The sequence below is a fragment of the Pandoraea morbifera genome (assembly GCF_902459575.1).
Taxonomy (GTDB): domain Bacteria; phylum Pseudomonadota; class Gammaproteobacteria; order Burkholderiales; family Burkholderiaceae; genus Pandoraea; species Pandoraea morbifera.
Window position 1 is genome coordinate 113,843 of record NZ_CABPSD010000004.1, and the last position, 56,533, is coordinate 170,375.

The window sequence follows — 56,533 nt, forward strand, 5'->3', positions numbered from 1 at the left end:
CGTGATGGTGGTGTTCACGCCCGCAGGGCCGGTACCGCGCGCCTGCCAGCGGGCGGTGACGGTCTTGGTCTGGGTCCAGAAGAGAATGGCCTGCTTGCCATTCGGGCCCAGATCGCCGAGCTTCGACGCGCGCGAGCCCGTGAAGCTGAACCACGCCACCGGCACCGGAATCGGCAGGTTGATCCCGACCTGACCGACGTCGATCTCGTTCTGGAACTGGCGCGCCGCACCGCCGTCCTGCGTGAAGAGGGCCACGCCGTTGCCGTTCGGGTTCGCGTTGACGAACGCGATCGCCTCGTCGAGCGTGTCGACGCCGGTCATGCACAGCACCGGCCCGAAAATCTCTTCCCGATAGATCGACATGTCCGCCGTCACGCCGTCGAAAATCGTCGGGCCGACGAAGTTGCCCTCGGGGGCTTCCTCGACCGCGTGGCCGCGACCGTCCAGCAGCAGTTTCGCGCCCTCTTCCACACCGGCGCCGATGAGCTTCTCGATGCGGGCACGGGCCTGCTTCGACACCACCGGCCCGAGGTCCGCCTTGCGGTCGGTGCCGGGGCCCACCTTGAGCGCGCGAGCGCGCTCGACCAGTTCGGGCACCCACTCGCGGGCCTCGCCCACGAGCACGGCCACCGAGGTCGCCATGCAGCGTTGCCCCGCCGCGCCGAACGCGGCGCCGAGCAGGTGATTCATCGCCTGTTCACGGTCGGCGTCGGGCAGGATCACGCAGTGATTCTTCGCGCCCATCATGGCCTGGCAGCGCTTGCCCGCTTCCGACGCACGACGGTAGATGTGCGTGCCGACATGCGTCGAGCCGATGAACGACACCGCCTTGATGTCCGGGTGATCGCAAATGCCGTTCGCCGTGTCGGGACCGCCGTGCACGACGTTGAGCACGCCCGGCGGCAGGCCGGCTTCCAGCGCGAGCTCGGCCAGACGCAGCGACGCACTCGGGTCCTGCTCCGAGGGTTTGAGCACGAACGTGTTGCCGGTGGCCACCGCCAGCGGGAACATGAAGCACGGCAGCATCACCGGGAAGTTGAAGGCGGTAATGCCCGCGCAGACGCCCAGCGGCTCGATGAGGGTATAGACGTCGACGCCGCCGGCCGCGTTCTGGGCGTACTCGCCGAGTTGCAGCGATGCAATCGAGCACGCATGCTCCACGACTTCGAGGCCGCGCCCGACCTCGCCTTCGGCATCGGGCAGCGTCTTGCCGTGCTCACGGGTGATCAGTTCGGCAAGCTCGCCCGTGTGATCGCGCAGCAGCTGCTGGAAACGCAGCATCACGCGCATGCGGTTGGCTTGCGACGTATTGCGCCAACTCTTGTACGCCGCCTTGGCGGAGGCCACCGCCGCGTCGAGTTCATCGGGCGTGGCAAACGGCACGCGCGCGACGACTTCCTGCGTGGCGGGGTTCACGACATCGCGCCACTGCGACGTTTTCGACTCGACACGCTTGCCGTCGATGAGCAGCGGAATAGTGGGAAGGGACATGACACGCTCTCCAGTTCAAGACAAAGACAAAGGCAAAGGCAAAGGCAAGGAAATACGGGTGACACCGGTCGAATGCCGGTCGAGTGCATCGGTCGTCGTTACTTCGCCGCCGTGCTCGTCTTCACGAGCGAGCAGGTCGATTTCGACAGCGGCTGGAAGGCTTCCGTCGCGGGAACGGTGGCCACTTTAGTGTAGTAATCCCACGGCCCCTTGGACTCGGCGGGTGTCTTCACGCGGAACAGATACATGTCGTGAATCACGCGTCCGTCCGGGCGGATCGACGCGTTGTGCATGATCGGATCGCGAATCGGCAGTTCGCGCATCTTTTGCGCGACGACCTTGGCATCGACGCTTTGCGTCGCCGCAACCGCGCGCAGGTAATGCAGCACGCTCGAATACACGCCGGCCTGCACCATCGTCGGCTTCAGGTTCTTGTACTTCTTCTGGAAGCGGGCCGACCAGGCCCGCGAGGCGTCGTCGAAGTCCCAGTAGAAGCCGTCGGTAAACATCAGCCCCTGCGCCGTGTTCAGCCCGAGTGCGTGGACATCGGACAGGAACACCAGCAATGCCGCGAGCTTCTGTCCGCGTTGCACGATGCCGAATTCACGCGCCTGCTTGAGTACGTTCACCGTGTCCTGGCCGCCGTTGGCCAGCGCCACGACCTGCGCCTTCGAGCTTTGCGCCTGCAACAGGAACGACGCGTAGTCCGAGGCATTGAGCGGGTGCCGCGACTGGCCGACGACCGTGCCGCCGAGGGTCTTCACGATATCGGCGGCATCCTTTTCGAGCGAATGTCCGAACGCGTAATCGACGGTGATGAAGTACCACGACTTGCCGCCGTCGCCGACCACGGCCCGCGCGGTCGCCGCCGACTGCGAATACGTGTCGAACATCCAATGAAAGCCCGTGGGCGAACAGTCCTCGTTCGTCAGACGCGTGGTCGCCGGCCCCGAGAACAACACCACGCGCTGCTTGTCCATCGCGAGCTTCTGCACCGCAAGCGCCGCTGCGGAGTTCGTCAGGTCGGCGATCGCGTCCACGTTGTCGCGGTCGAACCACTCGCGCGCCTTGTTGGCGGCAACGTCGGCCTTGTTCTGGTTGTCGGCCGACACCAGTTCGATCTTCATGCCCTTGCACTCGGCAGCCAGGCAGTCGTCGATGGCCATCTGCGCGGCCACTACCGAGCCCGCGCCGCCCATCGCCGAATACGTGCCCGACATGTCCGTGAGCACGCCCACCTTCACCGGACGATCCGGCAACTGCGCCATACCGGCAACCGACGTCAACCCCAAGCCCGCACCGAGTCCGAGCGCGAGCAGCCACGGCTTGATCTTCATCGCTTTTGTCTCCTTCAGGTCTTATGCTTTTCGTCGCCGGCGTCTATGCGCGGCGCTCATAAATTGTATTTGTGCGAATTTGCTTTACATAGCGAATATCTGCATCTACTTTGTGCACAAATGCACATAGGAGACACCAGCATGGCGCGCATCCCGGCGGGACGAACGTCGCACACTTCAGCCACTTCAGCCACTTCGTCCGAGTCGTCCGAGTCGTCCGAGTCGTCCGCGTCGTCCGCTCGGCAGCGGGAACCGGCTTCGCCGCAGGCCCAGCCTTCGCGACTTGCCGGCGCGTCCGGCGTCGAGCCGCGTCCCGACTGGGACGACCTGCGGTACTTTCTGGAAGTGGCCCGCACGCAGCGCGTGAGCGCCGCGGCGGTGCGTCTGGGGGTGGACCACACGACGGTGTCGCGTCGGGTGCGGGCACTGGAGCAATCGCTCGGCACGCTGCTGTTCGACAAATCGCGCAACGCGGGATTTGCGCTCACCCCCGAAGGCCAGCAGTTGCTGGTGCATGCCGAGCAGATGGAGACGGCAGTGCAGTCGGCTTGCGAGCAAGTGGCGGGGCTCGGGCAAACGCTGTCGGGTCATGTGCGCATCGGGTCGACGGAGGCGTTCGGCACCTATTTCGTGACCCCCGTGCTTTCGCGCTTCCAGCGCGAATATCCCGCGATCGATTTCGACGTGCTGCCCGTGCCGCGTTTCGTGAGTCTATCGAAGCGCGAGGCGGATCTCGCCATCACCATCGAGCGGCCCCAGCGCGGTCCCTATGTGTGCAGCAAGCTGTGCGACTACCGGTTGCAGTTGTACGCCACGCCCGACTACCTTGCCCAATACGGCGACGTGCGGACGTTTGCCGACCTGAGCGGGCGTCGGTTCATCAGCTATGTCGACGAACTCACGTTCAGCAATGAACTGCGCTATCTGGAAGACATCGTGCCGGGGTGCAACGTGGTCCTGCGCAGCACCAGCGTGATTGCCCAGTACCAGGCCGCGTTACAGTCCGAGGCGCTGGCGATTCTGCCGTGTTTCATGGCCGCGCAGGACCCTCGGCTGGTGCCGTTGCTCGTCGACGACGTGGTTGTCACACGCAGCTTCTGGATCTATTGCCACGAGGAATTGCGCGCGCTCAAGCGAATTACGGTGCTGTGGGATTACCTGCGCGATGCGGCCCAGCGCAACGACGCGCTGCTGCAAGGCAAGGCCGGCCGGTTGCTGTTGACCTGAGGACGGTGCGAGCGCTGCGATCGGCCGGACAGCCGCAGGTGAACCGACGACGATGCGCGCGGCGCCAGACGCCGCGCCGCCCGCGCCGGAAAGATCAGCGGATCTTGCGCTGCTCGGCGTCGATGACCGCGGGGATGGCCGCACGCATTGCCTCGATGAAACGAAGCAGGCGCGCGGGATAGATCTTCGCGTACGGGTAGATCAGATACATCGGCAGCGCCGACGAACGCCACTGCGGCAGCAACTGGATCAGCCGCCCTTGTGCCACGTCCTCGGCCATCAGCCACGCCGAGCAGACGCCCACCCCCAGCCCACGAATTGCCGCACTGCGCAACGCATAGAGATTGTCCGTACTCATGCGCGGATCGAATGTGAGGCGGGCCGTCTCGTGCGTCTGCTCGTGCGTGAGGGTGATCTCGTTGCGGTAGAAGGTGGTGAGCGAGAGCCAGGGCAGCGACGCGAGTGCCTCCGGATGCGTCGGGACCGGGCGCCCGGCCAGCAGCGCCGGCGAGGCCACCACGATGCGCGGCACGTCGGTGAGCAAGATCGCGACGTTCGACGGATCGCGCAGTTCGCCCACGTGAATCGCGCAGTCGATGCCCTCGGCAATGAAGTCCGGCTCGCGATCCTGCAGGAACCAGTGCACCTTCATGCCGGTGTAGCGCTCGAGGAAGTCGGCCAGCGGGCCGATCATCATCTCCTGGCCGAACGCGTGGGGCGCGAGAACCCGCAAGGTACCCTCCGGATCGTTGCCCGTGCCGCGCAGATCGGCTTCGAATGCCTCCCAGCTCATGACCAGCTCCTTCGCACGGGCAAAGCAGCGCTCGCCGTCCTCGGTGAGCTTCATGCGATGCGTGGAGCGCTGGAGCAGGCGCAGTCCCAGCGAGCGTTCCAGCATTTGCAACCGGCGGCTCACGGTCGGCTGCGTGGTGCCCAGCAGCGCCGCCGCGGCCGACAGGCTGCCGGCCTCCACGATGCGCACGAACGTCTGCATCAGCTCCACGCGGTCTGCGCCGCCGGCGCGACCGGCCGGGGAGTCCGCGATCGGTGTCGAAGGATTGCGAGGATCGGTCATACGCGTCACGTATAAAGGTTGTACGGATTATAGGCCTACCGCTGCACCGCACCAAGCGAGACACTACGTCCCGTACTCACCTACTGGAGCCTCACCTCATGAGTTCCGCGCAAATTTCCAACGCCACGGCCGGGATACGTCCCCAGGCCGAACTGTCGGCCCGGCTGATACTGCTGCTGGCCACGGGCACCGGCCTCACGGTCGCGTCGCTGTACTACGCGCAGCCGATGCTCGGCATCATGACCGACGACATCCACGCGTCGAACACCGCTGTCGGCTGGGTGCCGACGCTCACCCAGCTCGGTTACGCACTCGGCATCTTGCTGCTCGTGCCGCTCGGCGACATCATCGACCGGCGCCGCATCGTGCTGATCAAGGGGGCGATTCTGACGCTGGCGCTGCTCGCCGCGGCGGTGGCCCCGGGTATCGGCACGCTGCTCGCCGCCAGTCTCGCCATCGGCCTGACCGCCACCATGGCGCAGGACATTGTGCCGGCCGCCGCCGCGATCGCGCCCGAGTCGGTTCGAGGACGCGTGGTCGGCACCGTGATGACCGGCCTGTTGCTGGGTATTCTGCTCTCGCGGGTCGTATCGGGCTTCGTCGCGCAGAACTTCGGCTGGCGGGCGATGTATGTCGTCGCGGCGATCAGCGTCGCGAGCTTCGGCGTGGTGGCCTGGCGCGCCCTGCCGTCGTTCCACCCGACTACGCAAATGACCTACCGCCGGCTGATCGGCTCCGTCGCCGATCTGTGGCGCCGCCACCCGGCCTTGCGTCGCGCCGCGCTGGCACAGGGCCTGCTGTCCGTCGGATTCAGTGCCTTCTGGTCGACACTGGCGGTCATGCTGCACGAAGCGCCGTTCCACCTGGGCGCTGCCGCAGCCGGGGCGTTCGGCCTGGCGGGCGCGGCCGGCGCCCTGGGTGCGCCGCTGGCGGGTCGCATCGCCGACCGCAAGGGGCCGCAACTCGTCACGCGTCTCGGTGCCGGGCTGGTGGCCGTCTCGTTCGCGGCCATGTTGTTCGCGCCGCTGCTCGGCGCTCATGCGCAACTTTGGCTGATCGGCCTGGGCGCCATTGGCTTCGATCTGGGTGTGCAGGTCGCGCTGGTGTCGCACCAGACGATCGTGTACGGGATCGAGCCGCCCGCCCGCAGCCGGCTCAACGCGGTGCTCTTCGTCGGCGTGTTCATCGGCATGGCCGTTGGCGCGGCGCTCGGCGCCCAGGCGTTGGCCCACTGGGGCTGGACCGGCGTGGCATCGCTCGCGACGGTGGCCGCCCTCAGCGCGCTGGCCGTGCGGATGTGGCCGGGTACGACATCGGCGCATTGATTCGCCGGTCGCGTGTTGCCGACGCCACGTCGGCAGCGCACCGCCAGCTTCCGGCGCCCGGTGCCATCGCACCGGGCGCTTTCGTTTGCGCCGTTCGGTGTGCTTCGGAGGTCCCTTCGCGGGTCGGTCGCCTACACCTCGGTCGCCGCCGGTAAGTCGGAAGTCTCAGGCGCCCGATTTCGCCGCACACGCCCTGGCCGTCTCGAACAGTTCGCGGGTATCCACACCGTCGAGATTGAGTCCGAAGCGCTCGCCGAGCACCTCCGCCAGTTGCGACGCCGACGTGATCGTCGTTTCGGCGAGCACGTCGCCCTGCGCGGCGCGCTCGATCAGCTTCGTGTCGAGCAGCGCGATACGACCTTCGGGGAGCACGCGACACGCGATCAGATGGTTGCGAAAAATGGAATCCGGCGCGCTCGACGTGTACCAGTTACCCAACTTGTAATCGATCCATTCGGCCGGTCGCGGCGTGAAGCGATAGGTCGGCAGCCATGATTGCGCCGATCTCACGCTCAGCTGGTACTCGCTCACGGGTTCGGTGTCCGCGTTGCGCACAGCCGTCAGTCGAAACGCTTCGAGCGGCGTCGATTGTTCGTCCGGCGAGTCGAGACGCAGCGGCGCCGTGAGCGTTACCGAGCCGAAGCCGACATCCGCGAGCCACGCCTGCCCGTCGAGATCGACGCGCAGCATCATGTGCGTAAGCGGCGCCTCGACATCGAATGTCCGGCCCCAGACGACGCGTCCGATCAGCGGCGTGACGTTGAACCCCAGATACGTGAGCGCACTTGCGAACAGGGCGTTCTGTTCGAAGCAGTAGCCGCCGCGCCGGGCGTCGACCAGCTTGGCGACGACCGACGGCAGATCGACATGAACGGGCCGCCCGAGAATCGGCTCGAGGTTCTCGAAGGGAATCGCCAGCGGATGCAGCGCATGCACGGCGCGCAGCACGTCGAGCGTGGCTTCGCGCGGGCCGGTGTAACCGATGCGCCGGAAATAGCGCTCGGGATCGAAGGCAGGGGACATGCCGGACTTCCTTTCACGGGATGCGGATATACGCAGAGCACATACGTTACCGCATTCGCGCGGCGCCGTGCGAAGGGCGCGGCACCGCCCTGCCCGCGAGGGCCTCAGTCGCTCGATTCGCAGAAGCGGATGTGATTGTTGAATGGGTCGGTGACCGTCATCTGCCTGCCCCAGTCGAGCGTTTCGATGCCGGGATTCATGTTCGGATACCGCTTGCCGGCCAGCTCGCGCTGATACGCCTCGACGCCGCGCATGAAGACGAACGTCGTCGCCCCCGGGCTGGCGTCGCCGAAGTGGCCGGACAGATGCAGCGTCATGCCCGCGCGCGAGACCTGGCAATACAACGGCATGCCGTCGGCGAAGCGATGCTCCCAGTCCACCTGGAAGCCGAGAAAGTCCACGTAGAATTCCCGCGCCTTCGCTTCGTCGAAAATCCGGTGAATCGGTGCGACGGTGTCGAAGACGATGCCGTCGGCCGACGCCTGGGCGAGCTTGGCGGCGAGCACGTTCCAATCCGAGAAGCCGAACTGCGCGGCCACGGATTCGAGTGCCTGGGCGTGGGTGAGATCGATGCCCTCGCGCGCGAGACGTTCGCGCAGGGACTTCGCCATGACTTTGGCGTCGAGATAAGTTCGCATAGCAGCCATCCTTGTCGATGTTCGGTGGCGACGTATTCGATCAGTGCCCGCGTTGCTGATGCGCGCCGCCGAAGGAACAGGACGGACATGCGATGACTTCGATGCTTTCACCGGGGCCGGGCACGGCGTGCTCGGGTGCGGGCGGCAGGCAGCATCGGCCTGGCCCGGATTCTAGCAGCATCGCGGTTCGTTATCGCACCACGCGGATCATGCGGACCATGCCGAAATGCGATGGTAGCGCGCCGTATTACGTATTGGCCGGCCGCACGGCCCACCGGTATAGTGGCGCTCGTTGACCGGCCGGAGGCGCCGGCCGCCGTTCTCCGGAGTGTTCCTTTCATGATCGATGCCGCGCGCGTGACGCAAGCGCTGGCCGAGCGCCACATCCGCCCCGATCTTCGCCAGCGTGAAGCGATCGCCGCTCTCGCGCGACTGGCGCACCCACGCGCCACCGCGGATCAGGTGGCATTCGACGGCGTGTACTGTCACGGCCTGCCAGGACGCGGCAAGAGCCTGGTGGTCGATGCCGCGTTCTCGGTCGCCGACTGCGAAAAGCGACGCGTGCATTTCCATGAGTTCCTGCGCGACATGCACCGGCAGCTCGTGCGCGAACCCAAATGCGACGACCGGCTCGCCGCGGTTGCGGGCCGCTGGCTCGAAGACGTTGCGTTGCTGTGCTTCGACGAGTTTCACGTCCATGACATCGCGGACGCCTTTCTCATCGGCCGCTTTCTCGATATCGCGCTCGCGCGGGGGGTGCGTCTGGTGCTGACGTCCAACTATGCACCGCAACGGTTGCTTCCCGACCCCGAGTTCCACGAGCGCTTCGAACCGACGATCGCGGTGATTCAGCAACGCTTCGCCATCGTCCATTTCGACGGCGCTACCGATTACCGAATGGGCGGTGAGGCGGCGACGCTTCGGCGCTGGCTATCGCCGCTCGACGGCGCAAGCCGCGTGCTGCCCACGCACTACGCGCAGATCGAGGGCGCCGCCCCCCGCGCGCCGTCCGAGGTGACGCTGGCAGGCCGTTCGCTACCGGCGCGCAGCGCGGGAAACCGCGTGCTGTGGGCGAGCTTCGCGGACCTGTGTGTCGCGCATCGTTCGCATCTCGATTATCTGGCGCTGGTCGAGCGCTGGCAGGCGGTGATCGTCGACGCGTTGCCAGTGGCGCAATTGCGGCGCCCCGATACGCTGCAACGGTTTGCCTGGCTGGTCGACATCTGCTACGACCGTTGCCGCACGCTGGTGATCGCCTCCGACGCCCCGCTTCTCGCCGCACTCGACGCCCTGAGCGACTGGCGCGACCTGTCGCGCACCATCAGCCGGCTCGCCGAGATGGGATCGCTCGATTACGAGCAACGCACGCTCGGGCGAGCTGGCTAGCGCCTCATACCGCTCGAGCGATACACTCGCGAATCCAGCGATGCGCCGGATCGCGATGGACCCGCTCGTGCCACAGCATCGATATCTCGAAGCCCGGCACGTCCACGGGCGCAGCCGTCAATTGCAGCGCCGGGTCATCGCGCACCAGTCGCTCGGGCGCCATCGCCACCAGATCGGTGTTCGCAAGCACCGACTTCAGAAACAGGAAATGCGGCGCGGAGAATACGACGCGCCGCGCCATGCCGAGTTGCGCCAACGCGTCGTCGGTGCCCGCGCGAAAGCCGCCGCCCTCCTGCGAAACAACGGCATGTTCGAGCTCGCAGAACTGCTTGAGCGTGGGCTTGCGCCGAAGCTTCGGATGTCCGCGCCGCGCTGCGAGCACGTACCGTTCGGTGAACAACGTCCTGCGACGTAATCCCTGCGGCGCGCCGTCGGTCGTGTGAAATGCCAGATCGATGACACCCTGCTCGGCCTGTCGAAGCAGCCGCGATGGTGACATGTCGAAGATCGCCAGCCGCGTGTTCGGCGCAACCTCGCGCAGCGACGCCAGGACCGGCAACACGACCGTCGATTCGGTGAAGTCAGTGGCCGCGATCCGCCACGTCACCTCGGCGCTCGCCGGATCGAACGGAGCGTCGGGCGCCACGGCGCGCGAAAGCGATTCGAGCGCGTCGCGCAACGGCGCGCGCAACGCCTCGGCGCGCGCCGTCGGCCGCATACCACGCGGACCCGGCAACAGCAGCGGATCGCCCAGCAGATCACGCAACTTTGCAAGATGCACGCTCACCGCCGGCTGCGACATATGCAAGCGTTCGGCCGCGCGCGTCACATTCTGCTCCACGAGCAGCACGTCCAGCGTGATCAGAAGATTCAGATCGATACGGCGCAAATTATCCATTGTTATACCTGTCATATCAGGAATTCATTTCCAATATACCTTGCCACGCCCTAAGCTGCAGGCATCCCTCTGATTCGTATGCCGCCAGGCGGCCAATGGAGCTTGAAAATGAATGTCCTGATCGTTTATGCCCACCCGCAACCGCGCTCGCTCAACGGGGCGCTGCGGGACTTCGCCGTCCAGCGTCTGGAGGCGGTCGGACATCGTGTGCAGGTCTCGGATCTTTACGCCATGCAGTGGAAGGCCTCGCTCGACGAACACGATGCGCCCGAGCGCGATCCGCGAGAGCCGTTTCATGCGTCGCTGGATTCCAAGCGTGCGTTCGCCGAAGGCACGCAAAGCGCCGACATCGCGCGCGAGCAGGAGAAGCTGCGCTGGGCCGACACGGTGATCTTCCAGTTCCCGATGTGGTGGTTCTCAATGCCCGCGATCATGAAGGGCTGGTTCGACCGCGTGTACGCGTATGGCTTCGCGTACGGTGTGGGCGAACACTCCGACACCCACTGGGGAGACCGCTACGGCGAAGGTTCGATGTCGGGCAAGCGCGCGATGCTCGTCGTGACCACCGGCGGCTGGGACTCGCATTACAGTGCGCGCGGCATCAACGGTCCGATCGACGACCTGCTGTTCCCGATCCAGCACGGCATGCTGTTCTACCCGGGATTGGACGTGCTGCCGCCGGTGGTCGTCCATCGCACGGGCAAGGTCGACGCCGCGCGTTGGGACGCGATCACACACACGCTTGGCGGACGTCTCGACACGCTGGCCACGACCGCGCCGATACCCTATCGCCGCCAGAACTTCGGGGCGTACGACATTCCCGCGCTCACGCTCAAGGACGACGTCGCGCCCGGCCAGACCGGCTTTGCCGCCCACCTCGCCTGACGAGGCCACGCAGCGCGGGCACGTGCATCGCGCTTGCTGAGCGCGTGCGCTTCTGCAAGACTTGGCCATCCGCCACAGTCACCGGTGCTTCGTCATGCAACTCTCCACGCTCGCGATTTATGCCACGGCCGCGCTGATCGGCGGCCTGATCCCCGGCCCCACGACATTGCTCGCGCTCGCCAACGGCATTTCGGGCAACTGGCGCGTGGTGCTCGTCGGGATGTGCGGCGCGGCGCTCTCCGACATGCTCGTGGTCGCGGCGGTCGGCGCCGGACTCGGCGCATTGCTCATGGCGTCGGCGACATGGTTTGCCACGGTCAAATGGGTGGGCGTGGCCTATCTCGTGTGGCTCGCGATACAGCTCTGGCGCAGCCACCCGCGGGACCTGAGCCAGGTGCGCGTCCAATCCGATCTCGGCGCGCGGCGCGTGTTCCTGCGCAGCTTCGGCGTGGCGCTCACCAACCCGAAGATCCTGCTGTTCTTCTCCGCCTTTTTGCCACAGTTCGTCGACACGTCGATGCCGCTCGCGCCGCAGTATGCCGTACTGGCCGTGGTGTCCGCCGCCGTCGATATCGGGGTGATGACGCTCTACGCCACGGGCGGCGTGCAGGCCGCGCGCCTGATGACGGCGCGCGGACTCAAGCGTCTCAATCGTACCTGCGCCGTCGTCATGTTCTCGCTCGCCGGCGGGCTGGCGTTGTACCGCAAGACCGGTCACTGACCGCGCGGGGGAAGCGAGCGCCGCCCCCGCACGCGAGCTTCGGCGCCCGGCGTTACACCGTCGAGGGATCGATCTTCTCGGGGTCGATGCCGTATCGACGAATGGCGTCGCCTACCCGCTCGCGGTCGATGGTGCCGGCATCGGCCAGTGCACCGAGTGCCGCCAGTGCAATGAAGTGACGGTCGACTTCGAAGTAGGCGCGCAGCGATTCGCGCGTGTCGGAGCACCCGAAGCCGTCCGTGCCCAGCGACACGAACCGCCGGTCTTGAACGAACGGCCGGATCTGGTCGGCGACGATTTTCATGTAGTCGGTGGCCACCACCACCGGCCCCGGCCGGTCCGCCAGGCACTGCGCCACGTAAGGCACGCGCGGCGGCCGATCCGGGTGCAGCAGGTTCCAGCGCTGCGCCGCCAGCCCCTCCCGACGTACCTCGGTCAGGCTCGTCGCGCTCCAGATGTCGCTCGACACGCCATAGTCGCCGCGCAACAGTTCGGCGGCGGCCATCACTTCGCGCAGAATCGCGCCGCTGCCCATCAACTGCACGCGAGGTGCGTCTGCGCCCGAAGCCTCGGACGTCGACAGCAGATACAGCCCTTTGAGAATGCCTGGCTCGGCGCCCTGAGGCATTGCCGGATGCACATAGTTCTCGTTGAGCAGCGTGACGTAGTAATACACGTCTTCGTCCTCGACATACATGCGCCGCATGCCGTCCTGCAGAATCACGGCCAGCTCGTACTGGAACGTCGGATCGTAGGACACGCAATTCGGAATCACCGACGCCAGCACATGGCTGTGGCCGTCGTCATGCTGCAGGCCCTCGCCCATGAGCGTGGTCCGCCCCGACGTGGCGCCCAGCAGGAAGCCGCGCGTTCGCGCGTCGCCCGCCGCCCAGGCGAGATCGCCCACGCGCTGCAGCCCGAACATCGAATAGAAAATGTAGAACGGAATCGTGGCAAAGTCGTGTGTGCTGTAGGACGTCCCCGCCGCGATCCAGGACGCCATCGCGCCAGACTCGTTGATGCCCTCCTGCAGGATCTGGCCGTCCTTGGCTTCCTTGTAGTAGCTGAGCTGTCCGGCATCCTGCGGCGTGTAGCGTTGCCCGAGGTAGGAATGGATGCCGATCTGACGGAACAGCGGCTCCATCCCGAAGGTGCGCGACTCGTCCGGCACGATGGGAATCACGCGCTTGCCGATCTCGGGGTCCTTGAGCAGCGTTGTGAGGATGCGCACGAATGCCATCGTCGTCGACATGGCTCGCTCGCCCGAGTCCTTGAGCTGCCCCGCGAAGGCATCGAGCGGAGGAATCGCGAGCGGCGCGCGCAGGCCGAAGCGCGCCGGCTGATGGCCGCCCATGGCGGCACGACGCGCGGCGAAGTAGCGCGCCAGTTCGCTGTCGGGGTCGGGACGCAGATAAGGCATCTCGGCCAGCTGGTCGTCGCTCACCGGCAAGTCGAAGCGATCGCGGAATGCACGCACCGCGTCGGCACTCATCTTCTTGAGCTGGTGATTGACGTTTTGCCCCTCGCCCGCTTCGCCCATGCCGAAGCCCTTGACCGTCTTGGCCAGAATCACCGTGGGACGCCCCTCGGTCTGCATCGCCTGTGCGTAGGCGGCATACACCTTGAGGGCGTCGTGGCCGCCGCGCGCGAGTTGCCAGATCTCGTCGTCGCTCAGGTGCGCGACCATCGCCAGCAACTCCGGCGACGTGCCAAAGAAATGCTCCCGGACGTATGCGCCGTTCTGCGACTTGAACGTCTGATAATCGCCGTCCACGCAGGCCATCATCCGCTCGCGCAGCAGGCCGCGCGTGTCGCGCGCGAGCAGGTCGTCCCAGCCGCTTCCCCAGATCACCTTGATCACGTGCCAGCCCGCCGCACGGAACGTGCCTTCAAGCTCCTGGATGACCTTGCCGTTGCCGCGCACCGGACCGTCCAGCCGCTGCAGGTTGCAATTGACCACGAAGATGAGGTTGTCCAGCCGCTCGCGCCCGCCCAGCGAGATCGCCGCCAGCGCTTCGGGCTGATCCATCTCGCCATCGCCCAGGAACGCCCACACCTTGCGTCCCTGATGCGGCTTGAGACCGCGATATTCGAGATAACGCATATAGCGCGCCTGATAGGCGGCCGTGATCGGACCGAGCCCCATGGACACCGTCGGGAACTGCCAGAAGTCGGGCATCAGGCGCGGATGCGGATACGACGGAATGCCATCGCGCCCTGCCTCTCTGCGGAAATTGTCGAGCTGGGCCTCGGAGAGGCGCCCCTCGACGAAGGCGCGCGCGTAGATCCCCGGTGCCGAGTGCCCCTGCACGTAGATCATGTCGCCGTCGAACGCTTCGGTGCGCCCCCGGAAGAAGTGATCGAAGCCGACGTCGTACAGCACCGCCGCCGACTGATAGGTCGCGATGTGCCCGCCCACGTTCGAATGTTTCCCCGCACGCAACACCATCACCATGGCATTCCAGCGAATGAACGCATTCAGGCGCCGCTCGATGGCGAGATCGCCGGGATAGGCCGGCTGACGCGAGACCGGGATCGTATTGACGTAGTCCGTGGTCACGCGGCCATGGAAGTCGCCGTGACGCGCGAAATCCCACGCCGCCAGACGATCGATCAGGAAGTGCGCGCGCGAGCGGCCCTCCACGGCAGTCACGCCCTCGAGCGCGTCGAGCCACTCACGTGTCTCCTGAATATCGGTGTCGGCACTCGCCGCCACGGGCAATTGGGTCATGACAGATCTCCTTGGAATCACCGGGAACCCGTCGGGCGCCCCAGCAGGAACAGCAAAACGAAATGGCAACGACGCATTGAATTGCATTTGCAATCGTCTCGCAAGCCATTCTAGCGATGTACAATTGCAACTGCAACTCACAAGCGAATATCGAATACCACAAGAGGACATTCATGAGTACGACCGAACCCGATCTTTGGTTCTCTTTCGTGCGGGCGCACCGCACGATGATTCGCGAGATCGAGCGCCGGCTGGCGCAGGCGGGGTTGCCCGCCTATGCCTGGTACGACGCGCTCTGGGGACTGGAGAGCGGGCCGCAGGGCACGCGGCGCATGCATGAGCTGGCGGACGTGCTGGCCATCGAGCGTTACAACCTCACGCGCCTGATCGATCGGCTGGAGCAGGAAGCGCTCGTCACCCGCACGCGCGATCCCGACGACGGACGCGCGGCCTACGCGACCATCACCGACAAGGGCCGTGCACTGCGCAAGAAGATGTGGAAGGTGTACCAGGCCACCGTTTCGGAACTTTTCCTGAGCCAGTTCCGGGATCGCGACATTGCGCCGGTGGCCGAGGCGCTCGATCGTGCCAGTGCCGCGGCGAAGGCTTTGCTGGCCAATGCGAAAGAGGCGAAGTAGATAAAGGCCTCGACGCGCTGACCCGGCGCAGCATCGCCCGTCAGGCCATGCCGTATCGCCGAGTTGCCTGCGCGATGCGTGTCGCCGGTATCGCGCCGTCGCTCACGAGCAGGCGCAGCGCATTGAGTACGATCCAACGTACGCCCGGCGTCTCGCCTGGCGTGATGTCGTCCACGCCCACGTCGACGTCATCTCCGCCCAGGGCCGCGAAGCGCGCGGGCACGAAAGCGCCGATCTGGTTGGCGATGTACCTCGCGTAGCCGGTGACCGCGAGCACCGGCACGGCGCAGCCGGCCAGGCAACGGGACAGGTGCGCCGTCTCGGCCCCGGCGTCGGCGCCAAGCAACGACCGATGCGCGGATTGTGCGGCCTCGCGCGCCAGACGCGTGTAGCTCGGACAACTCCAGATCTCGCTGGCCACGCCCCAATCCAGTTGCAGCCAGCGGGCAGCCTCCAGAACGTTGGCCATGGCGCCGCCCGCGCCGCACAGGCGAATCGCGTAAGGGGGGTGCGTCCGCGGGAGTGCGCGCACACGATACATGCCCCGAAACGCGTCAACCGCATCGGTCTTGCTCAGGGCAGGCCCATCCGTGCCCGATGCGTCGTGCGCGCTCAGGTAGCAGAACCCCGACTCGCCGCGCACGTACAACGCGTCGAGTGCCTCGCACAGCAAGGCCCGAAGTTCCTGCGCCGGTGCCGGGTCATACGGCAGCCATTCCGATTGCGCGGCGAGCCACAGCGGCAGCTCGAGCCGCACGCGCGAGCGCCGGTCGCCCGACACCACGCTGGCGTCGTTGAGGATGATGCCTCGACCGCTCGGCACCGCCCGTGCCGCCCGAGCCACCCCCTTGACCTCCACGCCTGCGGACAGCACGGCACGCAATGACGGCGCGCGCAGCCGATACAGCAGCGGCCGCTCGAACGCGGCCGGGTCGCGAAACCAGGTCGCGACGGCGCTCGACAGGGCCCCGGGCATCGTCTTGTCGTACTGCGATGTACCGGGTGCGTCCCGCATGGCGGCATCCACGACCCAGATCCGCTCGGGCGCCTCCCCCTGCGCAAGGGCATGCAGCATTCGATCGAGGGCTCGCGATGGCGACGCCGCGTGCGCCGCGCCAGCCTGCATTGCCATCAGCCTCCCGATACCGGCAAGCGCCGCTCGCCGTGTCCCGGCATTCGCCGCAAGACCGCCTCGCCCCGACACCGCTGTCATGTTGCCTCTTCCCCACCTTGTGAAGCTGACGGAAAACCCATAGGATTGCAATTGCAATCATTGTATTTGCAATCGCAAATCGTGGCAATCGCGTTGCTCGCCACGCACTCGATTTTGTCTCCCGGAGCCATCGCATGAATTCGTCACTCACGCTTTACACTGCCGACACCCCGAATGGCCTTAAGGTCAGCCTGTATCTCCATGAAGCGGCATTGCCCTATCGGCAGGTGGATGTCGACCTGTCCGCCGGGGAGCAGAAGCGCCCCGATTTTCTGCAACGCAATCCCAATGGCAAGATCCCGGTGATCGTCGATCACGAGCGCGATCTCACGGTCTTCGAGTCGGGCGCGATCCTGACCTATCTGGCCACGAAGACCGGCGTGTTGCAGCCCATGACGCAGGCAAAGGCGTTAGCGGTCGACCAATGGCTGCATTTCCAGATTGGCGGCATCGGCCCCATGCTGGGGCAGTTGTGGTGGTTTCTGCACGGATCGAAAACGGGCAACGAGGAAGCCATCGCGCGCTATCGGAAGGAGTCGCTGCGGCTGATCGGCGTGGTCGACGCCCGCCTGGCTGTGTCTCCATACCTCGCGACCGACGACTATTCGATTGCCGACATCGCCGCGTTCGCATGGCTGCGCACGCATCATGAACTGGACCTGGATATCACCCCGTTCCCGCATCTGCAGCGGTGGCTCGCGCAAATCGAAGCGCGCCCGGCCGTGCAGTCGGGGATCGCGGCAAACCGGGCAGGCGCGACGCGCCGGCAGGCGTAAGCCCGCGTTACCCTCGGGCGTCGGTTTGCGCGCGGCACGCACCGGGTCTCATTGCAAGGCGCGGTGCGTGCGGCGCCCTCAGTCCCCTGCCGCGAGTCCGTCGCCGCGCGGGTCCGACGCGCCTTGTCGCACGCCCGTGACCGGATCGATGAGGATCGCACCCGCGTGTCCCATCGTGTCGGTGAACGGTTCCACCACCTTCACCGGTTGATCGCGACGCCTGAGTTCGTCCGTCACGGCGGCGGACACCCGACCTTCGATCTTGAGATCGTTGGACGACACGCCCCAGGTGCGGCCGTAAAGCCAGCGCGGTGCGTTGATCGCATCCTGCGGCGACATGCCGAAATCGACGATGCGCGTCACGATCGCCGCCTGCGTTTGCGGTTGCCCTTCGCCGCCCATCGTGCCGTAGACCAGATACGGCTTGCCGTCCTTGAGCAACATCGCGGGATTGAGCGTGTGGAACGTGCGCTTGCGCGGTTCGAGATGGTTGACGTGCTTCGGATCGAGCGAGAAGAACGATCCGCGATTCTGCATGAGGATGCCCGTGCCCTTCGGCACAATGCCCGAACCGAAGTCGTAGTAGATGCTTTGAATCAGCGACACGGCGTTGCCGTCCCGATCCACCACGCCGAACCAGACCGTGTCTCCTTTCGGGTCCATCGGCGTCACCTCATTGTCCGCGCGCGCCATGTCGATGCGTGCGGCCTGCGCTTCGGCGTGCCTGGTCGACAGCAGCGCGTCCAGCGGGATCTCGACGAAGTCCGGATCCGAGAGATACCGATCGCGATCCGCGAACGCCTGCTTCGTGGCCTCCACCATCAGGTGGTAATAGTCCGCCGTGCCCTCGCCGAGCGACTTCACGTCGAACCGGTTCAGGATGTTGAGGATTTCCAGCGATGCGAATCCCTGCGTATTCGGCGGGAAATTGTAAGCGTCGAAGCCCCGGTATTTCACGGTAATCGGCTCGACCCAGTCCGCGCGATGGCGCGCGAAGTCGTCGAGCGTGAGCATGCCGCCGTTGGCCTGGAGATCGCTCACGATCCTGTGTGCAATCTCCCCTTTGTAAAACACCTCCGCGCCTTGCCGCGCAATCTCTTCGAGCGTGCCGGCCAGTTCCGGCTGCTTGAGCGTCTCGCCGAGCTGATATGGCTTGCCGCCGGGCTTGAGGAAGATCTTCCGGAAACCCTCGTATTGCTGGAGATTGCGATACACCGGGTCGGACGTATCGACGTTGATCGCCTCCCATTTCGCCAGCGACGGCGTCACGACGAAGCCCTCCTTCGCATAGTGCACCGCGTCGCTCAGCAGATCGCGCCAGGGGAGGCTGTTCCCCATCGACGTCCGTGCGTAGCGATAGGCCGCATCCCAACCTGAAACCGCGCCGGGCACCGTGTTGACCGACAGGTAGCCGCGCGGTGGTATAGCGCTCAACCCCTTGTCCCTATAGAACTGGAGCGTGGCGTGCTCACCCGAACGGCCGCTGGCATTCAGCGCCCGAAGCGTTTTCGTTTTCGCGTTATAAATGAGCCAGAAGTTGTCGCCGCCGATCGTGTTCATCTGCGGGTACACGACGGAAATCGTCGAGGCGACGGCGATGGCCGCATCGACGGCATTCCCACCTCGCTGAAGGACTTTCAGTCCCGCCTGTGTCGCCAGATGGTTCGACGAGGTGACCATGCCACCCAAGGTCATCGGGTTCGCACAGCGCGACGGGGTGTCGCAGTACGTCCCGACAGGGGGCGCCGCGACCGCCGTGTGGCCGAACGTCAACATGACAACCGCAGCGCACCAGCGATATTTCGAAAGCATGCCGTTCATGCTTGTCTCCTAATAATTATTTAATTCGTTAACCTAAACGTCTCCTTGTGAATCCATCACCAGATATATCCGATCAAAAATGCCGGGAAATCCGCATTGCTACGTGCGCCCCATACGCAGAAATACTGATCGCAATCGCACATGAAAAATGCGCATCAATGCGCGACGTCATTGATCGGCGATGCGCTCGATGCGCTGCCTGCGCCGATTAGCGTCAATGTGGTAAAAGCGTGGAAAGCGTTCGCCGGGAGTTCAGGCCGACCGCCCCTGCGGGCCAGCCGGCCCGCATTTCCCATCGACGGACCGAATACGGAGAGAGCGCGGCATGAGTCATGACGTGAGCAGCGTGGAACAGCTCGAGACCCTTTACGGCGCGCCGGGCGAGCGTGCGATATGGAAGGAGCTGACGTACCTCAACGAGGACTATCAGGCCTTTGTGAAGGCAAGCCCATTCGTCGTGCTCGCGTCGGTCGGCGCCCATGGCACCGATTGCTCGCCGAAAGGCGATGGCGCCGGCTTCGTCCGGATTCTCGACGAGCGAACGCTCGCCATGCCTGATCGTCCCGGCAACAACCGGATCGACAACTTGCGCAACATCGTCGGCGACCCGCGCGTGTCGCTGCTCTTCCTGATCCCCGGCGTTGGTGAGACGCTGCGCGTGAACGGTCGTGCACGAATCTCAGTGGACCCCGATCTGCTCGTCCAGTTCGAGGTCAACGGCAAACTGCCGAAGACCGTCATCGTCGTGAGCATCGACGCGGTGTATTTTCACTGTGCGAAGTCCGTCGTTCGATCGCGTCTTTGGGACCCCGCATCGCAGATCCCGCGAGAGACGCTTCCCAGCACCGGCGCGATGCACAAGCGGCTGAGCGGCTGGCATTTCGACGGCGAGACCTATGACCGCGACCTACAGAAAAACACCCTGGCGGGCCTGTACTGATTCGGACTCGGGGCGGGCCCTCGCAATGACGGCGTAATGCGGCAACCTGTGACATCACGCGTCGCGGGTTGCCTTATCGCTGCGAGAATCCGAATCGCTTCACATGCCTAAGCATCTTTCGAAATATTGACGGGCATTTTTCGGCGTCATGCTGTTGGACTCGGGCGAGCGGGGGTTCGTCGGTGTCGCAAGTCAAGACGGCATTCGGGTGCCGGCGTCGCTCACCAGGGCGACCCGCGCCCCGGGGGAGCCGCGAGCTTCACCGGGCGCGTCGATAACCATCAGATCAGAGAATCATAAAAAAAGTGAAAGCCAGGCCGGGGAATACTGCTTTCCGAATCTACTGGAAGCGTTCTTTGTGGTGATCGCCCTTTATTTCGTCGAGAGCTCGGCGCCTTCGCAATGGTCTGCCTCATTGCTCCCTTCGTCGAAGAGATGCTGTATCGCGGGATCATCCTGCGCAGTTTTCTGCGTCAGTATCCGGCGGGCACGGCCATCGCTCACTCGGCCGCGGTGTTCGGCCTGGCGCACCTGAATGTGTATCAGTTCGTGGTGGCGCTCATCATCGGGCTGATCATCGGGAAGATGTACGAACGCACGCGCTCGCTGGTGCCGGGCATTCTGCTGCACATGTTCTACAACACGTCGGTGGTGGTGCTCACGATGCATCTTCCTGCCGACGATAAGACGCCGAGCGTTTTCGACCTTCCGGCAATTGCGTGGTTGTTGTCGCTCGCCAGCGGCGGCGCGGGGGCGTTCACGCTTTACAAGCTGTTGGCGGCCGCACCGCCGACGCGGGCGAATACCGCGCGGCTCGCCGACGATTAGCGGCGGGTGCCAATCGGGCACCGTATGCGTTCCGACGGCGCCAGGCGCGCATGCGAAATACCACGCGGCTCGGCGCCGCGTTGTTGCCTTGCGGCGCCGCTGGTCGCATGGGCGCCATCGCGCCGCTAACGGACGGCGCCCGCCTTTTTGAGCGGGCCGTTCGGCACGGTGTCTTTCGACAGGATGCCGCCGCAGGTGCCTCGCAGCGCCGAACCGTCCCACTCGATATGGCTTTGCGCTCGGATATCGCTGGACGGACACGCCACGAAGTGGATGGGTGAGGCGTTGTTCGGCGCCACCTGCGAGTCGGTACCGCCGGGCATGATCGACGGCGTTGCGCTGGGGTAGGCGGTCCTGGCTCCGCAGAGGGCGTCCTTGAGTACGCCCGTGCTGGCATCCAGTCGGCTGGCGCCCGACAGATTGACGAAGCAGTAGCGGACCGCCACCGGGAAATCGCAGGTGTTGGTGAAATTGATCGAGTACTTCGTGCGACTCAGGCGTACGCATTGGTTGGCAGCGGGCACAGTGGGGTTCAGATCGCTGCGCGATCCCCCGGACGGATTCGGCGAAACGCCCTCGACGGTGGATTGCGTGCTTCCGCGCATGGCGGTGCCCAGCGCGGCGAGTTGTGCGGCGTTCCTGCCGCCGCCGGCGGCCACGCCCTGCATTGCCGCGCCAACCATCGCGAGTGCCGTCCCCACGCCGGAGGACGACTCGCTCTCCCTGGGTTTGTAGGTCGTGCTGGCGTTCTTCCCGTCGGTATAGTTCCGGACGCTGTAGCCGTTGGTTTCGGCGCCGGTGATGAGGTTGCCGCGCGAGAAGCGTCCGGATCGTGTGGTGGGGCCGCCATTGAACTTCTCCCCGTTCATCCACAGCTCGCCCACGCCGTCGCGAAGGCCCGCCTTCATTTCGCCGTCGTAGCGCATCATGAGCGTCGAGCCTCCGTAGCCGAGCAGGGTGCCGTTCCCGCTGGTCAGACCGCCCTGACATTCCCCGGACCACGTGTAGCGCTCCCAAACCCCGTACACCGAGCAGTCGGGACGGTCATCCAGGGCCACCGGAACGCCGGTCTTGTGCGTCGGTCCGGGCAATCCGCAGCCCGCAAGCATGACGGCCAGCGCGATTGTCGCAATGCCGGCCAGACGCCGCTGCCAACGATCTGTTCTCATTTTCGCTCCCCGTTATTGGATTTTGACTTTCGGGGATTCTAGGAGGACGCGTCGCGGCGGCGCATCGTTCATTTGACGGATGCGGTTGGCTTGGCGCGACTTCATACGAGCGGGTCACGCGTGCTGACCCGCAGGTGAGAACTCTGGGGGAAGCCACCCGCATGCTTCTCGGCGTGAGACGCACGCGGACGTTATTGAAGATTAAGGTTTGCCAGGCATCCCCCAAATGATCTCCGCGCCTCCCACAAGCCGGGATCGGGGAAGCTGTCATCATTCGAACAGTGGATGCCGGCGTCTGCCCGCCTCGTTACCTTGTTGCACACGGAACGAACATTTTGGGAGGGGGTTATGACTCACGGGCGGATGGCCGGGCAACGCACAATAATCACGCTGGTCCTGGCCGGCACCGTCGCCCTTTTGAGCGGCTGCGCAGCGATGCCCAAATATTCGACGCCAACATTGATCAGTCTCGACAATCACCCCGATTGCTCCGTGATCGGAACATGGGAGCACTACACGTGGTCGGGTAGGTGCGAATCGGGCTGGGCTACCGGCTATGGCGAGTTGAAGGGATACAGCGGGTCCAGCCTGACGTATCGGTACATCGGAGAAATGAAACGCGGGCAGCGTCACGGCGCCGGTCAGGCGTGGACCGATGGAAGCTCTCTCCAGGCGGGGCCGACAACGTTGAGCGGGGTCTTCTATCAGGATCGACTCAAAGACGGCGTGCGCGCGAACAATCGCGGTAGTTGGCCTTACACCAACGGTAAGCAGGGCGACTTTGTCCCGGCATCGTCAAGCAGCACCGGGTCGGCAGCGTTTGCCGTCGCCGCCGGTCTGCTCTCGGGCGTAGCCCAAGGCGCCGCCGCTACCGGGGGAAAGAACTCGGCACAATTCAATGCCCTCAGCGCAGCACTCCAGGACACGGCATCTTCCAGTGTCACTGGACGGGCGCGTTCGGCAAATGTTGCGTCAGGGGCCGAGTCGAGTTCGCCGGTCAACGGCTGCGCACACCTCGTGCCGGTTCTCAAACCTGCCTACAACGACGCCGACATGTTCATCGAGAACAGCTGTTCGTACCCGATCGTCGTTGTCGTATGCAACGTCGCTGCGACGTCGCAGTCCTGCACGCACCAGTATTCGGAAGTTAAACCTAACGGCAGATATGGGCTGGGAGGCGGATTCCTGCCGAAGCGTGTTTACGCGTCCTTCAGTTGCAAAGCGCCGTTCTATCCCAACGTTCGACTCGACGGCGGAGCGTTGTCGGGCGGATGCTCCAGTATTCCAGCCTACTAGCCGGCCACCCGAACCCTTCCCATTTGGCCCAGCATCGTAGTCACGTGCTAGGCGCATGGATTGCCAAGAACCCCCAACCCCGCGTAGAATGGCGTTCTTCGCGGGCGTCGTATAATGGTAATACCCTAGCTTCCCAAGCTAGAGCCGTGGGTTCGATTCCCATCGCCCGCTCCACAGCATGTTTCAGCAGCTTTCGCAGCACTCATCGATCAGCCGTCGCACAGACGGCTTTTTTGCGTCTATCGCATCCATGACGACTCACGCTCGGCAAGTCGGTCTGCACGGTGTCCCGCATCATGCGCGGGCCGCGAGTTCATGGCTGCGCCGCGTTACGCGTCCACTTCTCGCCCTTCCCGCCCTCCTCACCCTCCTCGCCTTCGCGACACAGGTCGCGTCGGCGCAAACGCCCACACCGCATCGCGCGGCCGTCGCCGCACCGCCCGGGCGCGATATCGGTATCGGCGCCCCATGGGTCAGCTACTACGGCAACGTCGCCCGCCTCGACCTCGCTCGCATGGCGAACACCTTCCGACTCGTCGATATCGACGCCGATCCCGATCAAGGCAACGTCACGCCCGCGCAGATCGCCGCGCTCAAAGCCGGCGGCAAGAACCGCGTCATCAGTTATCTCAATCTCGGCGCCTGCGAGCGCTTTCGCGCTTATTGGCACCACGCCCCCGCCGGCTTCGTCCCCTGCGGCAGCAATCACCCCGCGCATCTGGGGCGCTACAACGGCTACCGCGATGAGACCTGGATGAACCCGTCCAACCCGGCGTACCGCAAGCTCATCGTCTCGTACGTCGCGCCGCGGTTGATCGCTCAAGGCGTCGACGGCTTCTATCTCGATAATCTCGAACTCATCGAACACGGCGTGCGAACCCCCAATGGCCCCTGTGACGCCACCTGCCAGCAAGGCGCGCTCGATCTCGTGCGCGAACTTCGCGAAGCCTTCCCCGACAAGATCCTCGTCATGCAGAACGCCACCGGCTCGGCCACGCTGGAAGGCATCACCGGCGGCGTCGCCTTCGCTTCCCTGCTCGACGGCATTGCACACGAGGAGGTCTATGCCCCAACGTACGACGCCGATGTCGAGCGCGAATTGGAGAAGTGGTCACAACGGCGTGCCGACGCGCCAGGACACAAGCTCTGGATCGGCACGCTCGACTATGTCGGCGGATGCAGCAACACGCATCAGGCGAAAATCGTCTTCGCCCGCAGTCGGGCGCATGGCTTCAGCCCGTCCGTGAGCGACGCCAGTGCCGGCCAGAACGTCGTGTGCTACTGGGGATCGAATGGCCGCATGTGGATCAAGGAGCGCGACTAAGCGCCCGCTTCACCTGCTCAGGAGTAAGGCACCTGAGCAAGCCAACCCCGTTCCGAAACCCGAAAACGAAATGGGTATCGAGCGGAGGTGAAACAACGACACCGCAAACTCGCCATCCCCAAGAATCCACAACCGCCATCCGGTTATTTGAACGATCAGTCAAAAACCGCCTATAGTCGTGGCAACGACGACACACCGCGTTCGCGCGTGCAGTTTCCTTCACAGCTGTCCACGGATCCCATCATGAGCGGAAGACCCCGAGAATTCGACGACGCAGCCGTCATCGACGCCGCCATGGACGTCTTCTGGACCCACGGCTATGAAGGCACCTCGGCGCAGGCGCTCGTCGACGGCACCGGCCTCGGGCGCGGCAGTCTTTACAACGCGTTCGGCAACAAACTCAACCTCTATCACGAAGCCCTCGAACGCTATCAGGCACTCGGGCTTCAGAAGCAGGTCGACATCCTGAACGCGCCGGGGCCCGTCAAGGACCGGTTGCGCGCGCTCATGCAATGGGGCATCGACGAAGACCTCGATCCCGACCGGCAACGTGGCTGCATGGCCCTGCTCGCCGCCTTCGAGCGCGGCGGCAAGGACCCGAAAGTCCGACAGTTCAGCCAGGCATATCTCGCCCGGCTCGAACAGGCGATCGTTCACCTGATCGCCGTCGGTCAACATAACGGCGAACTCTCCACCGACCGCTCGCCAGTCCTCGTCGCCCGCACGTTCCTGTCGAACTACTACGGCCTGCGCACGCTCGGACGCACCGTCACCGACCGCGCCTTCCTCGAAGACGTCCTGGAAGGCGCGCTCGCCGTGCTCTGAACCCCACATCCGCGCCTCGCGAGCCGTCAGCGCAATCCTCCCCTACGCCCGACACCTCGCGAGCCCCTCGAACAGCAAAAATTGGAATGATCGTTAAACATATGACACAAAAATCGGCGATGCCCCCCGTCGTCTACCTGCTCGGACTGACGGTCTTTGCGATGACCACCGCCGAATTCATGGTCGCCGGCATGATGCCCGCCCTCTCGCAAGCGATGCACGTCGGCATCGGCGACATCGGCAATCTCATCTCGCTCTACGCCCTGGGCATGGCGATCGGCGGCCCGGTCCTCACCGCCTTGCTGCTCGCCCTGCGCACCCCGCACAAGCGCGCCCTCGTCTGGCTGCTCTCGATCAATGTCGCCGGGGGCGTGCTCGCGGCCCTCGCCACGCGCTACGAAGCGATGGCCCTCGCGCGGATCGTCATGGGGGTGGCCAGTTCGGCCACTTTCGGCGTCGCACTCACGCTGTGCGCGGATCTGGTCGCCCCCTCGGTGCGCGGACGCGCCGCCTCGTTCGTGCTCGGGGGACTGATGTTCTCGCCGGTCGTCGGCGTGCCGCTCACCGCCTTCATCGAGCAACACTATGGCTGGCGCGCCAGCTTCTGGCTCGTTGCCGCGCTGGCCGCGATGTGCACGGTCGTGATCGCCTGGCGGGCGCCCGCCACGCAAAAGCAGGATCGTCAGGCGATCAGCCTCGCCGCCGAATTCCGTTCGCTGCGCAATCGCCCGCTCTGGGCCGCCTTCGCCACCAGCGGTCTCATCATCGGCGCGACGTTTGCCGCCTTCAGCTACTTCTCGCCGATCTTCCTCAATGTCGCCGGCGTCTCCGCCGCCGCAATTCCCAATCTGCTCGCCATGTACGGCGTGGCCAACATTATCGGCAACGCCGTGGCCGGACGCTTTGCAGACCGTCACACGCTGACCGTTCTGGTCGCCGGTTTGTCAGTACTTGCACTCGCGCTGGTGAGCTTCGCGCTGTGGGCGCAGTCGACGCCGGTCGGCATCGCCGCCTTTGCCGCCATCGGTCTGACGGGGGTGTCGCTCAATCCCGCCATGGTCGCCCGCGTGATGCGCGCCGCTACGCCCGGCCCGCTCGTCAACACGATGCATACGTCGGTGATCACCGCCGGCCTCGCCTTCGGCACCTGGGCCGGTGGCGCCGCCATCGACGCAGGCTATGGCATGCGCTCGCCGCTCTGGATCGGTGCCGCAATGGCCACGCTCGGCCTCGCCAGCCTGCTCCCCTACCTGCGTTCGGGACTCGCTCAGGCACCCGACGCCGCGTGCCCGACGTCCTGATCCGTCCGGCGCCTCCCCTGCCCGCACCTCGCTGACTGACGGGTCTCCCTGACGCCTCAGTCAGCGCTTGCTGCGCAGACGTGCACCACAACCTCGACGCGCAAGCCTGCTGCGACGCATCCCGCATCGACTGCCGCCGTCCGACTTCCTGTCAGATGCAGTGCGCCACGCTTTGCCCGACGAGATCGACGATCGGCGTGTGTCCGGCAATCCACGAGCCGATCGACGTCAGTCCCTGCACCATGATTCCCCAAACCATTTCGCACCTCCGTTGATGACTTGTCTCGATCTCGCCCCAGGCGAGTTACAGGAGGCCCGCAACGTCGGCAACGAATTGCGCGAAGGGCTTGATGCGCATCGCCCAGGTTCCCACTACCACCATCCCGTCGCAAATCGGTCCAATCATCGCCATGTCACACCTCCAGTCGTCGTTCGGTTCGGTTGCGCGCGTCGCGCCTTACATGAAGAGACTTGCCATGTCGGAGAAGAACTTCCCCACCGGGGCGGCCCGGGAGGCCCACGTGCCCACGGTCACCAGTGCGTCGCAGATCGGTCCAATTGCAGCCATGTCACACCTCCAGTCGTCGTTCGGTTCGGTTGCGCGCGTCGCGCGTTACATGAAGAGACTTGCCATGTCGGAGAAGAACTTCCCCACCGGTGCAGCCCGGCTAGCCCACGTGCCCACAGTTACCAGTGCGTCGCAGATCGGTCCAATTGCAGCCATTTCACACCTCCGGTTTTCGCTTGGTCGTTTCGCGTTTGTCGCGAGTTGGGTCAACGATATACCCCGGGTCCCCGGCTGAAAACTGAGATAAATCACAGTCGGCGGAAAAGCCCGTCGCTCCCTCCATCCGCGGCGCCGACCTCGGCCGGACGCGGCCCGCCCCGATCACCGTCGCGCGCCCATCGCAAGCCCATCGCCCCCCCATCGCCATCCGATCGCGCGATGTTTGGACCGGCCCGGCGCACCCGCCACCCAGAGGCTCACGCGCCCGTCAATCCCCCGCCGGACCAGGCCGCCGGGGACGCGGGCCGCGCGCAGTGTAAACTGCTGGGTTTTCGACCCCCCAGTGGAATGGTGCAAGTGTCCCGGCGTCCCGTTATCAGCGCCCCCACACTCATACGCTCGCTGGCCCGCCTGAGCACGTTCGCGCCGCCCGAGGCCGCGCCGTCGCTCTCGGACCGCATGAGTCAGTGGCTGGGCTGGACCGACGCCATCGCCCTGTCGTCGGCTCTCAAAGCCACGCCGCCCGCCGCAATGCCCGGCGCGCGTACGGCCGCCCAGGATCCGGCGGGCGAAGTGGCACGCGTTCGAACCGAGCTTGCCGCCGCCATCGCCCGCGACTGCGGTCTGGCCGCAGCCCCCGGCGGGCAAATTCGCGCCCTGAGCGCGGCACAGCGCCAGCGCGCCGCCTCGTTCGCGGAGTTCCCGGCCTATCGCCAGCGCTACGCAACGTCGCAGCAGACGATGGATACGGCGATCAGCGCCCTGCGCACACGCCTTCGCGCGCAGCTCGCAACGCAATCGTCGGAGGCCGCTCGGCTCGCCAGCGTGGACGCCGTCATGGAGCGCGTGATGGGCGCACGTGAGCGCACACTGCTCGCAAGCGTGCCGAACCTGCTCGAAGGGCACTTCACGCGGCTGCGCGATACGGAACAGGCGGCGTTCGCCGCCCCGCGCGTGCCGGGCGCACCGCCGCTCGCGCCCGCCGGCACGTGGCTCGACATCTTCCACCGGGATATGCAGAGCATCCTGCTCGCGGAACTGGACATCCGCCTCGAACCGCTCGAAGGGCTCATCGCCGCCCTCGCCTCGGTTCGCACAGGCGAAAACGTAAGTGAACCCGGACAACATGACCCGTTACCTCGTTGATCTCGTTGCCTTTGTCGCAGGTCTGGCCGTCGTCGCCTGGATTGCCATCGGCTATGCCGGCACCAATACGCTCGCGCTCGCCGTGGCGCTGCTCATCGCGGCCGTCTATCTCATCGGCGCGCTCGAACTCAAGCGCTTTCACCAGACGACGAACGCGCTGGCAGGCGCCGTCGCGAGCCTGAACGCACCGCCGGCGTCACTGCCCGCCTGGCTCGACACGCTGCCCGCCGGCGTGCGCACCGCGGTGCGACTGCGCGTGGAAGGCGAGCGCGTCGGTCTGCCCGGCCCCGCCCTCACGCCGTACCTCGTCGGCCTGCTCGTGCTGCTCGGCATGCTCGGCACTTTCCTCGGCATGGCCGCCACGCTGCGCGGCACCGGCATCGCACTCGAAGGCGCGACCGACCTGCAAGCCATCCGCGCCTCGCTCGCTTCGCCCGTCAAGGGACTCGGCTTCGCGTTCGGCACGTCGGTCGCGGGGGTCGCCACGTCGGCCATGCTCGGCTTGCTCGCCGCCCTCGCCCGCAAGGAGCGCGCCCAGGTCGTGCAGACGCTCGACGCGCGCATCGTCACCACCCTGCGCGGCTTCTCGCAACAGCATCAGCGCGAAACCACGCTGCAATTGCTTCAACAGCAGGCAACGGCCATGCCGGCGCTGGTCGAGCGCCTGCAGGCGATGATGGCGTCGATGGAGCGCCAGAGTCTGGCGCTGGGCGAACGCCTCGCGGCGAACCAGGACGCCCTGCACGCCCGGACGGACGCCTCCTATGCACAGCTCACCGAGGCAATGCAGCAGTATCTGAAGGACAGCGTCGCCACCACCGCCAGCGCCGCCGGCGCGGCCATTCGTCCGGAAGTCGAGGCGACCATGGCCAGCCTCGCCCGCGAGACGGCCAACTGGCACCAGACGGTGTCCGCCGCCGTGCAGGATCGCATGGACGGCCTGTCCGATCGCTTCGAAGCCACCACCGCACGCGTGGCGAATGTCTGGAAGGATTCGCTCGACGCCCAATTGCGCACCAACGCGTCGCTCGCGACCGATCTGCGCGCCGCCCTCGGCGACTTCACGCAAACGTTCGAGACGCGCGCCACGCGGCTCGTCGACGATGTCGCCACGCGCCTCGAATCCGTCACCGCACAGGTGAGCAGCGCGCACGCCGACGTGGCGCAAACGTGGGAGGCCTCGCTCGCCACGCAACAGCGCACCCACGACGCCCTCGCGAAGGATGTCGGCACCGCGCTCGCCCAATTCGCCGAGACCTTCGAGACGCGCTCGGCCCAACTCGTCGACAACGTTGCCGTGCGCCTTGAGTCCGCCACCGATCGGGTCAGCGCCTCGCACGCGGACGTGGCGAAGACCTGGGAAACCTCGCTCGCCACCCAGCAGCAAACCCATGACGCGCTCGCCCGCGATCTCGGCGCGACGCTCGCGCAGTTCGCCCAGGCGTTCGAGACGCGCTCCGCCGGCTTGCTGGCGGATGTCACCGCGCGACTGGACAACGCCACCGGCAGCATTGCCACCGCGCAGACGACGGTGGCGCAGGCCTGGGAGCACGCGCTCGCCCAACAGCAACGCTCGCACGACGCCCTCACGCAAGATCTCGGTGCCGCGCTGGAGCGCTTCGCGCAAACGTTCGAAGCCCGCTCCGGCGCCCTGCTCGGCGACGTGGCCGCCAAGCTCGATGCGGCAAGCGGCAGTGTCAGCGACGCGCACGAACGCGTGGCGCAGGCCTGGGATCGATCCATCGCGCTGCAACAGCAGGCCAACACCGCGCTAGGCACTGAACTGGCCGCCGCGCTCGCACGCTTTACCGATACCTTCGAACAACGCTCGGCGCACCTGATCGACGACGTCAGCCGACGCACCGAAGGCGCGATGCTCAACGTCTCCGAGACCGCCTCGGTCGTATCCGGCGAGTGGAAGCAGGCGCTCGTCGCGCAACAGTCGGCCAACGAAGCTCTGGCGCGCGATCTCGCCGCCGCCCTCGCGCAATTTGCCCAAACCTTCGAGACCCGCGCCGAACAATTGCTCCACAGCGTGGCCGCCCAGATGGACTCGACTTCGGCCAACGTCGCGCAGACATGGCGCGAGGCCGTCGCGGAACACGCGCGCAGCAACGAACGACTCGCCGACGGCAGCCAGCAACTGGTGGCCGCCACGACCAGCGCATTCGAGCAGCACAGCGCGTCGCTGATGCAGGCGCTGAGCGAAGCGAACGCCGCCCATCACGACGCCACCGCCCAGCGCGAAACGCAGCGTCTGTCCGCCTGGACCCAAACGCTCGAGGGCACGCTCGCCACGCTGCGCGCCGAATGGCAACAGGTGGGCGCGCAGACGGCCAGCCAGCAACAGGCGATCTGCGACACGCTCGCGCGTACCGCGCTGGAGATGTCGGAGCAAACCCGCGCCAACGCGAACGACACCATCGCGGAAATCTCGCGCCTGGTGCAAACCGCGTCGGAAGCGCCCAAGGCCGCCGCCGAGATCATCGGCGAGCTGCGCCAGAAGCTCTCCGACAGCATGGCACGCGATAACGCCATGCTGGAGGAACGCTCGCGTCTGCTCGATACGCTGGGCACACTGCTCGATACCGTGAAGCACGCCGGCAACGAGCAACGCGCCGCCGTCGACGAACTGGTCACCACGTCGGCGCAACTGCTCGAGCGCGCCAGCGCGAATCTCGGCGACGCCATTGCCGCACAAACGGAAAAGCTTGCGGCCGCATCGGCACAGGTCACCGGCAGCGCGATCGAGATCGCCAGCCTTGGCGATGCCTTCGGCGCGGCGGTGCAGTCGTTCGGCGAGTCGAACACGCAGTTGCTCGAACAGCTGCAGCGGATCGAAACCGCGCTCGACAAATCGATGGCCCGCAGCGACGAGCAGCTCGGATACTACGTCGCGCAGGCGCGCGAAGTCGTGGAACTGAGCGTGATGTCGCAAAAGCAGATCCTCGAGAATCTTCAGGATCTGGCGAGGACGCGGGCACAACCGGGTAGCGTGGCAGCATGAGCGACGACTTCGACGCGGACATCGGCCACGGCGGCGACGTCGGGGCCGCGGCGCCCACGTGGGCGGTCTTCGGCGATCTGATGTCGGTGATGCTCGGCGCCTTCGTGCTCATCATGCTCGGCGTGATCGGCGTGCAGATCGAACTCTCTGCCAAGCTCGAGCGCGAGGTGAAGGAGCGCCGCGCCGAAACGCAGCGCCGCGAGACGCTCGAGAAAGCGCTCGCCGGGCCGCTTGCCGGCGGACGCGTCACGCTCGTGAACGGACGCATCGGCATCAGCGGCAACGTGCTCTTCGCACTGAACTCCGACCAGTTGCAGCCGCAAGGCCGCGAAGTGCTGCGCAGTCTCGCCGCGCCGCTGGCCGCCTATCTGCGCGCAAGCGACGAAATTCTCATGGTCAGCGGCTTTACCGACGATCAGCAAGTGCGCGAAACCAACCGGCGGTTCGCCGACAACTGGGAGCTCTCGGCCCAGCGCGCGCTGACCGTCACGCGCGAGCTGATCGCCGCGGGCGTGCCTCCGTCGTCGATCTTCTCGGCGGCTTTCGGCGCGGAACAACCCGTCACATCGAATGCCGACGAAGCAGGACGCGCGAAAAACCGCCGCGTGGAAATCGCGCCGATGCCGCGCAGCAGCGCCAGCAACGCGGCAAAACCGAAGACGTGACGCCATGAGCGACGAGACCGTCATGACGCCCCCCGGCGACGCCACAGTCCCCGCGCCCGACGAGCGCGACGTCCGCGGAACGCACGACGGGCGCGGCACCGCCGCCGCCGACGCGCAGACCGGCACCGGACGCGAGGCCCACGACATCGAGGCGCAACTGGCCGCCTGGCGCGCGCGAGGCGCCGACAAGCGCGATCCTGTGCGCTTCCATCGAATCGAAGCGCTCGCGCGTCGCCGTTGCGCCTATGATGCCAGCGTGCAACGGGTGCTCGACGCCCGTCTCGCAGCACTCATCGACGCCTTTGCCGAGTCGGTGTCGACGGCGGATGACGGGGGCGCTGCGAACGCAGCCTGGCCGGCGCCGTCGTGCAGCACCGCACCTGACGCGCCGGCCGCGTCCCCGCTTTGTGCGCTGACGGCGGAAATGGCACGACGCGCCGACGCAAACGGCCGTTCGGCATCGGCGCCCGCCTCACGTGCCGCGCGTGGCGTTTCGACCGTCGCGCCTTCGGCGTCGGCGCCCCCCGCCACCGGCCAGCGCGAAACGCGCGACCCCGAGGTCGCGGCGCAGCGCGCGGCGCCGGTGCCCGTGGCCATCACGCCGACCGTCATCGCCACGGACGACGCGTTCGAGGATCTCGACGTGCTTGAATACTTCCGCGAAACATGGTCGAAGCTGAGCACGGACGGCAATCTCCGGCAGTCGCTCGCGCAAGTGCCCGAAAACGCCGGCCCTCTCAACTCGAATCATCTGGTGCATCGTGCGCTGTCGCTCATGCACGACGTCTCGCCCGATTATCTGCGCCACTTCCTGCGCCACGCCGACGCCCTCTCCTGGCTCGAAGACATGGAGACCACCGGCGTCTTCGGCACCAAGGCCGCAGCCCGCGCGCAGACACCCGCCAAGCCCGCGAAGCCGTCACGCGCCAAGCCGCGCTGACGGCGACGCCGACGAGGCGGCATCGGGCATGAATTGCAGCGTTGCCGCCCAGAACACCAACGCCGCAAGACTGACCCCGGCACCCAGCAGGCAGACGCCCGACCAGCCGAACGACGCGTACGTGGCCGTGGCCGCCAGTGCGCCCAGGCCGCTTCCCGTCGCGTAAAACAGCATGTAAACACCGACGAGGCGGCTCGGCGCGTCCGTGCGCGCGGCGAAGATGAGGCTCTGGTTGGTCACGTGAATCGCCTGCCCGGCCAGATCGAGGAGCAACACCCCGAGCACGAGCCACGCGAGCGACGCGTGCAATCCTGCCAGCGGCAGCCAGGCGAGCGTGAGCAACGCCAGCGAGAGACCCGTCGTGCGCTGCCCCCATCCACGGTCGGCCCACGCCCCCGCGCGGGCTGCCGCGATCGCACCGGCCGCGCCCACGAGGCCGAAGGCCCCGACGGCCGTGTGCGAGAAGTGAAATGGGGCGGCAGACAACGGCAGCACCAGCGCGCTCCAGAAGACGCTGAACGCCATGAACATCAGCAACGCAATCGCCCCGCGAATCTGGAGCGTGCGCTCGTGGCACAACAGCTCGAACATCGACAGCAGCAACACGCCATAGGACTGACTTGCCACGGGCGACGCCTTTCGGTCACCCGACTCGTCCGCGACCGCCTGCTGCGGCAAGACTCGCCACAAGACGATGCCTAGCACCAGCATCGCCGCAGTGGATGCCAGGTAGACGCCCCGCCATCCCGCCAGATCGGCGATGGCCCCCGACATGACCCGCGCAAGCAACAGCCCGACCACCACGCCCCCTTGCGTGGCGCCGACGACGCGACCCCGTTCATGCTCGCCCGCCACGCTCGATGCGAAGGCAATCAGTCCCTGCGTCATGGCCGTGCCCAGCAGGCCAACGGCCGCCATGCCCAACAACAGGCCGGCTGCGGACGTTGCCATCGAGACCCCCAAGAGACTCACGGCCAGCAACGCGAGCTGCACGAGCATCAGGCGGCGCCGCTCCCACTGATCGCCCAGCGGCACGAGAAAGAGCAGCGCCAGCGCACACCCCACCTGCGTCGCGGTAACGACACTCCCGGCCACACCGCGCGAAATGCCGAAATCGTCGGCGAGCGTATCCAGCAGTGGCTGCGCATAGTAGACGTTTGCGACGCTCAACCCCGCCGCGCCGGCGAAAGTCCCCACCAGCGCGCGCGGCATTCGCGCAGCGGCGGCGTGCGGATGCCCGTCGGGTTGCGTCATTCGGCACGATGACATGAAAGCTCCCAAACCAGTTTCAAATTAAGACTTGTTGGATGATAGCCAAACCAGTCTTAAAATGAAACCTATATTGGCCCAACGTCCGCGCCATCGGCCAACGCTTGCCACCGGTTCACCGCTATCGCTCATGCCTCGAACACCCACTTCCCCGTCGCCCGGCACCTGCCCCGTGGCCCGCACCGTCGACATCATCGGCGACCGCTGGAGCCTGCTCATCGTGCGCGATGCCTTCGACGGCGTGCGCCGCTTCGGTGACTTTCTGCGCAGCCTCGGGGTGGCGCGCAGCATGCTCACGACGCGTTTGCGCGCGCTGGTCGACGCCGGCATTCTGTCGGTCCAGCCCGCCTCGGACGGCACGGCATACCAGGAATATGTGCTGACGGCACAAGGCCGCGAACTCTTCACGCTGATCGTGGCGCTGCGGCAATGGGGCGAGAAGTACCGGTTCGCGCGAGGCGAGGCGCATTCGACGCTCATCGACACGCGCACCGGCGAGCCACTGGCCGAGCTGCGGCCGAGCACGGCGCGCGGCGAGCCGGTCGCCCCGGAGGACACGCGGGTCGTGCGCCCCGGCTGAGCCGGGCGTCGGCTTGCCAGTCAAGGGGGTTCCGGTGGATAATCGAGCCCGCTCCCGACGCCACGGCCCGGGAAAATCCTTTGAAAATCATCGTGTTGGGTACCGACTCAGGCCACCGCGCCGAAGGGGCCGCCCGCCGCAGCATTCCTCGACAAGCCGTCGTCCAGACGGCTTTTTGCTTCCATGACGAACCACGGACACCCGCCGGCTGACGACGCGCAATCGGCCCACGACGACGACGAGATCGGTACGTCGCAACCCAACGCCCAAGGGGACGGCGAGACTTATGTCGGTCCCGACGGCGTGGCCCATCCGCGCCGTATTCGCAGCTTCGTGCGCCGCGCGGGTCGCAGTTCGGAAGCGCAGAAGCGCGCCTTCGACGCACTCGGCCCGAAGTTCGTGTTGCCGTACGCACCCGCCCCGCTCGATTGGCCGACCGCCTTCGAACGCACCGGCGCACCGCGAATTCTGGAGATTGGTTTCGGCATGGGTGACGGCACCGCGCATATTGCGAAGCTGCGTCCGGCAGACGACTTCCTCGGCGTGGAAGTGCACGAGCCAGGTGTGGGCGCACTGCTCAAGCTGATCGGCGAGACGCCGCTGTCGAACGTACGCATCATCCAGCACGATGCTGTCGAGGTCGTTCAGCACATGCTCCCCGAGGGCTCGCTGGACGGCGTGCACGTGTTCTTCCCCGACCCCTGGCACAAGAAACGCCACCACAAGCGCCGCCTGCTGCAACCGCCGTTCGTGGCGCTGCTCGCCTCGCGCCTGAAGTCGGGCGGATATCTGCATTGCGCGACGGACTGGCAGGAATACGCGGAGCAGATGCTCGAAGTGCTGGGCGGCGAAGCCACGCTCGAGAACACGGCAACCGACTACGCGCCGCGCCCCGACTATCGGCCCGTGACGAAATTCGAGAACCGCGGCCTGCGCCTCGGCCACGGCGTGTGGGATCTCGTGTTCCGCAAACGCGGATAAGCGGCGAGTCGGACGCGGATCAGACGCACTAACGCGGCGGCAGTCAACCAAGCATCCAACGAAAAAGGGCACCTCGCGGCGCCCTTTCTTTTCGTGCGGAGGTCCGACGGTTTCAGTCCGCCCAGACGACCAGTCCGCTGTAGCCGGTGGCGAGCACCACGATCCCGAACGCGATGCGGTACCACGCGAACGCCGTGAAGTCGTGCGATGCAATGTAGCGCAACAGCCAGCGCACACAGATGAATGCGCTGACGAACGCAGCGATGAAACCCGCGCCAAACAGGCTGACATCGTCCACCGACAGGATCGAGCGCGCCTTGTAGAGTTCGTAGACCGTCGCGCCGAAAAGGATCGGGATGGCAAGGAAGAACGAGAACTCGGTCGCCACGCGACGCTCCAGACCGAACATCATGCCACCGATGATCGTGGCGCCCGAGCGCGACGTGCCCGGCACGAGCGCGAAGCATTGCGCGAAGCCGACCTTCAGGGCGTCGACCAATGACAGGTCATCGATCGACGTCACGCGCGGCGACTTGCCCGCCGTGGTGTTGCCGCGATTGTGACGCTCCACCAGCAAAATGATCACGCCGCCCACGATGAAGGCCGTCGCCACCACAATCGGGTTGAACAGTGCCGCCTTGATGTACTTGCCGAAGAGCAGACCGAGCACGATGGCGGGCAGGCACGCGACAATCACGTTCACCGCGAAACGACGCGACTTGACATCGTTGCCCAGCCCCGCGACGACCTGTGCGATCTTCGCCCGGAATTCCCAGCAGACCGCCAGAATCGCGCCGAACTGAATCACGATCTCGAACACCTTGCCCTTCTCATCGTTGAAGTTGAGCAGACTGCCCGCCAGAATCAGGTGACCGGTCGAGGAGATCGGCAGAAATTCGGTCAACCCTTCGACCACGCCGAGAATGACGGCTTTGAGTGCCAGCAACAAGTCCATGCAATGCGTTCCTGAGAAGTCGTGAATGAGGAAGGTGGAAAAGCGCAACAGCCGGGCGGCGCGTTCGGGCGCGATGTCGCCGCCGTCAGCGTGAATCGAACCTGACGTTCACCCCGTGCGAGAGGACCGTGATCTGGCCGGGCTGGCGCGGCACCCCGCCAATGTTGAGTTGCTCGGGCTTGAACGTATAAATGGGCGCGCCTTGCAGCAACTGCGTGGCGATCAGTGCGCCGGCCGCGTTCAACTGCCGGGACCAGCGCTCGGGCAATCGGTCGACGGTGAAGTTCCGCACCTCGGGATCGCGCAGCACGACCGACATCGTCGCCGGATCGTAGGCCAGCGCGCTTTCGATGGCGAGCGTGCCCGTGAATGGCGCGCCGTCGAGCGGGTGCGCGATGGTGGCGTCGACCGCCACGGCCAGACGATTGCGCTCTGGCAGCAGCGTCAGGCGCGGATGCGAGAGGTTGACGTCGAGCACTGCCAGCACATGGCGATCGAACGGAAACTTGCGATCGAGCGCGCGCTGCAGTTGCGCTTCGGAGAAGGTGTAATCGTTGCCGAACGGCAATCCCGCACATGCCGCCAACCCGGCGGCGAGCACGAAGGCACCGGCGAGCGACAGCCAACCGCGGCGCGATGCCGACAACAGCAGTTCGCGCCCGGTCACGCCCCGTGCGTCGCACTGCTGACGATTCTGTCGTTTAAGAAAAAGACTGCGTTGCATGTCGCGTTCTACTTCCGGACAGGGCCGGGCCGATCTTCGATAGGCGCGACTATATCACCCGCATGCGACGCAAGCGGCGCTCCACCCACGGGCGCGCGGAAGGGCTTCGCATCGGTCCCATGCCCGTGCGCGAGGCATGCCTCACGCCGCGCCGGGCGCGGTCAGCGCCTCGAGACTTGCGAGCCATGCGATCGCCTGCTCGCGGTCGTTGCCGCACATCTCGGCCGATGGCTGCAACGAGGCGCAGACCGCCGGGCGCTGTGCACTGCCGAAGATCGCGCAACGGTCGTCGTCATCCAGTTGCACGCAGCGGGTGTTCGCCGGCTTGCCGTTCGGCATTCCGGGGATGGGCGTGGTGATGGAAGGCGCGATGCAGCACGCCGCGCAGTGTGGGCGACAGTTCATGAAAAGATCGTGGGATGACAAGGCGCTTGCAGGAGGACGCGCGGCGCTTCATCTACGGTGCCCGACACGTGACGGCAAGACGTCGACTGCATTTCAATTTCAACGCCCGCATTTTACCGCGAGCGGCGTCGAGGACCGGAGGGCGCGCCGCTTACCACGGCAATGGTCCCTCGCAACCATAAAAGCCGCCCGTGACCGGACCGCGTTCCCCGAGTGCGAGCATCAGCACGCTTCGCGCTCCCTCGGCCATGCCCTGGCGCACGCGCTTGCCGCTGGCGTCGACCGCGAGGTCGGCCGGCGCACCCGGATCGACCGAATTGACCGTGATCGACGTCTCGCGCAACGTATGCGAAAGCTGCACCGTCAGCATGTTCAGCGCCGCCTTCGACGCGTTGAAGCCGATCTGGCGAAACGCACCATGCTCCCACGCCGGATCGCTGTTGCGCGCGAGCGACCCCAGCCCGCTCGACACGTTCACGATACGGGCGCGCTCCGAACGCGCCAGCCATGGCAACATCGCCTGCGTGACACGCAACGTGCCGAAGAAATTGGTCGCGAAGACCCGCTCGACGGCCTCGATGGAAGCCTTCTCCGGGACATCGTCGCGCGGATCGGTCACACCGGCATTGTTCACCAGCACGTCGAGACGGCCGTAATAACGACCGATGTGGTACGCAGCCGCATGCAGCGTTTCCGGACGCAACAGATCGATCACCAGCGCCTCCGCCTGAAATCCCGCCTTGCGCAGCGGTTCGACCACGTCGTCGCCCTTTGCCTGCTCGCGTGCGCCCACGAGGACCGTCATGCCGGCCTCGGCAAGGGCTTTCGCGACTTCCTGTCCAATGCCCCGCGTGGCACCGGTCACCAGTGCCACGCGGCCCAGATGGCGCTCGGCGTCCTCGCGTGCCGCATTGTCGATACTCTCGATGGCGTCCCGTTTCATGACTGCTCCCGTCGTATGCTTTGTTGTCATGCGCCCGACCGCGCGCAAATTTGTTAGCATCGAGTTTATGAAGAATCCTTCAGCTTTTCCATTCGCATATGAAACCGGACACCCGAGGGCCCGCAACGCCCCGTAAAACGCCGCAACAGGCGCGCTCGCGGGTCACCATCGACGCCATTTTCGAAGCAGCGCTTCAGGTTTTGCTGCTCGACGGCGGGCGCCAGTTGACCACCACCCGGGTGGCCGAGCGCGCGGGGGTATCGGTCGGCACGCTGTACCAGTACTTCCAGAACAAGCAGGTGCTGCTCTATGCGGTGCTCGGGCGGCACATCGACCGGATCGTCTGCACGGTCGAGTCCACCTGCCTCGCCTCGCACGGCGAACCGCTCGAGGTCATGGCGCACTCGCTCGCGAAGGCGTACGTCGGGGCGAAGATGACGGACATCGAAGAGGCGCAGGCGCTGTACCGGCTCTCGGAAGATCTCGACGGACGCAAGGTGTTTGCCGACGCGGCGACGCGCATGCACGGCGCGGTCGTGAGCATGCTGAAGACGGCGCGCAACGTGAGCTTCGACGATCCGGAGACCGTGGCCTTCGTCTTCCTCAATTCGATGACCGGTCCCATCAAGGCGATTCTGGAGAACCGGGCGCCCGCCGCCTGCTCGGAGACGCTGGCCGGCCAGATCGCCGATCAGATGGCGACGATGTGCGCGGCGTATCTCAATCGCGTGGCATTGCCCGCGGCAGCGTCGGATGCGCCCGATGCCGCCGGCGCTCCGGTCGCGCCGTCGTCCGCTTTCTCGGCCACCTCGCCCAGCTCGCCCATCTCGCCCAAACGGGCGGCCTGAGGGTCGTCTGTCCCGATCTTTTGCCACACGTGCGGCAAAAGTGCACGCGTCATCGTGACTACCGCCCGGAACTGGTAAAATGCCAGGTTGTGTTCGCCTACTACCCACGGTAATCGAAATGAATTACGAACAGGCCCGCTTTAACATGATCGAGCAGCAGATCCGTCCCTGGGACGTGCTCGACCAGGACGTGCTCAATCTGCTGAAGGTCGTCAAGCGCGAGGCATTCGTGCCGGCCGCGTACCGCGCCAGCGCATTCACCGACGTCGAGCTGCCGCTGCCGGGCGCCGCCATCGCCAACAAGAGCCAGCACATGATGTTCCCGCGAGTGGAAGCCCGCATTCTGCAAGCGCTCGCGCCGAAGAAGAACGAAAACGTGCTGGAAATCGGCACCGGTTCGGGCTACATGGCCGCGTTGCTGGCCTACAACGCACACCACGTCACGAGCGTGGAGTTCGACGCCAATCTTGCTCAGGCGGCCCAGCAGACGCTGCGCGCCAACGGCGTGACGAACGTCGAAGTGATCAATGCCGACGGCGCGCAAGGCTGGAGCGCCGCCGCCCCGTACGACGTGATCGCAATCTCGGGCGGTCTGGCCGTCCTGCCGCAAACCTTCCTCGACCAGTTGAAAGTCGGCGGCCGTCTCGCCGCCTTCGTGGGAAGCGCGCCGGTCATGGAAGCCGTGCTCGTCACGCGCGTGTCCGAGAACGAATACCGCCGCGAAAACCTGTTCGAGACGCAGGTGCCCTATCTCGTCGCACCGCAACCGTCGAATTTCAAGTTCTGAAGCCGGCGACCGGGCCAGTGCACCGTTCGGCAACGCACGGCGCCGGCCCGGAATAATAAGACAACGAACACCATGGAAAACATCACTCCGGCGGAATTGGCCCAGTGGCTCGCGGACGGGGATCGCGGCCAACCCACGCTCCTCGACGTTCGCGAGGACTGGGAAGTCCAGACCTGCAGCATCGCCCACAGCAAGCATGTGCCGCTCGGCGATGTGCCCTCCCGTCTGAACGAACTCGACGCCGACGCACCCATCGTGTGCATCTGCCATCACGGCATGCGCAGCGCGCGCGCCGCGATGTTTCTGGAACAACAAGGCTTTACCCGGCTGTTCAATCTGGCTGGCGGCATCGATGCCTGGGCACTCCAGGTCGATCCGTCGATGCCGACCTACTGAGCCAGCCAGGGCCGCACGCCCTCCCAGGCTCGCCGCATGCGGCCGCAAGGCCGGACGCCCGCCGGAAAAGCCCACCTGAAGCCACAACGGCGGTCCACGCCGTCCCACCGGGAGATGGGGGACCCTCAGTCCTGTGGCGCGACCCGTCCGGTGTCGAGCCAGCGGCCCAATGCCGTGACGGTGCGCGCCGTCGCGCCCTGGTGCTGCCGGGCAAACAGGGTGGCCGCCGTGCGCATGGCCAATCGCCGGTCGTCGTTGAGTAACAGGTCGGCCAGCGTGGCGGCCAGTTCGCCGGCGTCGCTTACCCGGCGCGCCGCACCTGCGGCCAGCGCGTTTTCGCTGGCCTGCGTGAAGTTGAACATGTGTGGGCCGAAGACGACCGGTGTTCCCGCCGCGCAGGCCTCGATCAGGTTCTGGCCACCCAGCGGCAGCAAGCTGCCGCCGATGAACGCGACGTCGGCCGCCGAAAAATAGGCCGGCATCTCGCCCATGGAGTCGCCGAGCACCACGTCGACGTCGGCCGGCAGCGGCGTATCGTCGTCGGGCAATGCACTGCGGCGCACATAGTTCAGGCGCACTTTCTCGAGCATGGCCGCCACTTCGTCGAAGCGCTGCGGGTGTCGCGGCACCAGCACCAGCAACGCGCGACGCCCCACGTCAGAGGCTGCCGCCAGCATGGCGCGCGCCTGGAGCACCAGCGCCTCCTCGCCGTCGCGTGTGCTGGCCGCGAGCCAGACCTTGCGCTCGCCGAAGCGGGCTCGCCAGCGCGCGCCGAGCGCGAGCAATGCGGGCGATGGCGTCATGTCGAACTTCAGGTTGCCCATCACGTCGACGTCGCTCGCACCGAGCATGCGCAGGCGCTCGGCGTCGGCGTCGCTTTGCGCGAACACGCGGCTGAAGCCACCGAAGACCGGCCGGGCGGCGTCGCCGAAGCGCGCGGCGCGCCGGAACGAACGCGCCGACATCCGCGCATTGGTCAACACCAGCGGCACACGGCGTTCGCGGCAAGTGAAAATCAGGTTCGGCCAAACCTCGGTCTCCATCACCACGCCGACGCTCGGGCGCCAGTGCTTCAGGAATCGCCGGATCGGCCCGACCATGTCGTACGGCAGGTAGCAGCGCTGCACGCGTTCGCCGAACAGGCTTTCGCCGGTGGCTCGCCCGGTCGGCGTCATGTGCGTGAGCAGAATGCCGTGCGACGGATAGCGTTCGAGCAGCGCGTCGATGAGCGGCTGCGCGGCACGGGTCTCGCCGACCGAGACCGCGTGCACCCAGATCAGCGGACGGCCGGTGTATGGCGGCGTGTCGTAGTACCCGAACCGCTCACCGATGTGACGACGATAGCCCGGCTCGAAGCGGCCACGCCACCACAGGCGAACCACCGCCAATGGTGCAACGACCCACCAGAGCGCGCGATAGATGAGGCGCAGCAGCATTCAGATCAGCGCGCGATGCGTGAGGCGTTGCAAGACCGCCAGCGGCGAGCACTCGGGGTGCACCATCGCCTCGGCGGGCAGGAAGAAGGTCTGCTCCATCATGAACTGTCCCGACATCACGGCGTGCGAAGTCTGATCCGAGAAGCAGATCCAGACACTGCCTGGCGGGAACGGCATGGTCTGCTGCCCCGCGTCGCGCTGATAGGCCATGTCGGCCTTCATGCCGTCGTGCAGGTGCAGCATGATGTGATCGTAGCCGCTGCGCGGTCGCTTAGTGATGCCCACCGCGTTCTGCAGCCAGGCCGAGCCGGGCCATTGCCTGGGCACCCTGGGCAGGAATCGCGTGGCCACGTCTTCGAAGGGCTCGCCCACGCGCCACACGCGCGGCTGACCGGCCGGGTTGATGTTGGTGAACACGCGCAGGATGCGCTCGCCGTAGTTCGGACGCGACGGAAAGGCGTCGACGTGCAGGCGACTGTCGTCCTTGCGCCACGACGTCTGACGCGTCTCCACCTGATGCAGGCGCAGGCTCGTGGGCGCCGCACGCAGCTTGCCGCGATACTCCGGCAGCAGGCCGTCGATCAGACTGCACGCCTGCGTGTAGTAGCGCTTGACGAGGGCGTGCACGGCCCGCTGCGTGGCGTCATCGGAGGCGACGCCGACGAGCACGTCCGACTTCGGATCGAGACTGATGTTCTTGCGCCTGGGATCGGCAATCGCCGGATCGAGCAAGCGCTGCTCGGACGCATCGATGGCGAAATTCAGATGCGGGAAATAAAGCACCTTGCCGGCCTCGACATCGGCGACCAGCGTCTCGCGCGGTACGGAGAGCTGTGCGCCCTGCCAGTCGCCCGATTCGACCGTGACGATCTGGCTGCCGGCCTTGCCGGACCCGCTTGCGTTCCGTGAGTTCATTTGGGTCATGCGCTTCGGTCCTCGCTGGGCGCGGCGGCGCCACCCGCGGCCGGCGACATCGACGGTGCGAGCTGGCGCACGGCGTCGCGCACCTGGGCGAGCGTGGGTTTGTGTTCGGCGTCGCCGAGATTGACGATGTGCGGCGACCAGAATCCTCCGGTTCGCCACGCCGTGCTGAAATTGTATAGCTCGATGGTCGGGCGGTTCAGGGCTGCGGCAATATGCACCAGTCCGGTATCCACGCCCACGGTGATCGCGCCGCGGTCGATCAGGCCGACCACCTGCGACAGATTCATTCGGGGCGGCACCCACGCGTGCTCGCCCAGCGCGGCGGCCAGACGATGCGACACGTCACGCTCGGCGGCACTCCCCCACGGCAGCACGATCAACAGGCCCTGCGCCGCCAGATCGCGCCCCAGCGCAATCCAGTCGGCTTCGGGCCATGTCTTGTCGTCGCGCGAGGTGGCATGCACGAACACGGCATACGGCCGGTCCGGGCACTGGCTGTGATCCGCACGCTCCGTGGCGATGCCGAAGTCGATCTCCGCCGGCATCTGGAAGCCCATGGCTTCGGCGACGAGCAAGCGCGAGCGCGTCACGACGTGCGTGTGAGGCTCGATGCGGACCATGTGCCGGTAGAGAAAGCGCACCGGCCATTCGTAGCTCGCGCCTTCGGTGCGATTGCCCAGCCCCCACACCGCGCCACGCGCGGTGCGCGCGATCCAGCCGGTCTTGACCAGCCCCTGCGTGTCGATCACGTAGTCGTAAGGGGTTTCGCGCAACGCGCGACGAAAGGCGCCGATTTCCTGCCAGGTGGCCGCCGCGAACGGCTTCTTGCGCCAGCGTCGCAACGCGAAGGGAATGACCCGGCGCACACCGCGAACCAGTTTGACGAGGTCGACGAAGCCCTCTTCCACGACCCAGTCGATCCGGGCGTCGGGACAGCGGCGCAGAATATCCTGCACCACGGGCATGTTATGGACGACGTCGCCGAGCGACGAGACTTTGACGATCAGAACCTGCAACCGAACGCCCCGGCGGTTCGGCCGGGCCTCGTGAGCAAAACCGCGATTTTACCCCGACCCGGCATGCCGGACACCGTTTGTTGCCGGGCGCGTCGCGACGCCTGCCTTGCCGGATCTCGCAAGGCGCGCCGCCGCGCGCGCGCACGGCGTCAGAACGGCAACTTCGCGTCCGGCTTGACCGCGAGGATGGCGCGACGGAAGTCTTCCTGAATTCGCCCGATCGCCGCGTCGCTGTCGGCCTCGAAACGCAGCACGACCACCGGCGTGGTGTTCGACGAACGCGCCAGACCGAAGCCATCGGGATATTCGACGCGCACCCCATCGATCTTGATCACGTCCCGCGCACCGTCGAACTTCGCCGTCTCGCGCAGCTTGTCGATCAGCGCGAAGTTCTCGCCCTCGGCCAGCGGGATCTGCAGCTCGGGCGTGGAAATCGAGTTCGGCAGTGCGTTGAGGACGGCACTCGGATCGGCCGACTTCGAGAGAATCTCGAGCAGACGCGCGCCCGTGTACAGGCCGTCGTCGAAGCCGTACCAGCGGTCCTTGAAGAACACGTGGCCGCTCATCTCGCCCGCGAGAGGCGCGCCGGTTTCCTTGAGCTTGGCCTTGACCAGCGAGTGCCCCGTCTTCCACATGAGCGGCTCGCCGCCGTGCTTGCGCACCCAGTCCGCCAGGTTGCGCGTGCATTTCACGTCGTAGATGATCTTCTCGCCCGGATTGCGGCTCAGCACTTCCTCGGCGAACAGCATCAGTTGGCGATCCGGATAGATGATCTGGCCGTCCTTGGTGACCACACCCAGGCGATCGCCGTCGCCGTCGAACGCGAGGCCGATCTCGGCGTCGGTCGTTTGCAGCGTCCTGATCAGGTCCTGAAGGTTTTCAGGATGCGCCGGATCCGGATGATGGTTGGGGAAGGTGCCGTCGACGTCGCAGAACAGCTCGATCACGTCGCAACCCAGCGCCTGGAACAGCGCCGGCGCGTAAGCACCCGCCACGCCATTACCGCAGTCCACGGCGATCTTCATCGGCCGCGCCAGATGCACGTCGTTGGCGATGCGCGCGCGATACGATTCGCCGATTTCGTCGGCCGTATAAGTGCCCTGCCCGGTCTCGAAGTCCTGTTGCTCGATGAGCTTCGCGAGGCCCTGAATGGCATCGCCATAGATTGCACGGCCGCGCAGCACCATCTTGAAACCGTTGTAGTCGGGCGGATTGTGGCTGCCCGTGACCATGATGCCCGAGTCGACGACGCGCCCGTGCAACGTGACGTTGGTCGCGAAGTACACCATCGGGGTCACGACGACGCCGATATCGACCACGTCGACACCGGCCGCGCGCAGCCCGTCCGACAATGCGCCGACAAGCTCGGGACCGGACAGGCGGCCGTCGCGGCCGACCACGACGGCGTTGCCGCCTTCACGACGCAGGGCCGTGCCGAAGGCGCGCCCGATGAGGTGCGCGACGTTGGCGTCGAGGGTCTTGCCGACGATGCCGCGGATATCGTAAGCCTTGAAAATCGCAGGCGAAACTTGCGTGGTTTGCGTCATGGAACAGGGTCTCTCGGAAACGAGGGATAGAAATGGGCGCCCGTGGCGGGTGGAGGGACGATCGGGGCACTCCCGATGCCTGCCCTGACCCGGTGCGGGCGCGATCTCGCATGCTGCAGCGCCGGACAACGGCCACGACGAGGTGCCGCAAGCGCGCTACATGAACGCCGGCTGCGCCGCAAACGGAAATCCCGGCGCGAAGCCCGGCCGGGAACGGCTGCATTACGTTAAAATTATACGGGACTTCGCCGCACCGCGGCATGTCCCGAAACCCTGTCGGCGGGCGCCTACAATCGACCGCGCGCCACCTGGACAGGGACATGACGTCGCACGACGTCTTCCAGCACCGGCCTCGCAAGGCCGGTTTTGCTTATCTTGAGAACGAGTGAGCCGCGCGAGCGCCACATGCCCTATCGGACCATCATTCGCAACATCCTCTGGATGCTGACCGAGCGCGGCGCGCAGATCGCCGGCGGCATCGCGGTCTCCGGGCTTCTGGCGCGCAGCCTGGGCGCCGCGCAATTCGGCCTGTTTCAGTACGCGCAATCGCTGGTCTTCCTCGCCGCTTCGCTCACGCTGCTGTGCGGCAGCGAAGTGGTGGTGCCCCGTCTGGTCGGCAAACCCGAGGCAGAACAACGCACGATCATCGCCCACGCGTTCGTGCTGCGCCTGGCGGCCGCCGCCGTCGCCTACACGCTCCTGGCCGTGTACGTGATCGGGTTCGCCGAGTCGTCGCTCGTCGCCGTGACACTCTGGCTGGGCGTGGCGCTGTGGTTTCGCGAGCCATCGGGCATCGTGATCGCCTGGCTGCAGGCGCGTACCTTCAACCGGCCGAGCGTGAGTGCCAACCTCTGTGCGCTGGGGGTGAAACTCGCGCTCGTGGCGATCCTGTTCGTCACGCACGCGAGCGTTAGCGCGTTCGCCGTCGTCTATGCGGTCGAAGCCATCGTGGCCGCCGCGCTACTCGTGCGCTACTACTTCACGCACTCGCCGAAAACCCCGGTGGTCTGGCAACGCCGGCTGCTGCTCGACCTGCTGGCGAGCGGCACGAGCTTCTGGGGCGGCCTGATGCTCATGATCCTGTTCAAGCGCATCGATCAACTGGTGCTCAAGCCACTCATCCCCCTCTCCGAACTGGGGGCGTACGCCGCCGCCATGCAAGTCACGGAAAACTTCGTGCTCGTGGCGCCGATCATCGCGAATTCGCTCGCGCCACAGTTGATCTTCCAGACGCTAGACAACGCCATCGCGCGGCGCAACACCGTACGCGCCGTCTGGCTGATGGTCGGCGCGGGCGCATGCCTGGCCGTGCCGGTCGCGCTGCTGGCGCCGTGGATCGTGCATCTGATCTACGGCGCGGGTTTTGCGCAGTCGGCCGAGATTCTGCGCGTGTCGGCGCTCATGGGCATTCTCGTGTTCGCCGACGCCGCCCTGAACCTGGTGCTCGTGCGGCGCGGCGCCGGGCGCTGGGTCATCGCCAAATGGGCGTGCGCGGCCGCGGTTGCCTTCATCGTCGTGCGCAGTCTCGCGCCGCAACTCGGCGCCCTGGCCGGCGCACTGGGCTACGGCGCCGGATACGCGGCTGCGCTGATGCTCGGCATCTGGCTGCTCAAACGCGACTGACGGGGGCGACATGACGACCTTCGCCTCCGCCAGCGACGCCGCGCACGCCCGAACCGTCTGCCTGTTCACCGGCACACTCGCCGCGTTCGCCGGTGCCGAGCGCGCCACGGCCACGCTCGCCAACGCGCTTGCGGCACGCGGACATCGCGTGCATGTGGTCTCGCTGTGGGGACACAAGCCCGTCTTCCTGCTCTCGCCGGGGGTCTCGCATCATGCGATGTTCGGCGAGCGGGTGGCATTCAAGCGCCACTACCTGTCCATCGCGCGGGCGCTTCGGCGTTATGTGCGCGCGAACGCCATCGAGATCATGATCGACGTCGACCCGATGCTCGCGCTCTACACGGTACCCGCAACGCTCGGCGTGCCGATGCAACGCATCGCGTGGGAGCACAGCACCTACGCCAGTGACCTCGGTCGACGCGCGCGTCGCTGGGCGCGGGCGCTGGCCGCACGCCGCTACGATGCCGTCGTGGTGCTCACCGAGGCCGATCGCAACGCGTGGCAAGCGCACCACCCGCATGCGCGCGCCAGATTCGTCACGCTGCCCAATCCGCTCGGCATCCCGATGCCCGACACACCACCGGCCGCCCAGGACGACGCGCGCTGCGTGCTCGCCGTCGGGCGCCTGGTCCCGGAGAAAGGGTTCGACCGGCTCATCGACGCCTGGGCGCGCGTCGCCCGACAGGCTCCCGGCTGGCAGGTGCGGATCGTCGGCGACGGCCCATTGCGCGAAACGCTGCTCGCGCAGGCCCGCGACGCGGGTGTCGGCGACAGCGTGCAAGTGCTGCCCGCCGTGGCCGACATCGCACGACACTATGCGCAGGCGACCCTGTATTGCCTGCCCTCGCGGCGCGAGAGCTTCGGGCTGGTATTGATCGAGACGAAAGCCTACGCGGTCCCCATCGTGGCCTACGCCGCAGACGCCGGACCTCGGGCGCTGCTGCATGACGAGGTCGACAGCCTCGTGGTGGAAGACGGCGATATCGACGCGCTGGCGGCCGCGCTGCGGCGTCTGATCGGCGACCCTGCATTGCGACGACGACTCGGGCTGGCGGGCTATGCCCATGCCCAGGCCTTTCGCGCCGATGCCATCGCCGCGCGCTGGGAGACGTTGTGGACCGACGCGGGTACCCTGCCGGGCGTCGCACGATGAAGATCGTCCTGCTCACCACCGGACTCCAGCTGGGCGGCGCCGAGACCCAGGTGGGCGACCTCGCGCGCGGCTTTCTCTCGCGCGGGCATGACGTGATGCTCGTGTCGGTGACCGGCGCGTGCGCGATCGCGCTACCGGTGTCACCGCGTCTGACGCTCGTCGAACTGAAGGCGAACAAGACGCCCTGGTCGCTGGCGTGCGCGATGCTTCGGCTCGCGGCACGCCTGCGGGCGTGGCACCCGGACGTCGTCCACGCCCACATGGTGCACGCCAACCTGCTCGCGCGCCTCACGCGTGTGCTCGCGCCGATGCCGGTGCTCGTGACGAGCGCGCACAGTCGCAACGAAGGGGGCCGTGCCTGGATGCTTGCGTACCGGCTGACCGACGGGTTGACGGATCTGACGACCAACGTCAGCGACGACGCCGTGGCCGCGTTCGTCGCGCAACGCGCCGTGCCGGCCGGGCGCATCGTCAGCATGCCCAACGGCATCGATACGGCGCGCTATCGGCCGGACGCCCTGACGCGCCAGCAATGCCGGGCTGCCATGCCCGGCGTCGGGGCGCTCGATGCCCCCCTCGTGTTTGCCGCCGGACGAATGGTCGAGGCGAAAGCCTATCCGGTGATGATCGACGCCTTCTCGCGCGTACTGCGCGAGATGCCCGACGCCCGCCTGTTCATCGCCGGCGAAGGGCCGATGCGCGACGCCGTGCAGGCGCGCATCGATTCGCTGGGTCTTGCTCGCGCCGTTACGCTGCTCGGCCGTCGCAACGACATTGCGCAGTGGATGTGCGCGGCGGACGTGTACGCCATGTCGTCGGCGTGGGAGGGCCTGCCGCTGGTGATTGGCGAGGCGATGGCCAGCGGTCTGCCGATCGTCTCGACTGACTGCGGCGGCGTACGCGAAATGATCGGCGGCACGCCCGACGACGCCCCGGGCAACGCGCTGGTACCCGTCGGCGACGCGCAACGACTGGCCGACGCGCTGCTGCGCACGCTGCGCGCCGGGCACGACGCACGCCATGCCATCGGCGTGGCGAATCGCGCCCGCATTGTCTCCCATTACTCGCTCGACGCCGTCGTGACACGCTGGCTGGACTTGTATGCCCGACTGGCTGCGGCGCGTAGTTCAACATGTTGACCTCTATGAACGCCCCCGTTCTCTTTTGCTCCAACACATTTTGGTCGATTTACAACTTTCGCGGCGGTCCGATCCGCGCCCTAATGGGCCACGGACATCCGATACATGTGGTCGCGCCCGACGATGACTACGCGCCGTTATTGCGCGACTTGGGCTGCGCTGTACACGTTCTGCCGATGGCATCTAAAGGGCGGAACCCATTGGAGGACCTGGCACTCCTTTGGCGGATGTATCGCTTGTACCGACGTATTCGCCCCGCCGTCTGTTTCCATTACACGATCAAGCCGAACATCTACGGCGCCATCGCCGCCCACTTGGCAGGAATCGAATCGGTCTCCATAACCACGGGGCTGGGCACCGTTTTCATCAACCAATCGGTCATTACCCATATTGTGCGGACGTTGTATCGCTATGCATTCCGCCACACAAGGGAGAACTGGCTGTTGAACGAATCCGACTTTGAGGCCATGGTCTCTGGCGGCCTAGTTGATATACATAAGGCTCGCTTGCTGCCCGGCGAGGGTGTCGATCTCGATCACTTCGCCAGCGCGCCATGGCCTGCAGAGGACGGCACTTTTCGCTTTTTGCTGATTGCCCGATTGCTGCGCGATAAGGGTGTTCTGGAGTTCGTTGAAGCAGCCAGGCAGATAAGAGCGCTGATGCCGCACGTCCGATTTCAGCTATTGGGGCCTGCCGACGTCGAAAACCCGACGGCCATCTCGCGCAGTCAGGTCGATTCTTGGGTGCGCGAAGGGCTCGTCGAATATCTTGGCGTGACTCAGGAGGTGCGCCCATTCATCGCGCAAGCGCATTGCGTAGTATTGCCGTCGTATCGGGAAGGATTGTCGCGGACACTCATGGAAGCGAGCGCCATGGCACGCCCCGTCGTTACCACCGACGTTCACGGTTGCCGTGAAGTCGTCGGTCAAGGGACGACCGGATGGGTCGTGCCAGCGCAAAACGTTGCCGCATTGGCAAAACAAATGATTCAGGTGGCAAGCATGCCAGCGAGTGAACTCGCAGCGATAGGCAGAGCGGGGCGTGCTAAAGTAGCGCAAAATTTCGACGAGCGATTGGTGATTGCCGAATATTTCAGAATAATTGGCGAACTCGGTCGAAGAACTTCTCCACGCCAAACCGACCGTTAAGTGAGCTTGGCGAGTCCCCCAATCGCCATCATAACTGGGCAATATGGTTAACGCGTTCGTAATATGCTGAACCTGACATTGGCATTCGTGGTTTCACTTGTCACTACGCTGCTCATCGTGCGTTACGCTCATGTGCACGCACATTTCTCAAGCGACAGCGACACTCGAGGGGTTCAGAAAGTCCACGCCCACCCCGTGCCCCGCATCGGAGGCCTAGGCATCATGCTGGGACTGATTGTGGCGGCCACCTTCGCCGCACTCGCCTACCCCGGCCGCACGGAGGATATTCTGCTGCTTGCGCTAAGTGCCGGCCCCGTGTTTCTCGGTGGATTTATCGAGGACATCACGAAGCGCGTTTCACCGCGAGCGCGATTGGTTTGTGCAATGGTGTCAGCACTCGTGGCGTATTGGATACTCGGCATCCACATTAATCGATTGGATATCGCACCGCTCGATCGATTGCTGGCGTACCCGATCGCGTCGGTTGCACTGACCGTGGTTTGTACTGCCGCCATGACCAACGCTGTCAATATCATCGACGGCTTCAACGGTCTTGCCGCGATGGTCAGCATTTTCATGTTTCTTTCGCTCGGGTACGTCGCATTTCATGTTGGCGACAGTATTGTGCTTTCGGCGGCTATGATTATGGTAGGTGCCGTGCTTGGTTTTTTTATACTGAACTACCCAAACGGGCTGATTTTCCTCGGCGACGGAGGTGCATATTTTATTGGATTCATGCTTGCAGAACTGGCTATCCTGCTGGTGATGCGCAATCCGATGGTATCGCCGTGGTACCCTGCGCTCATGCTGATTTACCCGATTTTTGAAGTCTGTTTTTCCATTTATCGCCGCAGGTTCGTTCGAGGCGTTTCCCCGAGTATGCCTGACGGCGTACACCTGCACATGCTGATTTACAAGCGGGTACTGCGTTGGGCCGTTGGATCCAAGGTAGCCGCACAGTTGGCACGGCGCAACTCAATGACGTCGCCATATCTGTGGGTGCTTTGTCTTTCTGCCGTCTTGCCAGCGACGATTTTCTGGCGCCACACTGAGGTGTTGGCTGTTTGCTGTCTTGTCTTCATTGTGGTTTATGTCTGGCTGTATCGACGGATCGTACGCTTTCGATCGCCGCGATGGATGATTTATAGAAAGAAGTGAGACGTAGTCAAAATCATCTTTGAGAAGTCAAGTCACGGCTGCCGCACCGCCTCATGCTGAGTCTCGCCATCGCTCTCGTCGTGTCGTTCATCGCGACGCTGTTGATCGTTCGCTACGCACACGTCCACGCCCGTTTTTCGGGTGATAGCGATGTCGCGGGCGTGCAGAAATTCCACGTGGTGCCGGTGCCGCGCATCGGTGGCGTGGGCATTCTGGCCGGACTGGTGGTGGCCGCCACCGCGCTGGGCGTCCCCTACCCCAAGGTGGCCCGCGACATTCTCCTGCTCGTGGCCTGCGGGCTGCCCGCATTTCTTTCCGGCTTCATCGAAGACCTGACCAAGCGGGTGACACCGACGGTCCGGCTGCTCTGCACGATGGTTGCCGCACTGCTCGCCTGGCTGATGCTCGACATCCACATCAACCGCGTGGACATCGGCCTGGCGGACCGCGCGCTGGCGTTCTCGGCGGTATCGGTGCCCCTCACGGTACTTTGCGTGGCCGGCATGGCCAACGCCGTCAACATCATCGACGGCTTCAACGGCCTGGCCGCCATGGTCGCGATGATCATGTTTGCCTCGCTCGGCTACGTCGGGTTCCAGGTGCAGGACCCGGTCGTGCTCACGACGTCGATGATCATGGTCGGCGCCATTCTCGGCTTTTTCATCTTCAATTTTCCCGGCGGGCTGATCTTCCTCGGCGACGGCGGTGCCTACTTCCTCGGTTTCATGCTGGCCGAAATCGCCGTGCTGCTGGTCATGCGCAACCCACAGGTGTCGCCTTGGTATCCCGCGCTGATGGTCATCTATCCGGCGTTCGAGGTGTGCTTCTCGATCTATCGCAAGCGCTTCGTGCGCGGCATCTCGCCCGGCATTCCCGACGGCGTGCACCTGCACATGCTCGTCTACAAGCGGCTGTTGCGCTGGGCCGCGGGCGCGCGCACGGCCAGTGCGCTCACACAGCGCAATTCCTTGACCTCGCCGTACCTTTGGCTGCTATGCTTGCTGGCAGTGATTCCGGCGACGGTCTTCTGGCGGCATAGTCTGGTACTCGCCTTGTGCTGTGTCGCCTTCATGGTGACCTACGTCTGGCTGTATCTGCGCATTGTCCGCTTCAAGGCGCCGCGCTGGCTGATCTACAAGAAATGAACGACCACGGGGCGCCGCGCAGGGTCGACCGACATGCGCGACCGCGGCACACGGATGCCCCCTGATCGGGACAACCAGACAAGACAGCGCCACCAACGCGATGCGTGACATCTATGCCATCGGCGACCTCCAGGGTTGCCAAACGTCGTTCGAACAATTGCTCGCTCGCCTGCCGCAAGACGCCGATCTCTGGCTCGCGGGCGACCTCGTCAACCGCGGACCGCGCTCGCTCGACACGCTACGTCAGGTCATCGCCCTCGGCGATCGCGCCACCGCCGTGCTCGGCAATCACGATCTCCACCTGCTGGCCGTCGCGGCCGGCGTGCGTCAGGCCCACGGTAGCGACACCCTCGATGACATTCTCACCGCCCCCGACCGCGACACCCTCATCGACTGGGTTCGCCGTCAGCCCCTGGCGCATTTCGAGCGCGGATACCTGATGGTGCACGCCGGAGTACTGCCACAGTGGGATGCGGCACAAGTCATTGCGCTGGCCCGCGACGTCGAGGCACAGCTTCGCGGCCCCGACTGGAAGACCTTCCTTTCGCGCATGTTCGGCAATCAGCCCGACCAATGGCACGACGCGCTGAGCGACGAGGATCGTCAACGCCTGACCATCAACGCCCTCACCCGGATGCGCTTCTGCACCGCCGACGGGCGCATCGACTTCAAGATCAAGGAAGGGGCCGACGCGGCCACGGACGAGCTCAAGCCGTGGTTCGATGCACCGGGACGCCGCACCTCCGACGTCACGATGGTGTTCGGTCACTGGTCGGCACTGGGCCTGGTGATGCGCGAGAACGTGCTCGGCCTGGACACCGGCTGCGTGTGGGGCGGACGACTCACGGCCGTGAAGCTCGCCGACGCACCTGCCGGACGCGAACTGGTTCAGATCGACTGCCCGCAGATCCGCGATCCCCTGGCCCCGTTCGATGACAAGTCGCGCAACAAGATCAGGAAAGCGGACAAGGCGGGAGACGCACTCAAGGCCGCGAGGGCCGAGAATGGCGAGAAAGCCCGGAAGGCCGAGAAGCGCGACAACGGCGCCCGCAAAGCGGAAAAGGCCCCCGGAAAAGCCGCGAAGAAAGCGGCGAGCCAGGCGATCAACAAAGGGCCGGCAAAGCGGTCCGCCAAAGCGTCCGGCAAAGCGACGGACAAGGGCGCGAAACGCAGGAGCGATTGAGCGCAAGAGCAACATGGCTCGATCCCGAAATCAGGTCATGCGTGCCTTTGTCGCTACGTGCAAAGCCCCCCCAAAGAGAACGGCGTCCTTGCGGACGCCGTCTTCCATGCCGCGCCATTGACGCCGCCTCGCGCGATCACGCGATTGCGCGCATCAGATGCGCGCTGGCTGAGCTGCGTCCCCCTCTTCGTCGCCAAACACCGCATCGCGCGATCCCACCGACCCGCTGGCTGGCAGCACGGCCTCGGGCAGGAACGCCTGCAACGCCTCGCCGACCGCCTTCTGGGCACCCAGCGCAAACGCTCGCCGATGCTGCCCTTCCTGCGGATATTGCGGCGCCCCCACCGAAAGTCGCACCGTCATGGGCGGGGCGCGCAGAATCATGTCGATCGACTCGATCAGGCTCGTCTCGCCAATATATGCCGGCGCCATGGTGTGACGCCCGCTCGCCTCATCCGCATAGAACAGGCACAGCGGCTGCACCGGCTTGCCGGTCGTGACCGGCGCCTGAAGCAGATTGGCATGGAACGGCAGCAGGCTGCGTCCGTCGGTGGTCGTGCCCTCCGGAAACACCGTGATGATGTCGCCGTCGCGCAGACAGTCCGAGAGGTAATGCATGATGCGGCGCGCGTCCGCGCGGCGTTCGCGCTGCAGAAAGATGGTCCGCGTCTGCACGCACAGCCAGCCCACCAACGGCCAGTGGCGAATCTCCGCCTTGGCCACGAAGCGAACCGGACGCCACGCATTGATCGCGAAAATGTCGATCCACGACACGTGATTGCACAGCAGCATCACCCCGGAATCGGGCAGGGGCGCGTGCTGCTCGACTTCGAGACGCATGCCGCACAGTCTCAGCAGCTTCTGCGACCACAGGCGGATGCGGCGATGCTTCGCCGCTTCCGACAGGAACGGGAAGATCAGCAGTGCCACCAGCAGGCCACGCACGAGATGCAGCCCCAGACGTAATTTCTTGATCAACAGCACGGCAATCGCATCCTAGACGGCGGGACGTTCGTACGCCACGCGGCCACCGACCAGCGTGAGGCATACACGCCCCGGCAATTCGTATCCCAAGAATGGGGTGTTGTGACCGCGACTGCGCATCTGCCGCGCGGCCACGGTCCAGTGCTCCGACGGGGCAAGGACGCACACGTCGGCAGGCAGACCGGGAGCGAGCCGTCCGGCACCAGGGGCCACCGAGGCCAGCCGCTGTGCCGGCCCATGCGTGACTCGCGCCAGGGCATCGACCCACGGCACGCGCGACTCGTCGGCCCATTTCACCACCAGCGACAACAGCAGCTCCAGCCCGCTCGCACCGGGCAGCGCCTGCGCGAATGGCACGAGACGCGCGTCCGCGCCGAGCGGCGTGTGGTCCGAGCAAATGGCATCGATGGTGCCGTCACGCGCGGCGTCGCGCAGCGCGTCGCGATCGCGTTGCGACCGCAGCGGCGGATCAAGTCGGTACTGGGCGTCGAAATACCCGATGTCCATGTCCGTCAGGTGAAGATGATGGGCGGCAATGTCGCACGTCACCGGCAACCCTTCGGCCTTGGCCGCGCGCACGAGTGCTATCCCGGCGGCGGACGACAGGCGGCAAAGATGCACGCGCGTGCCGGTCACCCGCACCAGTTCGAGAATGGTGTGAAGCGCGATCGTCTCCGCCGCGACGGGAATGCCCGCCAGTCCGAGCCGCGACGCCACCGCCCCGCTGGCGGCGACACCGCCCTCCGCCAGCGCCGCGTCCTGCGCACGCAGCCAGACTGTCAGCCCGAAAGTCCCCGCGTACTGCAATGCGCGCAGCAGGGTCCGGTTGTCCGCGA

The 56,533-nt window shown here is 65.7% G+C and carries 50 protein-coding genes and 1 tRNA gene (2 of these 51 cut by a window edge); 30 read left to right on the forward strand and 21 right to left on the reverse strand.

Annotation, left to right across the window (positions count from 1 at the left end; genetic code table 11):
- On the reverse strand, positions 1-1,491 hold the 5' portion of the coding sequence (locus tag PMO31116_RS08685; RefSeq protein ID WP_150566371.1) for a CoA-acylating methylmalonate-semialdehyde dehydrogenase. Its footprint begins 9 nt before the window's first position; the window shows 1,491 of its 1,500 coding nt (coding positions 1-1,491); the start codon lies at positions 1,489-1,491; its stop codon lies off the left edge, out of view.
- 98 nt (positions 1,492-1,589) lie between these two features.
- Positions 1,590-2,828 carry an ABC transporter substrate-binding protein gene (locus PMO31116_RS08690; protein ID WP_174971004.1) on the reverse strand — a complete coding sequence of 413 codons (1,239 nt, stop codon included), beginning with the start codon at positions 2,826-2,828 and terminating at the stop codon, positions 1,590-1,592.
- A 141-nt stretch (positions 2,829-2,969) separates the two neighbouring features.
- Between PMO31116_RS08690 and PMO31116_RS08695 the strand changes: the two genes are divergently transcribed.
- Positions 2,970-4,055: a LysR family transcriptional regulator gene (locus PMO31116_RS08695; protein WP_246185213.1), complete on the forward strand. Its 1,086-nt coding sequence runs from the start codon at positions 2,970-2,972 to the stop codon at positions 4,053-4,055.
- A gap of 94 nt (positions 4,056-4,149) precedes the next feature.
- On the opposite strand, the gene PMO31116_RS08700 is transcribed toward PMO31116_RS08695, so the two are convergent.
- A complete protein-coding gene (locus PMO31116_RS08700) occupies positions 4,150-5,130 on the reverse strand; it encodes a LysR family transcriptional regulator (RefSeq protein ID WP_246185214.1) in 981 nt (326 codons plus the stop codon).
- A gap of 98 nt (positions 5,131-5,228) precedes the next feature.
- Here PMO31116_RS08700 and PMO31116_RS08705 point away from each other — a divergent pair, with 98 nt between their 5' ends.
- The gene (locus PMO31116_RS08705; RefSeq protein ID WP_150566372.1) at positions 5,229-6,455 is read left to right on the forward strand and encodes an MFS transporter; all 1,227 of its coding nucleotides are present in this window, start codon (positions 5,229-5,231) and stop codon (positions 6,453-6,455) included.
- 165 nt (positions 6,456-6,620) lie between these two features.
- Here the strand turns inward: PMO31116_RS08705 and PMO31116_RS08710 are convergent, their stop codons facing one another.
- The gene (locus PMO31116_RS08710; RefSeq protein WP_150566373.1) at positions 6,621-7,478 is read right to left on the reverse strand and encodes an arylamine N-acetyltransferase family protein; all 858 of its coding nucleotides are present in this window, start codon (positions 7,476-7,478) and stop codon (positions 6,621-6,623) included.
- Positions 7,479-7,582: 104 nt separating this feature from the next.
- Positions 7,583-8,116, reverse strand: coding sequence for a glyoxalase superfamily protein (locus tag PMO31116_RS08715; protein WP_023594326.1), 534 nt, complete (start codon positions 8,114-8,116; stop codon positions 7,583-7,585).
- A 339-nt stretch (positions 8,117-8,455) separates the two neighbouring features.
- On the opposite strand from PMO31116_RS08715, the gene zapE reads away from it, so the two are divergent.
- On the forward strand, positions 8,456-9,502 hold the full coding sequence (gene zapE / locus PMO31116_RS08720) for a cell division protein ZapE (protein WP_150566374.1): 1,047 nt from the start codon (positions 8,456-8,458) through the stop codon (positions 9,500-9,502).
- Between the two features lie 4 nt (positions 9,503-9,506).
- On the opposite strand, the gene PMO31116_RS08725 is transcribed toward zapE, so the two are convergent.
- On the reverse strand, positions 9,507-10,400 hold the full coding sequence (locus tag PMO31116_RS08725; protein ID WP_174971007.1) for a LysR family transcriptional regulator: 894 nt from the start codon (positions 10,398-10,400) through the stop codon (positions 9,507-9,509).
- A 108-nt stretch (positions 10,401-10,508) separates the two neighbouring features.
- On the opposite strand from PMO31116_RS08725, the gene PMO31116_RS08730 reads away from it, so the two are divergent.
- A complete protein-coding gene (locus PMO31116_RS08730; RefSeq protein WP_150566376.1) occupies positions 10,509-11,285 on the forward strand; it encodes an NAD(P)H-dependent oxidoreductase in 777 nt (258 codons plus the stop codon).
- A gap of 94 nt (positions 11,286-11,379) precedes the next feature.
- Entirely contained in the window at positions 11,380-12,006 is a 627-nt protein-coding gene (locus PMO31116_RS08735; RefSeq protein WP_145864505.1) for a LysE family translocator, read from the forward strand.
- Positions 12,007-12,058: 52 nt separating this feature from the next.
- On the opposite strand, the gene aceE is transcribed toward PMO31116_RS08735, so the two are convergent.
- Positions 12,059-14,737: a pyruvate dehydrogenase (acetyl-transferring), homodimeric type gene (aceE, locus tag PMO31116_RS08740; RefSeq protein ID WP_150566377.1), complete on the reverse strand. Its 2,679-nt coding sequence runs from the start codon at positions 14,735-14,737 to the stop codon at positions 12,059-12,061.
- Positions 14,738-14,910: 173 nt separating this feature from the next.
- On the opposite strand from aceE, the gene PMO31116_RS08745 reads away from it, so the two are divergent.
- Complete coding sequence (locus PMO31116_RS08745; RefSeq protein WP_150566378.1) at positions 14,911-15,375, forward strand: MarR family winged helix-turn-helix transcriptional regulator; 465 nt, start codon at positions 14,911-14,913, stop codon at positions 15,373-15,375.
- A gap of 40 nt (positions 15,376-15,415) precedes the next feature.
- Here the strand turns inward: PMO31116_RS08745 and PMO31116_RS08750 are convergent, their stop codons facing one another.
- The gene (locus tag PMO31116_RS08750) at positions 15,416-16,507 is read right to left on the reverse strand and encodes a pyruvate dehydrogenase (protein ID WP_150566379.1); all 1,092 of its coding nucleotides are present in this window, start codon (positions 16,505-16,507) and stop codon (positions 15,416-15,418) included.
- Between the two features lie 215 nt (positions 16,508-16,722).
- Here PMO31116_RS08750 and PMO31116_RS08755 point away from each other — a divergent pair, with 215 nt between their 5' ends.
- Positions 16,723-17,364 (forward strand): glutathione S-transferase family protein, encoded by a 642-nt coding sequence (locus tag PMO31116_RS08755; RefSeq protein WP_150566380.1) that lies wholly within the window; start codon positions 16,723-16,725, stop codon positions 17,362-17,364.
- A gap of 78 nt (positions 17,365-17,442) precedes the next feature.
- Here PMO31116_RS08755 and ggt read toward each other — a convergent pair whose 3' ends face one another.
- The gene (ggt, locus tag PMO31116_RS08760) at positions 17,443-19,059 is read right to left on the reverse strand and encodes a gamma-glutamyltransferase (RefSeq protein WP_150566552.1); all 1,617 of its coding nucleotides are present in this window, start codon (positions 19,057-19,059) and stop codon (positions 17,443-17,445) included.
- 451 nt (positions 19,060-19,510) lie between these two features.
- On the opposite strand from ggt, the gene PMO31116_RS08765 reads away from it, so the two are divergent.
- Both PMO31116_RS08765 and PMO31116_RS08770 read left to right on the forward strand, forming a co-directional pair.
- Positions 19,511-20,125: a pyridoxamine 5'-phosphate oxidase family protein gene (locus PMO31116_RS08765; protein WP_150566381.1), complete on the forward strand. Its 615-nt coding sequence runs from the start codon at positions 19,511-19,513 to the stop codon at positions 20,123-20,125.
- Positions 20,126-20,452: 327 nt separating this feature from the next.
- A complete protein-coding gene (locus tag PMO31116_RS08770; protein WP_343038608.1) occupies positions 20,453-20,953 on the forward strand; it encodes a CPBP family intramembrane glutamic endopeptidase in 501 nt (166 codons plus the stop codon).
- Positions 20,954-21,078: 125 nt separating this feature from the next.
- Here the strand turns inward: PMO31116_RS08770 and PMO31116_RS08775 are convergent, their stop codons facing one another.
- Entirely contained in the window at positions 21,079-22,122 is a 1,044-nt protein-coding gene (locus PMO31116_RS08775; RefSeq protein WP_150566383.1) for a hypothetical protein, read from the reverse strand.
- Positions 22,123-22,470: 348 nt separating this feature from the next.
- Here PMO31116_RS08775 and PMO31116_RS08780 point away from each other — a divergent pair, with 348 nt between their 5' ends.
- The 9 genes from PMO31116_RS08780 to PMO31116_RS08820 all read left to right on the forward strand — a co-directional run bounded on the left by PMO31116_RS08780 (position 22,471) and on the right by PMO31116_RS08820 (position 33,353).
- Entirely contained in the window at positions 22,471-23,418 is a 948-nt protein-coding gene (locus PMO31116_RS08780; protein WP_150566384.1) for a hypothetical protein, read from the forward strand.
- Between the two features lie 100 nt (positions 23,419-23,518).
- Positions 23,519-23,592: transfer RNA gene (locus PMO31116_RS08785), tRNA-Gly, on the forward strand.
- Positions 23,593-23,668: 76 nt separating this feature from the next.
- Entirely contained in the window at positions 23,669-24,742 is a 1,074-nt protein-coding gene (locus PMO31116_RS08790; protein ID WP_150566385.1) for a glycoside hydrolase family 191 protein, read from the forward strand.
- Between the two features lie 243 nt (positions 24,743-24,985).
- On the forward strand, positions 24,986-25,567 hold the full coding sequence (locus PMO31116_RS08795; RefSeq protein WP_150566386.1) for a TetR/AcrR family transcriptional regulator: 582 nt from the start codon (positions 24,986-24,988) through the stop codon (positions 25,565-25,567).
- A 101-nt stretch (positions 25,568-25,668) separates the two neighbouring features.
- Complete coding sequence (locus PMO31116_RS08800) at positions 25,669-26,868, forward strand: MFS transporter (protein ID WP_246185215.1); 1,200 nt, start codon at positions 25,669-25,671, stop codon at positions 26,866-26,868.
- A 1,075-nt stretch (positions 26,869-27,943) separates the two neighbouring features.
- Positions 27,944-28,741 (forward strand): DUF3348 domain-containing protein, encoded by a 798-nt coding sequence (locus PMO31116_RS08805; RefSeq protein WP_150566387.1) that lies wholly within the window; start codon positions 27,944-27,946, stop codon positions 28,739-28,741.
- Entirely contained in the window at positions 28,722-31,748 is a 3,027-nt protein-coding gene (locus PMO31116_RS08810; protein ID WP_150566388.1) for a DUF802 domain-containing protein, read from the forward strand. Before PMO31116_RS08805 ends, PMO31116_RS08810 begins: the two co-directional genes overlap by 20 nt.
- On the forward strand, positions 31,745-32,413 hold the full coding sequence (locus PMO31116_RS08815) for an OmpA family protein (RefSeq protein WP_150566389.1): 669 nt from the start codon (positions 31,745-31,747) through the stop codon (positions 32,411-32,413). Before PMO31116_RS08810 ends, PMO31116_RS08815 begins: the two co-directional genes overlap by 4 nt.
- A gap of 4 nt (positions 32,414-32,417) precedes the next feature.
- Positions 32,418-33,353: a DUF2894 domain-containing protein gene (locus PMO31116_RS08820; protein ID WP_174971010.1), complete on the forward strand. Its 936-nt coding sequence runs from the start codon at positions 32,418-32,420 to the stop codon at positions 33,351-33,353.
- On the opposite strand, the gene PMO31116_RS08825 is transcribed toward PMO31116_RS08820, so the two are convergent.
- Positions 33,333-34,622 carry an MFS transporter gene (locus PMO31116_RS08825; RefSeq protein ID WP_246185216.1) on the reverse strand — a complete coding sequence of 430 codons (1,290 nt, stop codon included), beginning with the start codon at positions 34,620-34,622 and terminating at the stop codon, positions 33,333-33,335. The genes PMO31116_RS08820 and PMO31116_RS08825 overlap by 21 nt on opposite strands.
- 130 nt (positions 34,623-34,752) lie before the next feature.
- Here PMO31116_RS08825 and PMO31116_RS08830 point away from each other — a divergent pair, with 130 nt between their 5' ends.
- Together PMO31116_RS08830 and trmB are read left to right on the forward strand one after the other, a co-directional pair.
- Positions 34,753-35,202 carry a winged helix-turn-helix transcriptional regulator gene (locus PMO31116_RS08830; protein ID WP_023872277.1) on the forward strand — a complete coding sequence of 150 codons (450 nt, stop codon included), beginning with the start codon at positions 34,753-34,755 and terminating at the stop codon, positions 35,200-35,202.
- 183 nt (positions 35,203-35,385) lie between these two features.
- Positions 35,386-36,183, forward strand: coding sequence for a tRNA (guanosine(46)-N7)-methyltransferase TrmB (gene trmB, locus PMO31116_RS08835; RefSeq protein WP_150566391.1), 798 nt, complete (start codon positions 35,386-35,388; stop codon positions 36,181-36,183).
- 112 nt (positions 36,184-36,295) lie between these two features.
- On the opposite strand, the gene PMO31116_RS08840 is transcribed toward trmB, so the two are convergent.
- From PMO31116_RS08840 to PMO31116_RS08855, 4 genes are all read right to left on the reverse strand, one after another.
- Positions 36,296-37,138: an undecaprenyl-diphosphate phosphatase gene (locus tag PMO31116_RS08840; RefSeq protein WP_150566392.1), complete on the reverse strand. Its 843-nt coding sequence runs from the start codon at positions 37,136-37,138 to the stop codon at positions 36,296-36,298.
- Positions 37,139-37,223: 85 nt separating this feature from the next.
- A complete protein-coding gene (locus PMO31116_RS08845) occupies positions 37,224-37,862 on the reverse strand; it encodes a DUF1439 domain-containing protein (protein ID WP_246185217.1) in 639 nt (212 codons plus the stop codon).
- A gap of 141 nt (positions 37,863-38,003) precedes the next feature.
- The gene (locus tag PMO31116_RS08850; RefSeq protein WP_150566393.1) at positions 38,004-38,267 is read right to left on the reverse strand and encodes a YkgJ family cysteine cluster protein; all 264 of its coding nucleotides are present in this window, start codon (positions 38,265-38,267) and stop codon (positions 38,004-38,006) included.
- A 151-nt stretch (positions 38,268-38,418) separates the two neighbouring features.
- Positions 38,419-39,210, reverse strand: coding sequence for an SDR family NAD(P)-dependent oxidoreductase (locus tag PMO31116_RS08855; protein WP_150566394.1), 792 nt, complete (start codon positions 39,208-39,210; stop codon positions 38,419-38,421).
- Positions 39,211-39,308: 98 nt separating this feature from the next.
- Here PMO31116_RS08855 and PMO31116_RS08860 point away from each other — a divergent pair, with 98 nt between their 5' ends.
- From PMO31116_RS08860 to PMO31116_RS08870, 3 genes are all read left to right on the forward strand, one after another.
- A complete protein-coding gene (locus PMO31116_RS08860; RefSeq protein WP_150566395.1) occupies positions 39,309-40,058 on the forward strand; it encodes a TetR/AcrR family transcriptional regulator in 750 nt (249 codons plus the stop codon).
- Between the two features lie 118 nt (positions 40,059-40,176).
- Positions 40,177-40,845, forward strand: coding sequence for a protein-L-isoaspartate O-methyltransferase family protein (locus tag PMO31116_RS08865; protein ID WP_150566396.1), 669 nt, complete (start codon positions 40,177-40,179; stop codon positions 40,843-40,845).
- Positions 40,846-40,917: 72 nt separating this feature from the next.
- Positions 40,918-41,241: a rhodanese-like domain-containing protein gene (locus PMO31116_RS08870; RefSeq protein WP_023594288.1), complete on the forward strand. Its 324-nt coding sequence runs from the start codon at positions 40,918-40,920 to the stop codon at positions 41,239-41,241.
- A gap of 125 nt (positions 41,242-41,366) precedes the next feature.
- On the opposite strand, the gene waaA is transcribed toward PMO31116_RS08870, so the two are convergent.
- The 4 genes from waaA to PMO31116_RS08890 form a co-directional block, all read right to left on the reverse strand.
- Positions 41,367-42,674, reverse strand: a complete 1,308-nt coding sequence (gene waaA, locus PMO31116_RS08875; protein ID WP_174971100.1) for a lipid IV(A) 3-deoxy-D-manno-octulosonic acid transferase — start codon at positions 42,672-42,674, stop codon at positions 41,367-41,369.
- A gap of 3 nt (positions 42,675-42,677) precedes the next feature.
- Positions 42,678-43,592 (reverse strand): Kdo hydroxylase KdoO, encoded by a 915-nt coding sequence (gene kdoO, locus PMO31116_RS08880; protein ID WP_150566555.1) that lies wholly within the window; start codon positions 43,590-43,592, stop codon positions 42,678-42,680.
- Positions 43,593-43,597: 5 nt separating this feature from the next.
- Positions 43,598-44,566: a lipopolysaccharide heptosyltransferase I gene (gene waaC / locus PMO31116_RS08885; RefSeq protein WP_246185229.1), complete on the reverse strand. Its 969-nt coding sequence runs from the start codon at positions 44,564-44,566 to the stop codon at positions 43,598-43,600.
- Between the two features lie 200 nt (positions 44,567-44,766).
- Positions 44,767-46,164 (reverse strand): phosphomannomutase/phosphoglucomutase, encoded by a 1,398-nt coding sequence (locus PMO31116_RS08890; protein WP_150566399.1) that lies wholly within the window; start codon positions 46,162-46,164, stop codon positions 44,767-44,769.
- A 405-nt stretch (positions 46,165-46,569) separates the two neighbouring features.
- On the opposite strand from PMO31116_RS08890, the gene PMO31116_RS08895 reads away from it, so the two are divergent.
- From PMO31116_RS08895 to PMO31116_RS08925, 7 genes are all read left to right on the forward strand, one after another.
- The gene (locus tag PMO31116_RS08895) at positions 46,570-47,787 is read left to right on the forward strand and encodes an oligosaccharide flippase family protein (RefSeq protein WP_150566400.1); all 1,218 of its coding nucleotides are present in this window, start codon (positions 46,570-46,572) and stop codon (positions 47,785-47,787) included.
- A 10-nt stretch (positions 47,788-47,797) separates the two neighbouring features.
- On the forward strand, positions 47,798-48,940 hold the full coding sequence (locus PMO31116_RS08900) for a glycosyltransferase family 4 protein (RefSeq protein ID WP_150566401.1): 1,143 nt from the start codon (positions 47,798-47,800) through the stop codon (positions 48,938-48,940).
- Positions 48,937-50,079 (forward strand): glycosyltransferase, encoded by a 1,143-nt coding sequence (locus PMO31116_RS08905; protein ID WP_150566402.1) that lies wholly within the window; start codon positions 48,937-48,939, stop codon positions 50,077-50,079. Before PMO31116_RS08900 ends, PMO31116_RS08905 begins: the two co-directional genes overlap by 4 nt.
- A 5-nt stretch (positions 50,080-50,084) precedes the next feature.
- Positions 50,085-51,227, forward strand: a complete 1,143-nt coding sequence (locus tag PMO31116_RS08910; protein ID WP_150566403.1) for a glycosyltransferase family 4 protein — start codon at positions 50,085-50,087, stop codon at positions 51,225-51,227.
- Positions 51,228-51,290: 63 nt separating this feature from the next.
- Positions 51,291-52,385, forward strand: coding sequence for an MraY family glycosyltransferase (locus tag PMO31116_RS08915; RefSeq protein ID WP_150566404.1), 1,095 nt, complete (start codon positions 51,291-51,293; stop codon positions 52,383-52,385).
- A gap of 53 nt (positions 52,386-52,438) precedes the next feature.
- Complete coding sequence (locus PMO31116_RS08920; RefSeq protein ID WP_150566405.1) at positions 52,439-53,530, forward strand: MraY family glycosyltransferase; 1,092 nt, start codon at positions 52,439-52,441, stop codon at positions 53,528-53,530.
- Positions 53,531-53,630: 100 nt separating this feature from the next.
- Positions 53,631-54,713, forward strand: coding sequence for a symmetrical bis(5'-nucleosyl)-tetraphosphatase (locus PMO31116_RS08925; RefSeq protein WP_150566406.1), 1,083 nt, complete (start codon positions 53,631-53,633; stop codon positions 54,711-54,713).
- 153 nt (positions 54,714-54,866) lie between these two features.
- Here PMO31116_RS08925 and PMO31116_RS08930 read toward each other — a convergent pair whose 3' ends face one another.
- Positions 54,867-55,697, reverse strand: coding sequence for a lysophospholipid acyltransferase family protein (locus PMO31116_RS08930; protein ID WP_150566407.1), 831 nt, complete (start codon positions 55,695-55,697; stop codon positions 54,867-54,869).
- 12 nt (positions 55,698-55,709) lie between these two features.
- Positions 55,710-56,533, reverse strand: partial view of a dihydroorotase gene (locus tag PMO31116_RS08935; protein WP_150566408.1) — the 3' portion only. 457 nt of this gene lie beyond the right edge of the window; only the last 824 of its 1,281 coding nucleotides appear in the window; its start codon lies off the right edge, out of view; the stop codon is at positions 55,710-55,712.

Excerpts from the sequence above, each read along its gene's own strand:
- PMO31116_RS08690 (WP_174971004.1), bottom strand. The coding sequence starts at position 2,828 with ATGAAGATCAAGCCGTGGCTGCTCGCGCTCGGACTCGGTGCGGGCTTG.
- PMO31116_RS08695 (WP_246185213.1), top strand. The coding sequence starts at position 2,970 with ATGGCGCGCATCCCGGCGGGACGAACGTCGCACACTTCAGCCACTTCA.
- PMO31116_RS08700 (WP_246185214.1), bottom strand. The coding sequence starts at position 5,130 with ATGACCGATCCTCGCAATCCTTCGACACCGATCGCGGACTCCCCGGCC.
- PMO31116_RS08705 (WP_150566372.1), top strand. The coding sequence starts at position 5,229 with ATGAGTTCCGCGCAAATTTCCAACGCCACGGCCGGGATACGTCCCCAG.
- PMO31116_RS08710 (WP_150566373.1), bottom strand. The coding sequence starts at position 7,478 with ATGTCCCCTGCCTTCGATCCCGAGCGCTATTTCCGGCGCATCGGTTAC.
- PMO31116_RS08715 (WP_023594326.1), bottom strand. The coding sequence starts at position 8,116 with ATGCGAACTTATCTCGACGCCAAAGTCATGGCGAAGTCCCTGCGCGAA.
- zapE (WP_150566374.1), top strand. The coding sequence starts at position 8,456 with ATGATCGATGCCGCGCGCGTGACGCAAGCGCTGGCCGAGCGCCACATC.
- PMO31116_RS08725 (WP_174971007.1), bottom strand. The coding sequence starts at position 10,400 with ATGGATAATTTGCGCCGTATCGATCTGAATCTTCTGATCACGCTGGAC.
- PMO31116_RS08730 (WP_150566376.1), top strand. The coding sequence starts at position 10,509 with ATGAATGTCCTGATCGTTTATGCCCACCCGCAACCGCGCTCGCTCAAC.
- PMO31116_RS08735 (WP_145864505.1), top strand. The coding sequence starts at position 11,380 with ATGCAACTCTCCACGCTCGCGATTTATGCCACGGCCGCGCTGATCGGC.
- aceE (WP_150566377.1), bottom strand. The coding sequence starts at position 14,737 with ATGACCCAATTGCCCGTGGCGGCGAGTGCCGACACCGATATTCAGGAG.
- PMO31116_RS08745 (WP_150566378.1), top strand. The coding sequence starts at position 14,911 with ATGAGTACGACCGAACCCGATCTTTGGTTCTCTTTCGTGCGGGCGCAC.
- PMO31116_RS08750 (WP_150566379.1), bottom strand. The coding sequence starts at position 16,507 with ATGGCAATGCAGGCTGGCGCGGCGCACGCGGCGTCGCCATCGCGAGCC.
- PMO31116_RS08755 (WP_150566380.1), top strand. The coding sequence starts at position 16,723 with ATGAATTCGTCACTCACGCTTTACACTGCCGACACCCCGAATGGCCTT.
- ggt (WP_150566552.1), bottom strand. The coding sequence starts at position 19,059 with ATGACCTTGGGTGGCATGGTCACCTCGTCGAACCATCTGGCGACACAG.
- PMO31116_RS08765 (WP_150566381.1), top strand. The coding sequence starts at position 19,511 with ATGAGTCATGACGTGAGCAGCGTGGAACAGCTCGAGACCCTTTACGGC.
- PMO31116_RS08775 (WP_150566383.1), bottom strand. The coding sequence starts at position 22,122 with ATGAGAACAGATCGTTGGCAGCGGCGTCTGGCCGGCATTGCGACAATC.
- PMO31116_RS08780 (WP_150566384.1), top strand. The coding sequence starts at position 22,471 with ATGACTCACGGGCGGATGGCCGGGCAACGCACAATAATCACGCTGGTC.
- PMO31116_RS08790 (WP_150566385.1), top strand. The coding sequence starts at position 23,669 with ATGACGACTCACGCTCGGCAAGTCGGTCTGCACGGTGTCCCGCATCAT.
- PMO31116_RS08795 (WP_150566386.1), top strand. The coding sequence starts at position 24,986 with ATGAGCGGAAGACCCCGAGAATTCGACGACGCAGCCGTCATCGACGCC.
- PMO31116_RS08800 (WP_246185215.1), top strand. The coding sequence starts at position 25,669 with ATGACACAAAAATCGGCGATGCCCCCCGTCGTCTACCTGCTCGGACTG.
- PMO31116_RS08805 (WP_150566387.1), top strand. The coding sequence starts at position 27,944 with ATGGTGCAAGTGTCCCGGCGTCCCGTTATCAGCGCCCCCACACTCATA.
- PMO31116_RS08810 (WP_150566388.1), top strand. The coding sequence starts at position 28,722 with ATGACCCGTTACCTCGTTGATCTCGTTGCCTTTGTCGCAGGTCTGGCC.
- PMO31116_RS08815 (WP_150566389.1), top strand. The coding sequence starts at position 31,745 with ATGAGCGACGACTTCGACGCGGACATCGGCCACGGCGGCGACGTCGGG.
- PMO31116_RS08820 (WP_174971010.1), top strand. The coding sequence starts at position 32,418 with ATGAGCGACGAGACCGTCATGACGCCCCCCGGCGACGCCACAGTCCCC.
- PMO31116_RS08825 (WP_246185216.1), bottom strand. The coding sequence starts at position 34,622 with ATGTCATCGTGCCGAATGACGCAACCCGACGGGCATCCGCACGCCGCC.
- PMO31116_RS08830 (WP_023872277.1), top strand. The coding sequence starts at position 34,753 with ATGCCTCGAACACCCACTTCCCCGTCGCCCGGCACCTGCCCCGTGGCC.
- trmB (WP_150566391.1), top strand. The coding sequence starts at position 35,386 with ATGACGAACCACGGACACCCGCCGGCTGACGACGCGCAATCGGCCCAC.
- PMO31116_RS08840 (WP_150566392.1), bottom strand. The coding sequence starts at position 37,138 with ATGGACTTGTTGCTGGCACTCAAAGCCGTCATTCTCGGCGTGGTCGAA.
- PMO31116_RS08845 (WP_246185217.1), bottom strand. The coding sequence starts at position 37,862 with ATGCAACGCAGTCTTTTTCTTAAACGACAGAATCGTCAGCAGTGCGAC.
- PMO31116_RS08850 (WP_150566393.1), bottom strand. The coding sequence starts at position 38,267 with ATGAACTGTCGCCCACACTGCGCGGCGTGCTGCATCGCGCCTTCCATC.
- PMO31116_RS08855 (WP_150566394.1), bottom strand. The coding sequence starts at position 39,210 with ATGAAACGGGACGCCATCGAGAGTATCGACAATGCGGCACGCGAGGAC.
- PMO31116_RS08860 (WP_150566395.1), top strand. The coding sequence starts at position 39,309 with ATGAAACCGGACACCCGAGGGCCCGCAACGCCCCGTAAAACGCCGCAA.
- PMO31116_RS08865 (WP_150566396.1), top strand. The coding sequence starts at position 40,177 with ATGAATTACGAACAGGCCCGCTTTAACATGATCGAGCAGCAGATCCGT.
- PMO31116_RS08870 (WP_023594288.1), top strand. The coding sequence starts at position 40,918 with ATGGAAAACATCACTCCGGCGGAATTGGCCCAGTGGCTCGCGGACGGG.
- kdoO (WP_150566555.1), bottom strand. The coding sequence starts at position 43,592 with ATGAACTCACGGAACGCAAGCGGGTCCGGCAAGGCCGGCAGCCAGATC.
- waaC (WP_246185229.1), bottom strand. The coding sequence starts at position 44,566 with ATGCCCGTGGTGCAGGATATTCTGCGCCGCTGTCCCGACGCCCGGATC.
- PMO31116_RS08890 (WP_150566399.1), bottom strand. The coding sequence starts at position 46,164 with ATGACGCAAACCACGCAAGTTTCGCCTGCGATTTTCAAGGCTTACGAT.
- PMO31116_RS08895 (WP_150566400.1), top strand. The coding sequence starts at position 46,570 with ATGCCCTATCGGACCATCATTCGCAACATCCTCTGGATGCTGACCGAG.
- PMO31116_RS08900 (WP_150566401.1), top strand. The coding sequence starts at position 47,798 with ATGACGACCTTCGCCTCCGCCAGCGACGCCGCGCACGCCCGAACCGTC.
- PMO31116_RS08905 (WP_150566402.1), top strand. The coding sequence starts at position 48,937 with ATGAAGATCGTCCTGCTCACCACCGGACTCCAGCTGGGCGGCGCCGAG.
- PMO31116_RS08910 (WP_150566403.1), top strand. The coding sequence starts at position 50,085 with ATGAACGCCCCCGTTCTCTTTTGCTCCAACACATTTTGGTCGATTTAC.
- PMO31116_RS08915 (WP_150566404.1), top strand. The coding sequence starts at position 51,291 with ATGCTGAACCTGACATTGGCATTCGTGGTTTCACTTGTCACTACGCTG.
- PMO31116_RS08920 (WP_150566405.1), top strand. The coding sequence starts at position 52,439 with ATGCTGAGTCTCGCCATCGCTCTCGTCGTGTCGTTCATCGCGACGCTG.
- PMO31116_RS08925 (WP_150566406.1), top strand. The coding sequence starts at position 53,631 with ATGCGTGACATCTATGCCATCGGCGACCTCCAGGGTTGCCAAACGTCG.